Raw genomic sequence first — 57,671 nt, 5'->3', positions numbered from 1 at the left:
GCTACCGCTGTCCATTGATTAGTTTGAATTTTTATTTGTACATTCTCACGCTCAACCTTCAACAACCTAGGCACAAGCGCGCCGCTTTGTTGTTGCCAACCGAGAAAACTGACTACCCAATTGGCTTCAGAGTCGTGACTGATTAATTGTTTAATTGTGCCATCAGGATTATAGCTGACAATTTTATCATTGCTGCCAATTTGGCCGGTAATCCATAAAGGAAGGCTATCAAGCGGGATTGACCATCCGCTAATACCTGTCAGTAAATCTTGTGCATTACTGTCACGATAGGTTTTGCCGTCAACTTCAAGTGTCGCCATACCTTGATTTGTCTTAAGGGTTAATACTGTAGTGCCTAATACCGTTGTTAGGCGTAAATCATTTGCTTTAGGTTGATGTAGCCAATACAAATTGGTGCTGAATTTGTCTTGCGATGTCTTGACGGCAATTTTGCCTTGAAGTTCCCATGCTTTGGCTTGAGCTGCGTTGGTCACATCGATAGGGGTGAAATCATCAGATGGAGTGACACTACAACCGGCTAAGACAAGCAACACGGTAATGAGAGCTGTATGAAATAAAGATGCAGATAAACGCAATGGATTGCCTAGCGGTTGCTTAAGATGATCTTATGATACTGGGCTTAAGCCATTATGTAAAAATGCTTTTGCCAAAATTAATGTGATATTAATGTAATGGTTTGCACAATAGATATGTGATCAATAAATAAAAATTTAGACATTTATTCGGTTTTGTTAAGCCAATTGTGTTTTTAGTTGGTCCAATTCAGTAGAATAGCCTAATTAACGTCACCGAAAAGAACTTGATACCGTCTAATGAGCCTAGTAATAATCGGGATAAACCATAAAACCGCCACGGTAGATTTGCGTGAAAAAGTCGCTTTCTCTCCAGACCGCATTCATGATGCCATGAAAAGCTTGGCCAGTCGCACCCGCACGGGTGAGGCTGTTATTGTGTCTACCTGTAACCGAACTGAGCTATATTGCAATAATGCTGAAAAGGAAGACATTATTGAATGGTTAGAAGATTATCATGGTTTAGATCATAGCGATTTAATGCCGTGTATCTACGTCTATGAAGAACAAGTTGCTGTCAAACATTTAATGCGGGTAGCGTCAGGTTTAGATTCTCTGGTGCTAGGCGAACCGCAAATTTTGGGACAGGTCAAACAAGCGTTTGTGAAAGCCAAAGAAGCAGGCACTATTGCATTAACCATCGATCGTTTATTTCAAAATACTTTCTCAGTGGCTAAAAAAGTGCGTACTGACACTGAAATCGGTGCCGCCGCGGTTTCTGTTGCCTTTGCCGCTGTCAGCATGGCCAAACATATTTTCTCATCATTGAGCACCACTAAGGTGTTACTCATTGGTGCTGGAGAAACCATTGAATTAGTCGCTAAGCACCTTAAAGATAATGGTGTTGCTTCTATGGTGGTGGCAAATCGCACGATTGAACGTGCTCAAGCCATGTGTGAAGAGTTTAATGCGACCGCAATTACCTTAGAACAAATACCAGACTTTCTCGCTAAAGCCGATATCGTGATATCCTCTACCGCCAGCCCTTTGCCTATTTTAGGCAAAGGTATGGTCGAAAAAGCGCTAAAACAGCGTCGTCACCAACCTATGTTGTTGGTGGATATTGCAGTTCCAAGAGATATTGAAGCAGAAGTCGGTGAGTTAGACGACGCATTCCTTTATACTGTAGACGATCTGCATAGCATAATTGAACAGAACATGGCTTCACGTAAAGAAGCCGCCGAGCAAGCAGAATTAATTACTGAAGATCAATCACACTTATTTATGGAGTGGATTAGGTCTTTAGAGTCAGTCGACAGTATTCGCGAATATCGCAGCCAGAGCTTGGCTATTAAAGATGAATTAGTTGAACGTGCCTTGAATAAATTATCTCAAGGCAGTGATAGTGAACAAGTGATACTTGAGTTAGCTAACAGGCTGACCAATCGTTTGATACATTCACCTACACAAGCGCTCACTTCAGCAAGCCGCCAAGGTGATTTGAATACGTTAGGCCAATTAAGAACTGCGCTTGGTTTAGATAAAAACTAAGGTTAGCGAGCTAAATGAAAGAATCCGTTATCCGCAAGCTTGAAGGCTTGCTCGAACGTAATGAAGAAGTATTAGCGTTACTCAGTGATGCTACCGTGATTTCGGATCAAGACCGTTTTCGTGGATTATCAAAAGAATATTCTCAACTTGAAGATGTTGTGAGTAGCTTTAAGGCATTTCAACAAGCTCAAAAAGATTTCGACTACGCCAAAGAGATGCTTGAAGAAGACGATCTTGAAATGCGCGAAATGGCGCAAGATGAGTATAAGCAGTCAAAGCAAGTGCTAGAAAAGCTTGAAGATGAATTACAAGTTTTACTATTGCCAACAGACCCTAACGATGACACCAACGCGTTTCTTGAAATTCGCGCCGGTGCTGGTGGTGATGAAGCGGCTATTTTTGCTGGCGACTTATACCGTATGTATTCACGTTACTGTGAAGCCAACCGTTGGCAAATGGAAGTGATGAATGTCAACGAAGGCGAGCATGGCGGTTTTAAAGAAATCATTGTTAAAATCAGTGGTGACGGTGCTTACGGTAAATTAAAGTTTGAGTCAGGCGGACATCGCGTTCAACGTGTGCCTGAAACCGAATCTCAAGGTCGTGTGCATACTTCTGCTTGTACTGTTGTGGTATTGCATGAAGTACCAGAGGCTGAAGCGATTTCGATTAATGCAGCAGACTTAAAAGTGGATACATTCCGCGCCTCTGGTGCGGGTGGTCAGCACGTTAACAAAACCGATTCTGCTATTCGTATTACCCATATTCCATCGGGCATTATTGTTGAGTGTCAGGATCAGCGTTCACAACATAAAAACCGTGCCCAAGCGATGAGTGTATTGGCCGCGCGTATTCAAGCGGTTGAAGATGAAAAAAGACGTAGCGCTGAAGAAACAACCCGCCGTAGTTTAGTGGCCAGTGGTGATCGTTCTGAACGTATTAGAACGTACAATTACCCACAAGGTCGCGTAAGTGATCATCGTATCAACTTAACGCTATATCGCTTGAATGAAGTCATGGAAGGCGATTTAAATGTCTTGCTTGAACCTATCATGCTAGAACATCAAGCAGACATGCTTGCAGCGTTAGCTGACGATTAAGGAGTGCTCTTGACTCAGTCTTCGTATTCAACAATTGCTGAAGCCCTGCAATGGGCTTATTCACAATTAGCTGCAACCTCTGAATCTGCACATGTGGATGCAGAGGCATTGCTATTGCATTGTATGAATAAAAATCGCAGTTTTTTATACACTTGGCCTGAGCGGCAGCTGACCAGTGAGCAATTTAAAGCTTATAGTCAGATGATTACTAAGCGTCAAAGTGGCACTCCGGTTGCGCATATTATTGGTGAGCGAGAGTTTTGGTCATTACCCTTCATTGTCAACGACTCCACCCTTATTCCACGACCTGATACTGAAATTTTAGTAGAGACTGCACTGAACTTATCTGTGCGTCACAATGCCAAAGTATTGGATTTAGGTACCGGAACGGGGGCCATTGCATTGGCTCTAGCGTCTGAGCGGCCAAAATGGCGAATTACTGCCATTGATAATGTGCCTGAGGCTGTCGAGCTTGCTAAAGCTAATCGCGGTAATCTTAATTTAACCGAAGTCGAAATTATCCAGTCGGACTGGTTTTCAGCGGTAGAGCAGCGCGATTTTGATTTAATTGTGTCTAATCCTCCTTACATTGATGAAGCCGATGAGCATCTTCATTTAGGCGATGTTCGCTTTGAACCGCAAAGTGCACTCACCGCAGGCAATGAAGGTTATGCTGATTTGTATTACATTGCAGAGCAAGCAAGGGCTCATTTACTTCCCGGTGGTTACTTATTGCTTGAGCATGGCTATGAGCAGGCAATCAAAGTTCGTGAAAAACTGATTGAGCTGGGTTATCAAAATGTCGCCACAGTGCGAGACTTTGGCAGCAATGATCGATGTACGCTAGGACAATGGGCTGATTGATAATCCTGTCTTACTCGGCGTTTCCCTTCTAAGTAAATAGCACTCATCGTGATATTGGTATGTGGCTGGTTGATAGAGTAGACTAGCCACCTTTTATTTTGACCTTTTTAATGAGACTTAATTAATGGAAACATTTTACAGTTTATATCCAGCGGTAAAGCATACTCACATGATGCTAGTTGCCATGAGTGTGATCTTTTTTATCGTGCGTTTTGTTTTGCATTTACGTCAGTCTCCTATTATGGAAAAAAAGTTTGTTAAAGTGGCGCCACATGTTATTGATACCTTTTTATTACTATCAGGCTTCACTCTTTGCTTTATGATCAAACAATATCCTTTTGTTGATCCATGGATGACAGAAAAAATCATCTGTGTTGCGGCATACATTGCTTTAGGCATCATGGCACTTAAATCTAACCGTAATAAACTGTTTAAGTTTTTTGCTTTTATCGGTGCAATAGGTTGGGTAGTGTTAGCGGCCAAACTGGCTCATTTTAAACAAGTCGTATTCATGGGTTAATTGGTTTTTAATGGCAAAATATCATCTTGATGATGCAGTTTCGATACCTGAAACTGCATTTGAACTCTCTGAACATCTTGGCTTTTCAACCTCTAAACCTGCTATGTGGGCATGGTATGAAATGGCTGGTTCGGTATTGAGTCACTATGTTGTTGACCAACAAGCACGGCTTGAAGGTCTGTTTAAGTGGTTTTACAATGATTTAGGCTTTTGTGCTCGCGATGACTATTTTAGTGTTGAGGCGGCAGATTTAAGCTATTGCGTGTTAAAGCGTCAAGGTAACAGCACCACGTTATCAATATTACTCATTTTATTGGCTAAGCAACTCGACTTAACACTCGAGGCGGTTTTATTACCCGGTAATACGGTATTAAAAAGCCAAGTGAATGATGTTATTAGATATCATGATCCGCTTACAGGTGAAGAGCTTAGCCGTCATCAGTTGCATGCATTTGTACGTGGTGAATTGGGTAATGCGGCTAAATTAAAGCCGAGTCATCTAAAAACAGCTACGCTAAAACGATTAATTAGCCGCATGTTACATGAGCTAAAAGCGGGTTGTATTGTCAGTCATAAATTTGAACAGGCAATGGAATGCTGTAATTTATTATTACAATGGCATCCAGATGATGTACATCTTAATCGCGAGCGAGCGTTTATTGCGCAGCAATTAGGTTGCATTAAAGTGGCCATGTCTGATTTACAACACTTCATTGATTTGAGTCCGCATGATCCGGTGATTGAACTGGTTAAGATTCAATTAAAGGAACTCAGTCAACATATGCAGGTTTATCATTAATGATGTGATATTACCTGCCGAACAGGCTGCTTTGGGTTAACTCAAAGTGGCTTTAGTTCGCAAGTCGGGCGCCAGCAAGCTCAGTTTTAAAAGCTCTGCTGCGAAATCATGCGATTTGAATCACCATTGATTTTCGCAATAACAATCACAATAACAACAAAAAATATAATGTATTTGTAAGGGAGAACACTGCATGACAACGTCAGCAATGGTGAGCAATGATGCCACCGCACTGGGTATACTCGCCGTTATTTTAGGTTTTGTTTTTTACACTAGTTCATCTACCCATCCGTTTTGGCAAAAATTCTATAAATACATCCCAGCATTACTACTGTGCTATTTCTTACCTTCATTACTAAACACTTTTGGCGTGATTGATGGTCATGCGTCACAACTGTATTTTGTTGCTTCGCGGTATTTATTACCTGCGTGTTTAGTGTTATTGATTTTAAGTGTCGATTTAAAAGCCATCCTGAGTTTAGGCCCTAAAGCGGTGATAATGTTTTTAACCGGCACGCTGGGGATTGTTATTGGCGGACCGATTGCGCTATTAAGTGTATCAATGATTGATCCATCACTACTAGGTGGTAATGGTCCTGACGCAGTATGGCGCGGCATGACAACCTTAGCGGGAAGTTGGATTGGTGGTGGTGCAAACCAAGCCGCGATGAAAGAGATTTATTCGGTCGGTGGTGAGATATTCTCGGTAATGGTTACGGTAGATGTCATCGTGGCCAATATTTGGATGGCAGTACTGCTGTTTATGGCATCAAAAGCTAAAGAGATTGATGCCAGAACGGGTGCAGACACCACCGCAATTGAAGCACTAAAAGAGAAAGTAGAAAAGTACCACGCCGAGAATTCACGTATTCCATCACTTCGCGACATCATGTTAATTGTGGCTGTTGGGTTTGGGGTGACAGGTTTTGCCCATTTTGCGGCAGATTTCTTGGGGCCATTCTTTGAAGCCAACTATCCGTGGACCGAAGATTACAGTTTAACCTCTAAATTCTTCTGGTTAGTGGTAATTGTGACTACTATTGGCTTAGGACTTTCATTTAGCCCTGTGCGTCATCTTGAAGCCTCTGGCGCATCTAAAATCGCCTCGGCATTTTTATACATTCTCGTTGCAACCATAGGTTTGCATATGGATGTGTCTAAAGTCATGGATACGCCGATTTATTTCTTAATCGGTATCGTGTGGATGTTAGTGCATGCAGGATTAATGTTATTGGTTGCTAAACTCATTAAAGCGCCATTGTTTTATATGGCAGTGGGCAGCCAGGCAAACGTGGGCGGAGCAGCATCGGCGCCTGTGGTGGCTGCTGCATTCCATCCAGCATTAGCACCTGTAGGGGTGTTGTTGGCAGTATTCGGTTATGCATTAGGTACTTACATGGCATGGCTATGTGGTCAGTTATTACAAATTGTTGCAGCGTAATGCGCTAAGAGGATCAAATGGATCAAAAAATTATTCAGTTATCTAATAACGTTCAAGTCGCTAACGATAAGCCGTTCGTGTTATTTGGTGGTATGAATGTGCTTGAGTCGCGCGATTTAGCAATGTCGATTGCCGAGCATTATGTGGAAGTGACCCAAAAGCTTGGCATTCCATATGTGTTTAAAGCGTCTTTTGATAAAGCCAATCGTTCATCGGTTAACTCATACCGTGGCCCTGGTATGGAAGAAGGTTTACGTATTTTTGAAGAAATAAAATCAACCTTTAACGTACCGATGATAACCGATGTGCATGAAATTCATCAGTGTGCGCCAGTTGCAGAAGTTGTCGATATTATTCAGTTGCCTGCATTTTTAGCACGCCAAACTGATCTTGTAGTGGCAATGGCGAAAACCGGTGCAGTGATCAATGTGAAAAAACCGCAGTTTCTAGCGCCACACGAAATGCGTCACATCATTACCAAGTTTAACGAAGCCGGTAATGACAATATTATTTTATGTGAACGTGGCAGTAGTTTTGGTTACAACAACCTCGTTGTAGACATGCTAGGCATGGACGAAATGAAACAAACCGGTTATCCGGTAATATTTGATGCCACTCATGCACTACAACGCCCTGGTGGACGAGCAGATTCTGCTGGTGGACGTCGTGCACAAGCAACCGAGCTTGCTCGTAGTGGTATGGCATTAGGTTTAGCGGGTCTATTTATCGAAGCCCATCCCGATCCTGATAATGCAAAATGCGATGGCCCATGTGCGCTACCACTGCATTTATTAGAGAAATACCTAACCCAGATGAAAGCGGTAGATGAATTGGTTAAATCTTTTGAGTTTATTGATACCAGCAAGTAAGCCATCAATGACATTGAATGACTGAAACAGCGGTAAGTTGATTTTTAATCAATTAGGCATTTAATCAGTGTCTTTTAATGGTCGTAAACAGTAATCTAATTGCCCTTGTATAAGCCCTGACTTTTTACCAAGTTTCAGGGCTTTTTTATGTAATGAGCAATAGTTAATTATGTGGATCATGTTTACCTTCCTCGCTGCGTTTATGCAGGCGTGGCGCAATGCATTTCAAAGCAAACTCAGTAAAGAAGTCAGTGTTGCAGGTGTTACCTTGGCTCGATTCATTTGGGCCGGCCCCATTGCTGCGTGTTATCTGTATGGTTTACATCAATATCAACCTAGTGCATTACCTGAGTTTACAGGGACATTTTGGGGCTTTGTGATTGGTGCATCATCGATGCAAATTCTAGCAACAGGCTTGATGGTTAAACTGTTTAAAATGCAAAACTTTGCCATTGGTGCCGGGCTGGCTAAAAGTGAAGCATTAGTCGCTGCAATACTTGGGGTGCTATTTTTCGGCACACAATTATCCCTATTAGGCTGGATAGGCGTTGTTATTGGCGGCTTAGCAATAATGTTGTTAAGCAGTAAACAGGGTTTTAAACAGCTCTCAGTTAAAACAGTCTTATTAGGGCTTGCATGTGGCAGTGCTTTTGCGTTGACCTCGCTATGGGTACGCGAAGCAAGTTTAACTCTGCAAGGGCCGTTTACGCATCGTGCTGCATGGGTATTACTGTGGGTTATTGGCTTACAAACAATCGTGCTCATTGGTTATTTGCTGGCAAAAGATAAATCGACTTTAGCGGCGTTATGGCAACGACCCACATTAACCTTATCAATTAGTATCACCAGTTGTATCGGTTCAATTGGTTGGTTTAGCGCAATGTCGTTGCAGGCTGTGCCTTATGTTAAAACACTCGGCCAGATTGAGGTGTTTTTTACCTTGATGATCGCTGTTTTTTGGCTTAAAGATAAAGTTAAAATTAACGATGTAGCGGGTTTGATTTTAATCGCGATAGCAGCTGTTTTGGTCATGTGGAGCTAAATCCAGTAGCAAATAATTATCAGTTCAAATATTTTGATTTGGGCTGACTTACCCGATGATTTAAATTGAGTTGAGGCGAGTGATAGCATCGCATTCAAGATTTACTCAATTGCAAAACCTTGTCGACGAGATATTGATTATTGGGCACATTAAGATGAAGCGCCTTGGCTTGCTGGCAAATGTAGCCATTTATCTCATTAATTTCAGTCGGTCTGCTGTGGGCGACATCTTGATACATAGATGAGAAGTTTGCCGAGGTTAACTCAATCACCTGATAAACCCGCACTTTGACAGCCGCCTTATCTAATATGATGCCATCATATTTAGCCACTTCTACTAGCTCATCGATAATGGCACTGATCTGTGATTGATATTCTGTTGCTGCCAATTGGCCATTCGCACACTGATTTAACGCGGTTAACGGGTTTATTACTGCATTAATGGCCAGCTTTTGCCACAAGACTGGTAATACAGGTTGATGCCACTCAATCGGTTGGTTGTCACTATGTAGACGAGTTAAGCATGTCTTTAATGCTGCCGACATAACAGAGCCACAATAATGACCTAGCTGAGTCACACCCAAACCACTGTACTTCACCTGCCACGGGCTTAACTTCAACGCCGCTTGTGAAGTGGTGCCTAAGGTTAAGCCCATATCCTTATACCGCATAAGGGCTGCAGCAACAGGTAAGTGCGGGCCTAAACCATTATGCAGTAATACAATATGGCATTGAGGCGACAGTTTCGGTAATAAAGGTAAAAGCGCTTGCTCGACTTGATAGGCTTTAACACACACAAACAGTAATTCAACTCGCGCTAAGCGGTTATCATCTGTTCCCAATATAGTCGCTAATGCTTCATGGGTGTGTTGGGTGTGGTCAATAAAACGCAATTGTTGATGGCGAGTCTGCTTATCTCTGCCAATCAACATCACCTCGTTTACTTGAGCTTCTTGGGTATTAACACTCAATTTATGATACATCAATTGCCCAATCGCACCTGCACCTAAAACGGCAATAAGAGCATTATTGTCGTGTGTGGATGACGCTGGCAACGCTGATGTTTTTACCATGAGGTATTAACGATTCGCTTTTAATTTACGGTACTTATTGATAGAAAAGTGCAATAAGTAAAATAATGCAATCCCGACAAAATCGGCAATTACATCGGCAGCTGATGCACTGCGATAAGGTAAGCGAGATTGAATCAATTCAATTAACACTGCATAGGCAGCCAAAGAGGTACACAAAAAATACCAACGCGGTTTAAAAGCGTAATGTGCTAGATATGAAAGGGCTAAAAAACTGCCTAAATGGCCCACTTTATCCATATGGGCGAACGTTTGCGGGTAACTTGGTTTTGAAAAAACAAGATAGCTAGTCACTATCACAGCAACAACTAACGCAAGTTTAAAAATGTTTTTATAAGTGATCACGAGCGTAACATCAGCCTTGTGAAATGAGAATATCGCTAATAATAAGAAACCTGTTTAAAATTGTCACTAATTAACCTCTATAGAAAGTAACAATTGTTCAAAAAGGGCCGTTTTTACTATCGATAATGACAAACCCATAGTCGTAAAACTCAATAGAATAGGCGTTTTAACTACATTATCATTTAAAATAGCTGGTTAATGATATTTTGTTAATCAATGGGATATTAGCGCACGATAATCGGTTTAATAGAGCCTAAGTTGTACTCCACTATCCTGTTAATGACTCCTAGTGTAAAATAGCCGTATATAAATGTGATGAATCAAAGAGGAAAGCAACATGCCATCTATGGATATTGTGTCGGAAGTTGATGAAGAAGAATTACGTAACGCGGTAGAAAACTCTCGCCGTGAAGTGGCTAGCCGATTTGATTTACGTGGTAAAGAAATTGAAATTGAATACAAAGACAACGTTGTCACGCTAAAAGCGGAAGATGATTTTATTTGTAAGCAGCTCGTTGATATTTTACGTATTCAGTTGAGTAAACGCAACGTCGATCCGTCGTCAATGGAAGTCGATGACAAAGCGGTTCACAGTGGCAAAACCTTCAGTTTAAAAGTTAATTTTAAGCAAGGTATCGATTCACTGATTGCTAAAAAGCTAGTTAAAGCCATCAAAGACAGCAAGCTTAAAGTGCAAGCCGCTATTCAAGGCGACTCAGTACGCATCACTGGCAAAAAGCGCGATGACCTACAAGCGGTCATGCGTCTAGCCAAAGAATCAGAACTCGGACAACCATTCCAGTTCGACAACTTCAGAGACTAATCCTGAAGTGATAAATTCTCCACAGGCAAGTTCTGTAGAGACAAAAAGCCGATAAGGGAAACCCTATCGGCTTTTTTGGGAAGTAATGTTTGCGTTAGTTTGTTTTGCTTATATTCAATTTTGATTAGCGTACATTGTATGGGGGGACAACATCATGAATGACAATGTGTTCGACTCTGTAACAGATTCTGTATAGCTTCTTAGCATTGATAGTAGTCCATGACTAAATAGATACATAATAAATATTATCAATCGTTTCTTGCTCCAGCACGCTAGGTCATCAGTGCTTCTGATTTCGATAGATTTAACACTCTAATTGTATTCTTTCCTTGATTTTTGGCGATATAGAGGGCTTCATCTGCTTTAGATAATAGTTGTTTTGATAGATTTTTACTTACTAAGTTTTCAGCCCCTGAGCTCACCATCCCAAAAGAACATGAAGCACTAAATTGCAGTGTGCTTAGCCCAAATGTGGTTTCAAATATACTCTTTTTGATCCGTGCAACGATCTCATAAGCGTGCTGATCATCTAAGTCAATAAGTAGAAGAACGAATTCATCCCCGCCCAAACGAGCAAAGCAATCAATGGGGCGAATGTTCTCTTTGACAATAGTTGCGATTGCTTTGAGTAATTCATCTCCGTTTATATGTCCATAACTATCATTAATGGTTTTAAAATTGTCTATATCAAATATACATAGGTGTAATTTAATTGAATGGTTTCTCGACATTTTATTAATGGCTTCGGTCAAACGGAATTCAAAGTAGCTGCGTGAGAAAGCCTGAGTAAGATGATCATGCATAAGACGATTATTTAACTGTCGCCTTTGCTCATAAAGATCGTCAATATGAAGGACTAGAATCCAAGCATTGCAGCATGTTACTAAAAAAGAACCAACCCATGTTAAGGGCGGCAGATCAATAACTTGTATTCCTGTTAAGGTATCAGCTACGCCAGTTACCATCCATATGCTCGTAGCCCCTAAAAGTAATTGCACTGTGCCAAGAGAATTATTTTTCTTTTTGTATTGACGCACATAGATCCGAGTAAGAATAACGATACAGTATCCTGCTAATAACAGTATCCAGATCCCCCACAGCTGGAATAAAGGACCAAATACCAGGCCGGTGTAATATGTTGAGGTGGCATAATACTCTTTGGCTAGAAAATATTGATTTGGTACCAAGGCTAGTAAAGAAAAGACGCCACATATGGCATAGCATAATTTGAGTAGCACAGGGGCTTTATATTCAAAGAATGCGACAAAGAAATGCAGGCCAATCACAATGGTGAACATTGCAGTAATGATGGTCACTCGGTTGGATATATTGAGATAATCGAGATTTTCAGAAGAATTAATGAGGATCGCAAAGGCTGCTAAAAAGACACTACTTAACAATGCTGATAGCGAAAAAATCAAGTAATAGTACACTTGTTCTTCGTGACGTGATTTCAGACGATGATATAGCAACATGAAAAACAAGCTTAGAATAAAGCTGATGCTAGAGCAGACAATTAAAGGTAAGGAGTAAAGTTGAATCATTATTTATCCGTTCAAATACTATGATGCAGCGCTTTGTTGTTTTATCGTCTGAACCAAGCTGGTGTCCTAGTAGAACGCCCTCCACAAGTCAGTCAAAAATCTCTTAACCCTACACATATTTATCTGCTGAATATTACCATACAACAAATAGTCTCAAGGTAAACATATTTTTCATTTCAGCCAGTTGGGCGAGGCTTAGTGATAAGACCGATTTGAAGAGAGTACTGTCAAGTCTGTTTATCATTTCGGCTTTGTGATGAAACACTTTTTGATTAATAAAAACTGTGATTTAAAAATGCCATCAGATAAAGTATTACAAGGTTGTGTTGGTGTCGCTATGCTAATTTTAATCAAGTTAGGTTAGTTCAAAAGATGATTTTGCCACATCAGTAATTTTTCTATTACCTCACTTTTATTTTAAATTTTGGTTTTGCGATCGATTCACCAACACCACTAATAGCAACACCGGAAAGCCAATCAAACTCGCTGCAATAAAGAAATTGATGTAACCAAAAGCATCAACATACAAGCCCGAAAATCCTGCGATAAATTTAGGAAATAGTAACATTATCGAAGACAATAACGCATATTGTGTCGCGCTATATCCACTGCTGGTTAAACTGGACAAATAAGCGATAAACGCCGCGGTCGCGATACCTGCACTAAAATTATCTACCGATATGGCCAAGGTTAAAAACGGTACGTTATAACCAATATACGCTTGCCAAGCAAACAACAGGTTAGTGACCGCGACTAACAAGGCACCTAAGAATAGAATTTTCATGGTGCCATAACGCATAAGCAACACACCACCAAAAGCAGCGCCGACTAAGGTCATGATCAAACCATAGACTTTACTGATAAAAGCGATTTCTTCTTTGCTAAACCCGATATCAACATAAAACACATTTGCCATAATACCCATGACAATATCGGAAATGCGATAGCACGAGATTAACAACAAAATCAGAATAGCGCTTTTGCCATAACGCTTAAAAAAGTCAATAAAAGGTAATACGCTAGCGCTGTATAACCAGGCTAATGCCCCAGCGACTTTAGCCGGGTATTTGGCAGCAAACTCGGCTCTTAATAGGCGTTCTTTATCGTCAGCCTGTTTGGTATCTACCTGCGGTTCTTTGGCACATAACGTGGTAATGATACCAATGCCCATTAACATCGCCATGGCAAAGTAAGCTGTTTGCCAAGCTTCTAGGTTGTAAGCATCATTGCCAGGAGACACCCAAGCTGCAATGGTTAATGCGCCTGCTGTGGCAATGATCATCGCACTGCGATAACCGACTTGGTACGCTGCAGCAAGCGCTGCTTGCATTTTTTCAGGGGCGGATTCAATCCGAAAAGCATCAATGACAATGTCTTGGGTGGCGGAGGCAAATGCCAAAAGTAGGGCGCATAAGGCCAAACGTTCAAGATTGACCACTGGATCGCTAACAGACATACCGAGTATGGCGCCGACTAAGCACAGTTGTGCGAACAGCATCCATCCGCGTCGTCGTCCTAAAAAACGGGTAAAAAAGGGCAATGACATACGATCGACTAATGGCGACCACGCCCATTTAAATGCATACGTTAGTGCTATCCAGCTAAAATAACCAATCGCCGCTCGGTCGATACCAGCTTCACGTAACCAAAAACTTAAGGTCGAAAAGACTAACATTAATGGTAAGCCGGCAGAAAACCCCAGCAAGAGTAAAATAAATACTCGTTTGTGGTAGTAAACCGATAACGCTTCACGGGTACGAGACAAGAAAACCGACATAAGACAACTGGATAAAGGAGAATGGCTCTAGCTTATGTTGCAAGGGGTTTAGGTTCAAGCCATTCTAAAAGATTATTCAGTCAGTTTGAGGTTAAATTAGCATTCAGAGCAGATTTAAGATAATCGCCTTAAGGTCTGATACCAATACAACTTTGTGGCACATTGCCGCCAATATTAATGTAGTCGCAACATTCATGAACTTGCTGGCGTAAGTATTGATTGCCTTTAATTGCCCAACCAGACCAATGATCGAAGCAATACAATAAGTGCCAAAACACTTTCTCGGTATCGCTAGGTTGTTCGGCTAATTGGATGGGATTATTTGATATAAATTGCCACTCTTCCAGCACATCCCACATATAGATCTGTATCTCTTTGTAATCTAATTGATTATTTAAAAAGGCTTTACCAAAATAGGCAAGTTGTGGTGCTTTGGTTTCAATAAAATCATTAGCCGTCATCATAATTGCGTCCTTGAATATTCGAAATGCGGTTGCGAACAATTGCGCAGCTAACTTGGTGAATGGGTCAAATAGAGTATAGACGTTAATTTAGCTGTCGATAGTCAAAAGCTCAAAAAAGTGTCGATTCAGTCATTCAATAGTGCTATTTAGTTGATTTATCAGCTAGTAAAAATGTATAGGGTAACAATTTATGGCGTCACAATATTGAGCAAGTTTGGACCAATTAATCGAGCTAAAACTGGTTGAGATAAGACTGACTGAGATAAGACTGGCCAATATGACATTGTTGGAGACAACATAAATGCCGATGGCATGCATTAACATGACCATCGGTAGGTATAGGCGATTAGTGGGATATTAGCGAGGCAGTAGAGTCGCTTTTTTCAACATGACAGTATTAACCGGAAAATCGGGCCAATTTAGGGTGGTGTTATGTTCAGTTGGTACCAATGAAATGGCTTCTAATATATCCATCCCCTGAGTCACTTCACCAAAAACGGTATAGCCCCAACGACGTTTAGAAGGGTCTAATTTTTTATTGTCACCTAGGTTGAAGTAAAACTGACGTGTTGCTGAATGAGGATCGTTATCTCGAGCCATGGCAATTGTGCCAAGGGAGTTTGATAAACCATTACCTGACTCATTTACAACAGGCTCTAGCGAAGGGCGTTCTTCTAATTTAGTGGTTAACCCGCCACCTTGCACCACAAATTCGGCAATCACACGATGAAAAATAGTATTGTCATATTCGCCTTTAACCACATAGGTTAAAAAGTTATCTACGGTAAGCGGTGCACGAGTGCGATCTAACTCAACCACTATTTTCCCCATAGAGGTGTCCAACTCTACTTGCGGATATAAAGTGTCTTTTTGAATGTCGACCGCAGCGTTGGAACTTAAGCTGGTCAATAACAGTAGGCAAGTGGATAACCATTTCAACATAATGTGACGTCCTTTTTATTGGCATCTCTCGATGCCAATACCTGATAAAGCGGGTTGGATTAACGTTGAATAAATTGGTGTAACTCTTCATCGTTAAGAATTTCAGTGGTGAGCTTATCAACGAGTTTGGTGATATCTAATTCAAGAGTGGCAAAATCTGGGCTTAACGGGCCTTTTAAATAGCCATTAGCGTTATAGGATTTGGTGAACTCTTGTTGTGAGTTTTTAGCCAACACATTGATAACTAAACGTGTTTTTGATTCGTAACTGAACGTGGTATCCGTGACGTCAGCTAACAAGTAATTTAGCTGAAACTGCACTGAATTGCGTGCGGCAGGGTCAATAACATAACCGGCTTTGTTCATGCCATTACGGAACAGTGTATCCAACTGTTGACGGATGGGCTCACTGGCGCTGACTAATCTTGGTGATTTGCCTTCTTCATTAAAGCGCACCACAAAGCTTGCTTCGCGAGTATCGATGGTGTCGACCAGTACAGGGAAATCGACTTCAGTTTGTAACTGAATCGGACCCAGCGTGGGATTAAGACCAACATGAGTCGGTTCATAACTTGCGCAAGCCGACAACAATAATGTAGACAGTAAAATAGGGATCAATAACTTCATGAGACAACAATAACCAGTAAAAGGTAGATAAATGATACCAGAATTTGTCTGGGTTTCCAGTATCGCTAAGGTTATGTTGTTATAAAGAGAACTAGAGTGATGCCCATTACAAGTTATGCAGGCGTCATCACTTATTAATATCTGGTTTTAACGTCATTTTAACGTCATTTTAATGGGGTTATACGGCAACCATATACTTGGTTATTGACATTAATGACTGATCAATTCAGGTTAGTGATATGTAACTTAAGTTTGATAAACAACATGATGTAGGTAATGTAATGCAACATAAACAGCCGCAATTGGCTCCTGATAAATTGATTAATGTCAACGGCCAGCCTGTGTTTGGCATATTTGATGGGATTGTTGATTCACTCAATGTTAATCAGTTTGCTTATTCGACGGTAATGGACAAGCCTGCATCGGCAATGGCTAAGTACTTTGATTTTAAACAATTCCAATTCGTTAGTATTATCACTCCTCATTATATTATCGCCCTGGCGATTGCCGATATTCGTTATGTCGCCAATGGTTTTTGCTACCTTTATGACATTAAAACTAACAAGCTGACCCAAACGCAATGGCTAACGCCATTCGGGTTTGGCTGCCAGCTAAGTGACTCTCCTAAGCGTGGGCGCGCCGAAATTGGCCGTAAACACAAAGGTATTGTTATCAATATTGTCGACGGACAATGGCAAGTCGAGATTAACCTTGCAGACATACAAGCCAATTTACGTATTCAACCTGCGCCGTTGAGTTTACCCATCAGTTTGTGTACCCCAACGGGTTATAACGGTTGGACCTATACACAAAAGCACAATGGCTTAGCCGTAACAGGGCAATTAACTATTCATCATGAACCGCAGCCTTTACAATATGCGCTTGCAGGTTATGACTTTTCGGCTGGGTTTATGCGCCGCGAAACCAGTTGGCGCTGGGCTTCAATGAATGCCAAAACTGACGCCGGGGTTATTGGGTTGAATTTAGCCGCTGGCGTTAATGAAACGGGTCAAACAGAAAATGTGATGTGGATAAATGGCCAACGCCATATACTGGGCGGGGCACAGTTTGATTTTAATCGACACTCACAACAAGATGTGTGGCATATCACCACTAATGATGGCAATGTCGATTTGCATTTTAGGCCGTTAAATCAACGCAGCGAAAAGCTCAATTTAATCTGGTTAAAAAACAACTTTAGACAATACATTGGCTACTTTAGCGGAGTGATTTGCGACAACAATGGTAATCAATATAAGTTAACTAACCAGCTAGGATTAACAGAAGATCATTTTGCCAAATGGTGATGACGATTAACGGTGTCGACTAGATTAGTGACCTTTTTAGTCTATGGCTTATTAAAAACGGCCTATTAAAAACGGATTATTAAAGCGGTTTACTAAAATGGGTTGTGCCGGAAGAGCGATTTGATTAGGAATGCGAAGTAGCGAAGCGTTATTACAAACGTTGTTAACATAATAATAAATAGAAATGGATAACATATGGACATGGATTTACTGATAGCTCACCCAGAGTGGTTATTACTGGTGTTAGCGCCGATTTTTTTCGGCTGCATTTTACTGGAATGGTGGTTTGGTGTTCGCGCCCAGCGATTACCGAGTAATGCTCAATATCGTCCTGCCGAAGTATTGTGTAATTTTGTATTGGCAGGTATGCACCAAGTGGCGGATATTATCGCGGGCTTATTGATTGCAACGATCTACTTACACTTTTTCGGCTGGCGCTTATTTGATATTGAAATGACATTATTCACTTTTGGTTTATTGCTCATTGCGCAAGACTTTTGTTATTACTGGTTTCATCGCGCTAGCCATCGTATCCGTTGGATGTGGGCTGCACATGTGGTGCATCACAGCTCAGAAAACATGAACTTCAGCACCGCCTTTAGACAAAGCTTAATGTACCCGTTGGCAGGCATGTGGTTGTTTTGGTTACCGTTGGTGGTGATTGGCTTTGATCCTAACTGGGTGGTGTTTGCGGTGTTGCTCAACCTTGGATTGCAGTTCTTTGTTCACACCCAAGCGATTAAATCGTTAGGACCGTTAGAATTGATTTTCAATACACCGTCCCATCATCGTGTTCATCATGGGCGCAACCCACAATATATCGACAAAAATTATGCCGGTGTGCTGATTATATGGGACAAAATGTTTGGTACGTTTGAGCCTGAAAATGAAACTGTGGTGTACGGTATTACCAAACCGGTAAACAGTTTTAATCCGTTAGTGGTAACGTTTAGTGAATGGCGCGACATGTGGGGTGATGTTACCCAAGCGCAATTATCGCTAACACAACGTTTACGGATATTATTTGCACTGCCTTCAACACATCAACAGTCATCCACTAAATCCGATATTTGAGCCCACTGTAAACAGGCTTCAGGCTAGTACTTATCCCACTTTGCTTGCTTTAATAGAGTAAATAAGTGGGATGAGGTGGTCTTGATGTTTCAGCTGGTAACCTTTGCCTACCACAAACTCCAAACCTTCGACGCAGTTGTAGGGACTGTAAGGGTGCTCGTTAAACGCTTCGATACAGAGTCCTGCACTAATGAGTGCGCTAATGACTTCGCTTATCGGATGTGGCCAAGTGACTACCGTTTCAATTTGGTCATTGTGGTTTTCGGTGTAAGTGACTTCATCTTCGATATCCGGTTGTGTCTGTGGAAAGTAGCCATAACCACACAACACATCATTAAAAGGGTGGAACTCAACCAAATGAAATTCACCGCCTGGACGTAATGCTCCAGCAATGGTTTGCGCCCAGCGAGTTAAATCTGGTAACCAAGCTAACACCCCATAAGAGGTGAATACGATGTCATATTGCTCGACATTGTGGTCACCAAATTGATAGATGTCATTATTGATGAATGTTGCTGGTAAGTGTAATTGAGCAGCCAGTTTTTTTGCAGTTGCAATCGACTCGCTTGATAAATCTACGCCAGTGACATTGGCGCCAAGCCTTGCCCACGATAAGCTGTCTTGTCCAAAGTGACATTGTAGGTGCAACAGGCTTTTGTGGTGCACATCGCCGACTTGTTCAAGTTCAATGGGGTTTAATGATGACTTACCTTGGGTAAATGCCTCTAAGTCGTAAAATGTTGAATCGAGGTGGATTTGAGTTCGCTGGTTCCATGCGTGTTTATTGATGGCTAAATAGTCCATGTTCAATGTCTTCTTATTGCTTTAATGGGGTAAATTATCGAAATGATTCAATAATGTTACTTGGTTTGACGCTAAAACACGAATGGCTCAATAGGCGATGTGTTACTTTTTGCTTAACAAATAAAAAGGCTTGATAACTCAGTGTTATCAAGCCTTTTTACAAGCGACAAAAGATGACTCTTTAGCTGTTATTGCATGATTAATTTTTGACGTTCAATAAATTGATGAAACTCAATTTTAGGTGCTATGGCACCTTTATGTTGGATCACAAATCCTGCTGCTTGGGAGGCTAATTTTATCGCTGTGCTGATATCTGCGCCAGTTAAGCGTGCGCCTAAATACACCCCATTAAACGAGTCCCCCGCTGATGTGGTGTCGACAACATTCGTTACTGGTGTGATTGAAAAATGCTGTTGCTGACCATTAATTACATAATTAATGCCGTTTTCACCATTTTTTATCACCAGCTCGTTAATGTCGTAAGGCTGGCAGAACGCAATAATGTCTTCAACGGAGTTAATACCGTAAAGTTGATTAAAGTCATCAACACCTGGCAGTACGACATCGGCCACACTAAACGCAATATCAAACTGCGCCTTTGCTTGGTCTGGACTGTGCCACATTCTTGCGCGGTAGTTAGGGTCAAATACAATACTGACACCTGCTTGCTTACATTGTTTAATCAGTAACCAAAATGCGTCGCGATCTTCTTCATTAATAACCGCTAAAGAAATGCCCGAAAAAAACACCATATCTGCCTGAGATATTTTACTGATGGCTGCATCATCAATAAATTGCATGATTTGCTTGGCGGCTGAATCGTTGCGCCAGTATGTAAAGCTGCGCTCGCCTTTACTGTCGGTTTGTATTGCATACAGACCAGCAATTTTGTCGGTGCTTTGAAAGACCATATCAGTATTAATTTTTTCATCTTCAAAGCGTTGCAACATGGCCTGGCTAAAACTATCTTGGCCAATAGCTGTGACTAGGTGGGTATTAATATCACTAAAGGTGCGTTTAAGGTAAACCCCAGTGTTATAAACGTCACCAGCAAAAGATTGCTGTAAACTGGTGGCCGTTACACGCTGTAATTCGACCATACACTCACCAAATAAATACAGACTCTTCACGGTTATGCCTTCCTTTTTACCGGTTCAATTTTTCCGCCTAACCACAACGAAATTAATGCTAATGGAACTAACGCCGCACCTAAAATAAAGAATGGCGTATAGTCACCGCCTTTGGTCATCATTGGCACTAATTGGATGGTGATAATTACACTTAATACTGCCGATGTACCACTAATACCAGCTAAGGTTCCGACAGTTTTACCGGAGAAGTAATCACTTGGTAATGTTTGAACGTTGCCAATAGCTGTTTGAAAACCAAATAAGATAAGTGCTATAAGGCCCATTGCCATCCAAGGCGTTGCAGCAAGAGATGTCAGTAACAGTGCTGGCAGCATAACCATACAACCTAAGACAATTGCACTACGACGGGCTTTATTCACCGACCAGCCTCGGCTCATCAAGTGGCCACTAAACCAGCCACCAAATAATGCTCCGATGGCAGCTCCGACATAAGGTAACCAAGCAAATGCGCCAATTTGTTTAACATCAAAGCCAAATTTTTCGTTTAAATACAATGGTAGCCAAGCAACAAATAACCACCAGATAGGGTCGATAAAGAAACGTGCTGCAATCACTCCCCAAGTTTGACGGTGGCGTAATAACTGTCCCATAGTGGGCACGTATTCTTTGTCCTGTTGTTTTTCTGAAGTGCATCGTTGTCCGGTTAAGATATGTTGGCGTTCTTCTTCAGTGATCCATGGATGTGAGTCTGGTGATGATTTATAAACAATCAACCAAGGTAAAATCCAAAGAATACCCAAACTACCAATGACGATAAAGGTTGCCTGCCATCCTAAAAAGGCATACAAAAAAGCAATTAATGGTGGGGCGATAATCGAGCCTAAAGACGCACCAGCATTGAAGATGCCTTGTGCTAGAGCGCGTTCTTTAATCGGAAACCATTCAGCATTCGCTTTGGTTGCGCCAGGCCAGTTACCCGCTTCACCTAGCCCGAGCATGGCTCTAAAAATAGCAAATGAGGTAACGCTTGCTGCAACAGCATGCAGGGCGATTGAGACCGACCACACTACAATGGATAGTAAAAAACCTAAGCGTGTACCAATAGCATCAAATATCTTACCAAAAAGAGACTGACCAATTGCGTATGAGATCATGAACACGGTAATAATGTTGGCATAATCACTTTTATCTAAACCTAAATCTTCTGCAATGCCTGGCCACATAATGGCAAGGGCAGATCGGTCGATATAGTTAATGACAGTAGCGAGTGCCACTAAGCTGACAACAAGCCAACGTAGGTGCTTCAATTTAAGGGGAACTTTTTTCATGCTAAACCCTCAACAAAATCTTCTCTAGCCGGGCTAAAGGTATCAATTAAAATGCCGCCAGTTGGGCAAACTGCACCATGGTCTACATGAGGTGGCACAAAGAAACTGTCTCCAGCCGTTAGCACCTTAATCACGCCATCGACATTGACATGAAACTCACCTTCTACCACATAAGATACTTGTGAATGGCGATGAGCATGCACATAGCCTTCTGCTCCCTTATCAAACCAAATCTTTACTGCCATGAGTTCATGATTAAATCCAAGCATTTGGCGCTTTAACCCTCCGCCAATATCTTCGATTTCTGTTTGTTCCCCAAATGAAAAATGTTCACTTTGCTGCATGGTGTTTATTCCTTTTTATTTTAATTTTGTGTTACTTGAATTCTTTAATGTCTAATAATTCGGCGCGTCCGCTAAATGGGTATTGCACCCCATTGACGCTAATGACACTTTGAGTTTCTTGAGTCACAGCGATATCTGCGTGGTTGATTGCTAATAGATATTGTTGTCCATCGGTAAAGCGTATTTGCACCGCTTCTAGATCAGCTTGTTGATGATGAATCAGCTCAGCAATACTGCTGGTGGCTTCTAAGGTGTATTCTTTTGATGGGTTGTACTCGCCGTGTGGCTCCATCACGCTGACATAAGTATGATTAGTAGCATTCACTCGGTGAATGAACGACTGCTGTTGGCGTAAGTTCATATCCGGATCGTTGGCACCCAATTGGGTGAATAACATTTGCTCGTCAGTGGCGTTGTTAAAGTTAGTATTAACTAACGTGCTAAGGGTATAAAAATGGCCGTTATCATTTAACCAAGTGACTTTAGCCAGTTTATTAGCGGCTTTGTCTTTGGCTAGGTTAGCAGTTGCTAACAACCATAGATGTTGATAACCATTTTCGGTACCCAAAGCAGACAATTGAGTCAAGGATGCCTGTCTGTCAAAGTTGGTATCGATTAATTGCCCTTGATAATGCACGGGTAAGTCGTATTGATGTGGCTTGTTAGCTGTAACACGCATTATATCGATGCCAATTACCGCATCACGTTGCTTGATGTTGACTAAGGCGAGAGTGCGCTTAAATGCGACATCATCATAAGCGGTATCGATAGAAGCCGACGCGATGGTGAGGTCTTGCTTTGCTGAGTAGAAGTGTAATGTAGGGTTATTTTTGTTAGCCGCTTTAAGCTTGCCATTAAAATGACTTTTCTCGTCAACAATTAAAGTGTTATGGGCAATGGTTTGTTTAGCCCATGATTCATTTTCAGGTAAATAACGGCCACCAAATTTTGCCTCAACATTTAGAAAACGTGCAGCGCCATAATCGGATACGATTTCATTACCAGCATCGTAAAACTGCCAGGTTAACTTATCAAAATGGCCATGACCTAAACCTTGCGCAGTCGCTTTAAATACAATGGCTTGGTCGGTTGCTTTACCTTGACGCATAACCACTAATGCACCGTCATCACCTTGTTGGCCATCACGGAATAATGTCGAAACGAATGGAAAGGGCTGTTGTAGTTTATTGTCTAACCCTTGTGCAACTTTAAGCCCATCACCCGTTAATAAAATATTGTGTTGTTGCTGTGCAATATCTAATAAACGTGGATCGCCGTTGAGACCATAAGCAATGGCGACGCCGTTGACGAGTTCAATAGTGTCGATGCCTTTGCTTTTAATCGCATCGTTAAGGGGAAAAAACAGCTGGTTATAACTGAGTTCAACTGTGCTGGTAATGGCTTTAAGTAAAATACCGTCACGGTATTGAAAAATCTTACGCTGCGGTTCGTTTTGCTCAATAGCTTTAGCAAACGTCACAAATGGCATTAATGCATAACGTTGATAATATGGCCCTTCATTGTAATAACCGTCTGGTGAAAACAATTCGTCCAACTGACGCATAAAACCGCCTTTTTTGGCGAGATTTAAGTCGTATAAAGCACGTTCAACCCAAAGTGGCTTATCGAGTACATATCCGCTCATGCCAACCGCAGCAGTGGCCCAAGTGCCGTGGTTATGAACTTTATTAAAGGTGTGCGGCGATTGTTCTGACAAAAAGAGTGCAGCGGGTATTATTGCACCCGTTTCGATGGTATTACGTTCTGCAGGTGTTAACGCATCATAGATAAAGTCGTACGCCTGAATGGTGTGTACCAACCAAACTGCTTCATTGAGTCCTTGCCAGAAAAGTTTACCTTCATTGTTACTTTTACGCATAGGGTGCAAAGGTAGCGTTGGGTAAAGTGTGGCATATTGCAACAGCATGTCTTTAACGTATTCGGCATATTTTTTATCGCCAGTCAGCTGATAAATAATGCCAGTGTCATACATTTGTTGGTAATTACTTTTATGTTTTTCGTGGGTATAACCACCACCTGCATCTTTGGGTACTGGCACTTCAATTGGCTGAGCCAGTCCCTTGTCCACATTACTCTGCGTGGTATTGAATGCATTTTGAAATGACCCAGGTTGAGTGATGGCCTGTTTCATGGCTGCCACATCTTGCTGGTTTATGACTAAGTTTGGATGTTGCGCAGCCATTACGGGTAATGAAATAGCGCACGTCATTGACGCCAATAGTGCTATTTTTCCTGCCTGCTTAATGACACGCGTCATCGGGCTTACGCCGGCCGCTATATTGAAGTTTTTCATAGTTTTTGCACTTTATTATTGTTGATATCTGCAGTGTGTTTACCTATTGCAACTAACTCCGTTACTTGTGGGCTAGGTGTATCAGTAAACTGATTATGCGTAATGCGGGTTTGTGGTTCACCGACGGTGTGTTCAACAATAATAGCGGCACTGTCGTTAAATTTATTGTGCTCTATTTGGCTCATTTGAACCCCGTGAAATTTCAGTGACGCACCTGTTTTATTGCGCTTACCTTGACCGACTTTAGTGAACACATTGTTGGTTACCGATACATGGGGACCAAAGGTACTCTCATCCGTACCACCGCGGTATACCGAGGCAATAGCACCCTCAACATCGTCAAACTGGTTATTGTCCAATATGAGGTATTCGGTGTTATAAATTCCTAGGTCGTCGGTTTCTTTGTCGAGGCGAAATAAATCCCCGCTAATATGGCGGAACTGGCTATTGCTGACATTAATACTATCTGCAAAGGCGCGACTGCCCGAATCGAAAAAGTGAAATGAATGATTCACATTGAGTTGCTCAACAATGCTGTTTGTCATTTCAAAACGATAATTCGTTAACATGCCCCATTTGCGGGTTCTTACCACGCTATTACCGGCAGCGTCAGGGCTATTTAAACCAGTAATGACCAGACCATCGAGTTGCAAACTACCATTGTCTTGAATTTCAAATAGACTAGGGCGTTCAAAGCTGATTATTGCTTGGTGAGCATTAGCGGCTTTAAAGCTTAACGTTTTGTTGATCGCCAGTATTCTGCTGATGTTATATTTGCCATCACTGAGTAATAAAATATCGCCTGGTTGAGCTCGTTCAACTGCGCTTGCTAATTCATCGTCACTGGCGCTAACCTTGATGGTGTTGCCAGATTGAAATGCGACAGTAGGCTCTGCTTTTGGATACCAAAGTGTGCCGGTATCTTGCTTTAATGTAGGGGTCAGTTTTTTACTGGCACCGTATGCTGCAAAATTTTCATCACTTGGGTATAACAAGCCATTTGCAGCACGTTCCATGGTGATATCTTTTGAACGAATACCTTTAGCCATTAATGGGCTTAACGTTTTTGTCGCAAAATTACTGAGGTTATCGTTAAAGCTAAGTCCGCTAATATCATCGTGTAAAGTAAATGGTGCGGTTGGGCTAATAAATAGATTGTGGTTTAACTTACTGTCTAGTGGTACCGCTGAACGTTCGCTGTCACTGCCCGCGGCCAGCTCAATATGGTCAATATTAATAAAGCTATTGTGGTTAATATTGGCGTTGACCACTTGATGGTAGCGATTAATTGATGAGTTCGGCACGCCATTCATAATAGTAAAACCACTGCCAAATCGATTACCGGTTAAGCCTTCTAGGTAGTTGTTGGCGATAGTTTGATCGCGGTTAATCACGCGGATCCCGCCGGTATGTTCAACGCCATTACCCAAAAACACATTGCTATCGATAATATTACCGTTACCGTGCCTTAAGGTTAATGTGCCTCTTGATTCATAAAAGACGTTATTTTGAATACGGTTTTTACCCGACTTGACCGAAATAATTTCGACTTCACCATCGCAGCGATCAAAATAATTATTTTCAACCACGGTAAAGGAATCTGTTAGTGAGTAATGGCTGGTGCCAATTCTGAGAGTTTCACCACCATTAGAGCCTAAGATTGGGCGAGGACCAAAATAGTTATGATCAATTCGGTGATGATTTTGCTGACTGCTTTTACTGTCTAAACGCACAGCAACAGTTACGCCTACATTGCGTTTACCAACAAAGTGATTGTGATCAAGTCGGTTATTTTGTCCATATAAGCTGACCCAATAATCAGACTCTTGACGATCTAGATTGCTGTAGTTATCGATAACCACTTCGGTTACTCGTGAATGATTGGCTAACTGATTTTTATTCTTACGAAATGCAATAACTTCATTACTTGGCGTAAAGCCATTTTTAAATACTAGCCCCGACACCTGTAAATACTCACCAGCCAGTTTAAGGTTCGATTGGCCAGATAGGATTACTTTACCTTTAGTTTCGGCTGTTAATTCAATAGGGGCATTGGCGGTGCCTGTCGCCATAAACAACACTTCAAAATCTTGCCATGTACCATTTTTTAAAATGATTTTATCGCCAGGTTCAACGAGCTTTAGTGCTTGTTTGTACTCAGTTTGGGTAGTCACGAAGCGATCTTTTGCCTGCACGTAGATTGATGGGATGCAAAGCATTAATAAGACTAACAACTGCGTGAATAACCAATGCCCTGACGATGACGTATTGTTATTTGAATGATTCATCTAGTCTCTCGTTTAATACTGTTTAAATGATATCCCCATGGCTACATTAAGTAGTTATCAAGGGGGAAGGCTCAAAAAATTACTTTTTCACCTTAGAGTTTCGTTAGCGCCATAGCATGAATAATCAGCAACTGTGGTGTTATTTCCACGGGGAATTATTTGGGGTTCACCCAACCTGTTCAGGGCTTTGAAACAACGTGACAAGTAATCTGTCACTGTAACGTTAGCCAACAAATTGAGGTCGTCCATTGTCATGCTCATAGTGATTAGAGCTGTCTGGAAATGGTAGGCTGTTTGGCTGGTCTAACTCTCACGGAATTATTAATTAAGCGTAACCGTAAGTAAGCGTAACCGTAAGTAAGCGTAACCTAGTCCAATTACCTAGCATTTAAGAGACTGTGACGTGCTGTTTTTGTATTGACTCGTTTGTCACTATTGCACGTTCATGATTGGTGAATAGAGATATTAGTGCCGCGTCGTAAATTACTGATCTTGATTGCGACTTTAATCCTGTTAATCTCAAAGTATTGCTTGTTTTGGTAAATTTCACGTTAACCTCCCCAGATTAGTTGATTTCCTTTTCTTTACGAACACACAAAATTTAAATTATTCTGTTAAATGATCATTTGTGCTTGAATAGAAACTAACCAATCATTAAGATTATGTCAATAAATTGTTTTACCAATTACTAAGATTTTACATTTTTAGTCTATTACCAATATTTTTAAAGGTATGACAATGTGCTATTCTTTCTATATTGAGATTAACATAACATGTAATTTAGTTGTTTGCTGCTAAGGTATTAACCGATAATATGTCAGCATTAACCTGTAAATTGGTTTTACTTTTCGAAGGAAGGTATATGAAAAACCGTCGTTTATTTTGGCGAATAGTCGATACGATTGAAGCCGCTATCGCCAGTGGCGAGTATCCGGTAGGCAGTCGTTTACCCCCAGAGCGTGAGCTTGCTGAAAAGTTTGAAGTAAGCCGGCCAACTATTCGTGAAGCTATTATTGCATTAGAAGTGCGTGAAAAAGTGGAAGTGAAAACGGGTTCTGGCGTATACGTGGTTGACCATCAGCAAAAACCGGTAGCAGTTAATAATGTTAACGCATTTGAATTAACCCAAGCACGTGCTTTAGTTGAAGGTGAAATAGCTGCTTTAGCAGCAAAAACCATTACTGCAGAAGAGCTTGAAAAACTCCATGAAACATTAGTAATGATGAAAGATATGCAAAATGTCGAAGAAGCAGACGAACTGTTTCATCAGATCATCGCATATTCTACTCGTAACGGCGCGTTGATAAATTTGTTTGAAAACATGTGGGCACTGCGTTCATCAAGTAATGAAATCATTGAAGATTATAATATTGTTTGTAGCACAGACAATAATAAAACCTTAGCAGAACATACCGCAATTTATCAGGCATTATCACTGCACGATGCCGCCGAGGCTCGTTTAGCAATGCATAAGCATTTTAATCGCTTAATCAATGTGTTGTTTGATAAATTAGAACAGCAGGCATTAGAAGAAGTTCGTCGGAAAAATAGCGCTAATCGCGACTTATATTCAATTGAGAGTTTAGTAAAAACAAAAGGTTAATTGCTTTTAAAGCGGATTAGCTTATTGCGATAAAATTAACGCGCTCACGCTTAAGTGTTAGCGCGTTTTTTATGAGAGATATTATGAGGGATGTTGACCATAATATCGGTAAAGATGACTTCATGATTTCAACTGCCAGCTTGAGATAACAAGCAATTTAGTTAACGCCATCAATAATCCTATCCCCAATGCAATGATGTGTCGTATTTTCAGCGGCTACTTTAGCTATTTGTTACATGATTTTTTTGCGCTATTGAAGTTGTAATATTCCACATAAATAGCGACCAATTAAGCAACTTGGTTAGTCAGTTGATGTTCTTTATGGTCAACTTACTCAGAAAATAAGCTGTTAAATTGGTCTTTAAAAATATAAGAAATATCATAATTAGCTTCAATATTATTACAGGAGTTTATTCTCATTAGTTAGTGTAGCGGCTGTTCTATCTAGATAAATATGATTGAATTGTGTTGTTACCACTACCCATACTCATTTTGGTAATGTCATTATAGGATTTAGTTTATTTGTGCGCTAACCAATTATACCGACTTGGTAATACCGATAGTGAGTTATTAAGCGAGGGAAGGTATTGGTCATAAGGTCAGTGCTTATTAATCATTCTGTTCACTTATCATTGCGGCTATTGATGCCTCGTTATTGCGAACGAGTGATCAACACAATCGGACATATAGTTATTTATTCAAGGGATATGAACATCACAAATCGATTTGCTGTTAGTTACAACAAAAAGAGATTTGTATCGCCGTTTACACTAATGAATGTTCAATGGTTATTTATGCGCGTTAATGTGAGTGTACTAGATAAACAAGGTGTAGTGAGTTGAATTACATACGAGTGAAAGGCTGCACATAAATTGTGTCGGCCCTCGCTCGTTACTATCAATATTGGTTTGGTTTTATATGCAGGGCCATGTAGGGGAACATGACCTTAGTACCTCATTCAGGACATTATTTTATTGCTTGTAAAATAACAAACTTACCATTAGAGGCAACCGTGGTGCAGTTTTTAAAAATGCGATTTATTTTAACGTGGTAGGCTAAATGTCGATTACCAACGATATGTAATAAACCGCCTTTTTTTAGGCGCTTATGTGCATCAACAAACATTTGCCAAGCGATATGGTCAGTAATGGCTTCACCTTGATGAAACGGAGGGTTACATATCACTAAATCTGGTTCAACATCCGCGGGTAAATTACTCAGGCAATCGTCCCAATGGAAAAAAGCTTGTGGCATTTGTTCAGTTTGAGGATCTTGGGATTGAAGATCTTGAGATGGAGTGTCTAACTCGTTCGCTTGCCAATTATGCTTTGCCGAGGCAATAGCCATATCAGAATCATCCACAAAGTGGATTTGCGCATTGGGATAACATTGCTTTGCGTGCAATCCTAAAATACCGTTACCACAGCCTAAGTCTATAATGTGTTTGAATTCACCTTTGGGCATGTTGTCGAGCATAATCCTTGCGCCAATATCGAGCTTATTGGCCGCAAATACATTAGCAAGGTTACTTATAGTGAGTTTGAGCTCATCGACATTCCAACTCACCGCTTTCGCTAATGAGCGTTTTTTACCATCGCTAATACAGTTAATTACCCGTGTTTTTTTCCACGCTAAACTGGCAGATGCGGGACCTAGATTTTTTTCAATACTGGCCAATAATGCTGGATTGATAGACTTGGCTTTAGCACCAATCAGAATTTGGGTTCCTGCTGGAAGCACCGTTGATAAACGCGCAAGTTGCTGGCCAAAATAGTGTAGGTTTTTCGGCAACTTCATCAGCACTAATTGAATATTTTGTGGCAGCGTTTCGCGGCTATTTAGCCAATGTATGTTGCTTGATGCGAGTTTGTTGTGTAATAAATTTTGCTGATAACCTAACAAGCTGGTTTTAGCATCCGTTTCGACAAGCAATTCACTGTGTGGATATTGCATGGTTAATGCACATGTGAGAGCCCCAAAGTTGTCATTTAGAATGGCGGTAGTGGTTGCTGTTATTTCGGTGTCGATTAAGTACTTTACTAGGTGTTCATCAGCGGCATCCCATGCTTGTAAGTTTGATGCTTGTTGGCTTGGATAACGAAAAAGCTCAAGCTCTATACCTGAACAAGCAAATTGGGTTGTCATGACGGTGTTACCTAATAAAAAGAATATCGATAAAATAGCCCGATATTATCTCAGATAACACTTACTAGCGCGAGGCTTAGGCTTAAACAAGTTGATAGGGGTAATTTTGTGGAGTGTAGCTAGTTAACTGATTATCAAAGCTTCCTTGTTTAACTCGTTTAAGCGACATGTTGAATTTAGGATACAGAACAAGGTGATATTGATTTTTTAACTTTGAAACTAAAACCTAACGTCACGAAAATGGCTATGCTGCAGAGATGATTGCTATTAATTGCACGCTTCAGTAACATCAATATATTGACTTAAAATAATGGTTTTCAAGGGATATTGATGAAAGGTGCTGGTGGAACGTCAGGTGGAATGGGTCAGTTCTTTATTGGGCTAGTGATGATGTGCGGTGGCTTTTATATGCTATTAAATGCCATTAAAGTGACAAGCTCATTTGGCTTTAGCAGCCATTTATATCAGCTGGGCGGCTTTGGGCTTACCAGTGGAATGGTGATGATACCCTTTATGTTTGGTGTGGGACTGATGTTTTATAATGGCAGAAACATACTTGGATGGTTACTGACATTTGGCTCGTTAGTAGCACTGATTTTTGGCGTAATAAGCTCGATTAATTTTCGATTTTCTTACATGAGTGCATTTGATTTAATCGTTATATTGGTACTTTGTGTGGGGGGTATAGGGTTGTTTTTACGATCGCTGAAATCGATTGAAAAACGTTACCCTGAGTCTTAATGTTATGTTTTTTAAAACCTATTTGTGCCTAACATCCGCTTGTTTGAACATCTATAACAGGGCGTACGGTGGCTGATGTTACTTGCCTGTAACGTAAATAACATGCAGCAACGCCCGCATCCTCTTTAATGACTCCATGCCAATATACCCATGCAGTTATAGGCAAAGTACTTTTGCGTTGTTGCCAATCACCTTCGGGAATATTCATTAGCATTGTAATACCTGCGGCTGTTCCGTCGGGATAGCCATAAGCTAAGTTAACATTGACCCCATCAATATTAAGCGTCGTAGTCGCAAGTCTTTCTACTCCAGCCATAGCGGCTTTTGAATAGGCTAAGGTCGCAGCTGATTGCATTGCAGTTTCCATCCCTCCCATGGTAGATACAATTGCATCTTTGCGTAAGCTAATGAATTTACTGCTCGCGACAACGGCCAATAAGGCCAAAATAATAATCACAACAACCAACTCTATTAATGTAAAGCCGTGCGATGGTCTTATATTATTTGTCATGCTATTTTTCATTTTATTACTCATGCTGTTTTCATGTTATTTTTTATTTGATACTAGCATCATTTGTTCGGCGGTCGTAAACCTGCTGTGTCGACGTCTTATTGTTAAGGCATCTACAATGTGGTGTTTTGTTGGTACTATCAGGACATCTTAGTTATATATGCTGGTTAATACTGTGACGAATCCAACGACGACTTCAACAGAGTCTATATCTTCTGCTAAACCTCCTTTAAAACATTCTGTTCTACCTTGGATTTTACAATTTCTGTCTCCTTATCGTACGAAGGTAGTGGCGGCGATTGTATTTCTATTTATTGGATCGCTTGCATGGTTATCGCTTGGCCAAGGTGTTCGGTTAATGGTCGATGAAGGATTTATTGCCGATAATGCAGGGCGATTGAATGAGATCATGTTGTTTATTATTGCTATTACAGCAATCAGTGGAACTGCGGTTTTCTGTCGTTTTTATCTGATGACTTGGCTTGGTGAGCGGGTTAGTGCTGATATTCGGTTACAGGTTTACAATCATTTATTGTCATTATCGCCAGCTTTTTTTGCGACTCAGCGAACCGGTGAGGTTATTTCACGTTTTACGGCAGACAGTACTTTGTTACAAAGCGTTGTCGGCTCAAGCTTATCTATGGCGTTGCGTTCAAGTGTGACTGTGATTGGTGGCATCGTTATGATGGCGTTTACCAGTGTTAAGTTGACAGCATTAGTGTTGTTAGCCGTTCCTTTGGTATTAGGCCCGGTGATCTTTTTTGGCCGAAAAATCAGAACCTTGTCGCGTAAAAGTCAAGATAGGGTAGGCGATCTTGGTGCTTATATTGATGAAACCTTACATGAAATTCATACCGTGCAAGCGTATACCCACGAGGCTAAAGACCGCCAGCTATTTGCTGACAGAGTCGAGGCGGTAATGGATGTGGCTAAAGGCCGTATTATGTATCGTGCGCTGCTTATTTCAACGGTGATGTTTTTAAGCATAGCTGCAATTGCTTTTGTTACATGGATTGGGGCGCAAGATGTGATGTTTGGCAGTATCACCGGTGGTGAGCTGTCTGCATTTATGTTTTATGCCGTGATGGTTGCAGGTGCTGTAGCGACCATCAGTGAAGTGTTTAGCGAAATACAACGCGCCTCTGGTGCGGCTGAACGTTTAGTTGAATTAGTCAAAACGCCCGTTGATATACCTCAGCAAGTTGTACCAAATAAGTTATTGTTGCCTGTTAATGGCTTGCTCAGTTTTGATAATGTGTGCTTTGCTTATCCATCTGATCTGGGTCAAGACGTGATCCGCCAATTGTCGATGGACATTGCACCGGGAGAGCGAGTCGCGTTAGTGGGCCCAAGCGGTGCAGGCAAAAGCACCTTATTTGAACTGATGATGCGTTTTTACCAGCCTAAACAGGGGCGGATATTATTAGATGGTATTGATATTTCGACGCTGTCGTTGGCAGATTTACGCCAACAGTATGCTCTTGTGCCGCAAGAGTCGGTGATTTTTGCCATGAACGTACTCGATAATGTGCGTTATGGTCGCTTAGATGCCAGCGATGAAGAGGTGAAGCAGGCTTGTATTGCGGCTAAAGCGGATGAGTTTATTCGCGAATTTACTGATGGTTATTCGACTTACTTAGGTGAACGTGGTGTGCGTTTGTCGGGTGGGCAAAAGCAACGTATTGCAATCGCAAGAGCGATTCTTGCTGACAGACCAATATTACTACTTGATGAAGCGACGAGTGCGTTAGATGCGATAAGCGAAATCAAAGTAAAACAGGCCCTCGATTCACTTATGGCCAAACGTACCACTGTGATTATTGCCCATCGTTTAGCTACCGTGATCAATGCAGACCGGATTTTCGTGATAGATAAAGGACAACTTATTGCCAGTGGTACTCACAACGAATTAATGGCAAGTAATGAGCTATATCGCGAATTTGCCAGTTTACAGTTATTGATGGATAACGAGCCGTCATAATGGTTACTGCTTGGTGCAGTGAGCGTGTCGTTGAGAAATAAAAAAAGATGCCGAAGCATCTTTTTTATTTTCGAATCAATTAACTGTTTCAAATGATGTTAATCGCAGTTTGATAAGCAGTTATTGTTCTGCATTGAGGTTAGTTGCATAGCGTTTTAAGCAAGATAATATCTACTCTACTAGCGCAGTTTTTTTCTTGCTTGTGAAGCTCTTACTTACGTAGCTCTATTTACGTAGTTCTCGACGCAAAATTTTCCCTACAGCACTTTTCGGTAACTGTTCAGTAAACTCAATAATGCGTGGCACTTTATAAGCCGTCAGTTGGCTGCGGCAGTAATCATTAATCGCCTGTTTGACCGCCTCGATATCCGCTGGCGGCTGTTTTAATACAATCACGGCTTTTACTGCTTCGCCAGAACGTTCATCTTCAACCCCGACAACAGCACACTCTAAAACTAACTCATTAGTTGAAAGTACGTCTTCAACTTCATTAGGATAGACGTTAAAACCAGAAACAATAATCATGTCTTTTTTACGATCGACAATGGTGTGATAACCATCTTCGCTGGCAATGCCAATATCGCCAGTTTTAAAGAATCCGTCTTTTGTCATGACGTTAGCGGTTTCTTCTGGTTTATTCCAATACCCTTGCATAACTTGCGGACCGCGCACGGCAAGTTCACCAGCTTGACCGATAGCCACTTCATTATCATCCATATCGAGCACATGAACTTCAGTGCCCAATACCGGTTTACCAATAGTACCAAGGCGTTGATACCCTGGTGCATTAAGGCTGACAACAGGAGATGTTTCAGACAAGCCATAGCCTTCTGAAATCATACATTGGGTGGTTTGTTGCCATAAGTTAGCTGCTGCACTCGTTAATGCGGTACCACCCGAAATGGTTATTTTCATTTTACTGAAATCTAAGGCTTTAAATTCCGGCTGATGACATAAGCCAACAAATAGAGTGTTTAAACCCGCAAACCCAGTAAATGGATAGGCTTTCATGGTATTGATTAGCCCTGCAATATCACGAGGATTAGGAATTAATACTGAGCAACTACCTGACTCAAAATACAGTACCAAATTAACCATAAATGCATAGATATGGTAAATCGGTAATGGCGCGACAAATACATCATGTCCTTCGGTCATGGTGCTAGCTATTCGTGATTTTACTTGACCAGAATTAGCCAAAAGGTTGCCATGATTGAGCATAGCGCCTTTTGATAAACCGGTTGTGCCGCCAGTGTATTGCAGAGCAATTAAATCATCATGGTTAGGTTTTATTGACTGATAAGGATGCTTAGCACCTTCAACGAGCACAGAGGTAAATGCCACTTTGTTAAACGGGGTTTCTGGTTGAGGTTGCGGTTGGATAAGATCCATTGCGTGGGTCGAAATCACCAACTCTACTGTTGTTTTGTCGATCACGTTAGTTAATGTGGGTAATAAATCCGACAATACGACTAAGGCTTTTGCCCCTGAGTCGTTAAATTGGTGAATGAGTTCACGCTCGGTGTACATCGGATTGGTATTGACTAGCACCATACCGGCTCGAATTACCCCATAAGCCGCAATCACAAACTGAGTAATATTAGGCAATTGTATCGCTACTCTGTCGCCAGGTTGCAATGAAGTGCTGTGTTGCAAATAACTGGCAAAATGGCGCGAGCCTTGTTCTATTTCACGAAAACTAGTGCTTTTCCCAAGACATGCATATGCAATATTGTCTGCATACTTGTCACAAGCTTTTTCGATCAAATCAACTATGGATGTGTATTGGTGTAAATCAAGTACTGAATCTGCATCATAAGCCATGCATACCACCTTAGATATTTTTGGTTATTATTATAAATCAAACGTCCGTTTAGATTATTTTTACTAACCTACACGGGTCAATATCAATTGGCAAAGGTTCACTGAAATTGAATCAATATTAGATTACTCGTTTAATACATCACCATCAAAACACGATTTTTTGTGTAAACTAATGGTTACACTTGTGTTTTGTGTTGATTTAGTTAAAAAAGTTTACTTCTAGTAAATAATTCGATATGTGATCTATATCACTAAAAATCAACTGCTTAGAGTATTTTTTTGTAAATTGCTATTTAGCGCTTACTTATTTATCCCAAAAAGTGTTAGCAATTGTTTTTCAATTGTTATAAAAATGTAGTTGAGATAGGGAGTATTTCGATAGGGATAGACGTGTTTTTCATTCATTTTGTGAGAAACATCGTCGACAAACAACAATAATAAGCAGTTGAGAACATAATAATGATGCAATCAAAAAAATCTAAATTTGGTATCAGCTCTTTGAGCTTAGCCATTTCATTTGCACTTGCCGGATCTGTAGTTAGCACTCAAGCATTCGCAGCCGATGAAGAAGTTGCAAAGAAAGAAAACGTTGAAAAAATCGCAGTCGTGGGTTCTCGTGCGGCACCTCGTTCAATTGGTGACTCACCAGTTCCAATTGATATCATCAGCAGTGATGATTTAAAGAAAAACGGTTCGACCGACATGATCGACATGTTAGTGACATCAGTGCCTTCTTTTAACTCTCGTGCACAACCGATTAGTGATGCAGCAACGCTAGTTCGTCCGGTTAACTTACGTGGTTTACCGTCTGACAGTACGCTTATTTTGGTTAACGGTAAACGCCGTCATCGTGCGTCAGTTATTGCTTTCCAAGGTGGTGGCATTAACGATGGTGCACAAGGTCCAGATATATCTGTTATTCCTGGTGTGGCATTAAAGCAAGTTGAAGTATTACGTGACGGAGCGGCTGCTCAGTATGGTTCGGATGCGATTGCTGGTGTAATGAACTTCGTATTAAAAGATGCTTCTGAAGGTGGTTCTATCACTGTCAGCCAAGGTGAATACTACGAAGGTGACGGCGCAGCAACCACAATTGACGGTAACATTGGTTTACCTTTGACTGATGATGGCTTTGTTAACATCAGTGCACAATATAAAACGGCAGATGCGACTAGCCGCAGTGTACAGCGTCCAGATGCAGCAGCTATCGCTGATGCGGGTAATACCTCAATTCTTAATCCAGCACAAACTTGGGGTAACCCTGAGATCAATGATGATTTTACTGTATTCGTAAACTCCGGTTTTGATATTAACGACAATACCCATTTGTATGCGTTCGGTAACGTGTCATCACGTGAAGCAACTGGTGGTTTCTATTATCGTAACCCGCATAACCGCGGTAACGTTTATTCTGTAGATGGCGGCGAAAGTTTATTAGTCGGGGATGTTGGTTTGGCTACCGATGGGGTAGCAACATGTAACAACATGAATGTCCCTATTCCTAAAATAGATATCGATGGTGATGGCATTCCAGATCAAGACGGAAACGTGTTGGGTACTGACGCTTATCAAGCAATGGTTGCCGATCCTAACTGTTTCTCTATGAACCAAATTCGTCCAGGCGGATATACACCTCAGTTCACCGGTAAAATTGAAGATATGTCTTTCTTCGCTGGTGTAAAAGGCGAGTCTGGCGAGTGGATGTATGATGTGAGCGCAGGTACGGGCAGTAACAAAGCCAGCTTTGGTTTAAAGAACTCATTAAACCCATCAATGGGTTTAGATACACCAACTGACTTTGATACTGGTTCATACGAGCAAGTAGAAACAACTTTTAATGCTGATTTTAGTCGATTCGTTACTATTGGTAGCTTAGAAGACATTAGCTTTGCTACTGGTTTTGAATGGCGTGAAGAGTCATTTGAGATTGGTCAAGGTGATGAAGCTTCATGGATTGCAGGTCCTTATGCTGATCAAGGCTTCAACATTGGCTCACACGGCTTTAAAGGTTTTGGTCCAGAATCAGCCGGTAAAAATGACCGAAGCAACATTGGTGTTTATACCGATATTGAAGCGTATTTAACCGAAGACTTATTATTAGGCTTTGCACTTCGTTATGAAAATTTCTCTACTTTTGGTGACACATTAAACTACAAGTTAACAGCGCAGTATGTTGCAACCGATGAATTATCATTCCGTGCATCGCACAGTACTGGTTTCCGTGCGCCAACCGTTGGTCAAGAAAACGTAGTTAACACTCAAACATCGATTGTTAACGGTGACTTGATTCAAACCTTCATTGCTCCACCAACAAATCCATTAGCGGCTTTCTATGGTGGTGAAGTACTTAATCCTGAAGAGTCTGTTAGCTATGCAGCAGGTTTTGTATACCAATATGATAACTTGTTCCTAACTGTTGATTACTACAACATTGAAGTAACTGGTCGTATTGCACAATCTAGCCAAATTTCGGTTGAAGCTAGTGACTACGATGCATTACGTGCCGCTGGTGTTGAGTTCCCTGAGTTGATTTCTGCGGTAACCTTCTACACTAATGATTTTGATACAACGACTCAAGGTGTTGATGTTGTAGCGTCTTATACTACAGAAATGTTATCAGGTGATGCGAAATTCAGTTTAGCCTACGGTTGGACTGATACCAGTGTTGATAAATATGACCCTGAAACAACTGATGCAGGTAAAGTTCGTCGTTTAGAAGATGGTATTCCTGCACACCGTGCAACCCTTACTTGGGGCCAAAGCTGGGATGATTTAAGCATGTCAGTTCGTGGTAATATGTTTGGTGAGTACTACGCTACACACGCTGATGATACTTCTGATTGGGGTTCTGAGGTGGCAGATGCTGCTGTGACTATCGATCTTGAAGTGAGCTATGCGGTACTTGATAACTTAACGGTATCAGTTGGCGCAAACAATATCTTCGATCAAGAAGCGCAGAAGCTAAAAGATGGCACTCTGGGTGAATTAGGTGCGGTGTACTACGAAAGTGGTCCATTTGATTACAACGGTGGTTTCTACTACGGCCGTGTTAATTACCGCTTCTAAGCGTTAGCGACATTCAATAACTAAATCAATAACTAAATCAATAACTAAATCAATAACTAAAAAGACTGCTTCGGCAGTCTTTTTTATTGTGAAAGTTTTCTAGGCTTTTTGCTTGAAGATTACATATTCTGTTTTGAAGATTAAGTATCTTACTTGACGACTAAAGCTAATGCTCGATACACATCGTCGATAATCAGCGCTTTGGGCAACTCAATGCCTTCTGGGTAAGACGGGGCATAGATTTTATTAAACGGCGTACCAGCAACTGCCTGTTGCCCCATATACTGTTCAATGACGGTATCGGCTTGAGTCCAATTACCTTGCATGAGAATAATGTGTGGCTGGTTTAATTTATTTACGACTTGTTCGCGATGAAGTACGTTGGCTTTATTTGTTTGGCAGGGAACACACCAGTCGGCTGTAATATCAACAAACACAATATTACCTTGTTTAACATAGGCGGCAATTTTTTCAGGTTCAAGTGGTTGCCAATTCAATGTTTGATATGCTTGATAGTTTTCACCTTTATTAACAAATGCAATGATACCCGCAAAACAGATCCCCATCAAAATGAGCATGACTATCACTAAGGTCGGAATCGATTTTCCTTTTATTTTAGCCCAAATCAATATTACTACGGCAATAAAAATAACCAAGAGTAATATCAGCATTAATGTCGTCATAGGTTTCCTCTGTAAATACGTTATTATACTCATCCATATAAGTGACGATACATTAACAACGCATACTTAACTGGTTGTTAAAATGTATTTTTGCAAAATATTAATAACTGGATAGTTGCAAATAAAGGAGTGTTATGACGTTAAGTGCTTGGCTGGGATTATTAGCGATATGCTGTTTGGGTGCCATGTCTCCAGGCCCGAGTTTAGCCATGGTAGTGAGGCATACACTCAGTGGTGGAAGATTACACGGCATAGTATGTGCTTGGGCGCATTCAATTGGTATCGGTGTGTATGCGCTGGTGACTCTATTGGGTTTGGCTGCAATATTAAAAGCATCACCATTAATGTTTAATGCCATTGCGATAATCGGAGCAATTTACTTAGCTTGGATGGGTATTCAAGCGCTTGGTTCCAAAGGCGGGATGCAGCAAAAATTAGCCGCTGGGGAAGCCACTAGTTTATGGATTGCAGCTCGTGATGGACTCGCTATTTCACTGCTTAACCCTAAAATATTATTATTTTTTCTAGCCTTATTTAGTCAGTTTGTCTTGGCAGCACAAACGACCACTGGCCAAGCATTGATTGTATTTACCCCGCTAATTATTGATGGCTTGTGGTATACCGTTATTGCATTCGTGTTATCACATTCTGCTGTATTACCTAAGTTACGAGAAAAGGCAAAACTGATTGATAGGCTCTCAGGTATTGTATTGATTTTGCTTTCTATTAGGGTTATTTACACGTTGTTATAGTACTGGCATCTACTCGGTTAACAGTGATTAATTATGTTGGTTATGCATAGGTTTATTTGTTAAAGCGAACAGCGACAATAGTATGCGGTGAGCGGGGAGTGTTAAATGTGCTTTATTTTAAAAAGTAATCCCCACCAGATGTGCGGTAGGGATTATTGATTAACGGCTAATTATCAGTGACGTTGTTAGCGAATGCTAGGCACCTTTGAACATTTGTACGCTATCATCGCTTTTCTGCTCTTGTTGCGGTGCTGCTACAGGAGGATTAGCAATATGATCTTCTAAGTTTTCTTTTAACATGGCTTTAAATTCATCAGAAAACCAAGCTAATGCATGATCTTTTTCAGCGGCAAGATCAGCTGATTTAATTGAGGCTTCGAACGCATTAAAGCGTGCTGAAGCAAATCTCATTGCCGTACCCACTTTACCAATATCATTTTCTTGTTGGCTTAGTTGATTGGCTAGGGCAATAAATTGGTCAGCTATTTGATACATTGTTAATTCTGTTTTGGCTTCAGACATCAGATCCACTTTTTTGTGAGTTAATTTTCCATTGAGTGTAACGTCTTTATTGGAAAATATCAGGTAAAAAATTAGCTATTGGGATCTGAATCTACCAAGACTTGGCCGTTACGTGAGTCATAATATATCGACATAAGTGATAGCAAGTTGTAGTTATATCGGCATTGATCTGGATTGATATATTCGGCTTGGTAATCAGATGAACCTTTATCGGTACTGATAGAAACGCTTGGACCATCCATCAACAGAGTCGGCCAGACGGAAAGGCAGTCATTAACATTATTCAGTCTTGGAGAGGCTTCGTAAGGTGGATAATTTTGCGCAGGATAGCCCCATTGGTTCATATCCAGTTCGCCATCGGTTCCAGCTTGACTGAAAATTGCTAAATTATCTGCTGGGCCTGAATACCCCATCGCGGCCCATTTTAAATGAGCCAAGGTTATTGCTGAAGAAAATGCCCCGCCAGTTGCTTTTACACTGGCTATTTTAGCGTCTTGGCCTAAATCGATGAACTTAGGCAAAGCGATAATTGCGATGATCCCAAGTATGATAATAACAACGACAAGTTCAATAAGGGTAAAACCGTTATTAGCAGTGCTTTTGTTATTATGTAATGGCATCATATTATTCATAAGGGTGATTAATCTGTTAATAGTAAACCAAAGACTAAGCAGTTCACAAATTTGTCGTTTTCATTTAAGGAATACATCGAATGACTTCCCATTGGCAAGAGCTGTTTGAGCAACAACAATCGCAGGCATATTATCAACATTTGCAACACTTTATAGCCTCACAAAGAGCCGATAATAAAACCGTTTATCCGCCTGATGATGAAGTATTCGCGGCTTTTGATTTAACACCGCTGTCAGAGGTTAAAGTCGTGATACTGGGGCAAGACCCTTACCATGGACCTAATCAAGCTCATGGGCTTTCTTTTTCGGTTAAAAATGGCATTAAACCGCCACCATCACTAGCGAATATCTATAAAGAATTAACCAATGATATTAAAGGCTTTGTGACTCCCGAACATGGCAATTTAACCTCTTGGGCTAAGCAAGGCGTTTTATTATTGAATACGGTATTAACGGTAGAGCAGGGGTTGGCTCATTCACATGCTAAATCTGGCTGGGAGACATTTACTAATAATGTATTGCAGCGATTAAACCAACAATCTTCGCCGATTATATTTGTGTGTTGGGGAAATCATGCTATCAAGAAAGGCCGTCTGATTACGGCAGCACATCATCATGTATTGAACGGCCCACATCCATCGCCATTATCTGCTTACCGAGGTTTTTTTGGTTGCGGTCACTTTTCAAGTATTAATCAATTATTAATTGAACAAGGCAATCCAGCCATAAATTGGCAAGTTTGATCATAAAAAAAGGTGTGAATTGAGTATTCACACCTTTTTATGCATCATCATCAACAATGAATTCATGATTGATTGTGGTAGTTACTAACTAAATGTTACTCACTACTGTTAATTACTATTAACTGCTGCAACTAACTGCTGCGATTAACTGACAAATGAGCTAACGAAATGAGTGCTTGCTTGTAGTTACTGTCAGGAAAAACACTGAGTGCATCTATGGCCTTCTGTGCTTCTGCTTGAGCTTTATCCTGAGTATAAACTAATGCGCCAGACTCCTCTAACGCCACCAAAATGTCATCAATTGCTTTGGTGCCATCACTTTGCTCAATTGCATCACGAATGAGTTTTCTGGCCGTGTCAGATCCGTTTTCCATGGCATAAATTAGCGGTAATGTTGGTTTGCCTTCAGCAAGGTCATCACCGATGTTTTTACCTAGTTCGTCAGCGTTAGCAGTGTAATCCAGTAAATCATCCGTTAATTGAAAAGCTGTGCCGAGGTATTTACCGTAATCAGCTAATGCTTGTTCTTGCTCAGCGCTCACATTGGCTAAAACACCGGCTAACTGAGTTGCCGCTTCAAACAATTTTGCGGTTTTACAGTAGATCACCCGCATGTAGTTTGCTTCGGTGGTATCAGGGTCATTACAGTTCATCAACTGTAAAACTTCACCTTCGGCAAGTACGTTAGTGGTATGAGCAAGGACTTGCAGTACTTTCATGTTATCGAGCTCGGTCATCATTTGAAATGAACGAGTATACAAAAAGTCACCTACTAGTACGCTAGCACTATTACCAAATAAGGCATTGGCGGTTTCACGGCCGCGACGCAATGTCGACTCATCAACAACATCATCATGTAACAAAGACGCAGTATGGATAAACTCGATGATCGCCGCGAGTTTAAGGTGATGTTCACCTTGGTAGTCAACGGTTCGTGCGGCTAATACTGATAATAACGGACGTAAACGCTTACCACCGCCATTGATAATGTAAAAGCCTAATTGATTAATTAGGGCTACATCAGATTCAAGTTGTTTATATATCAGCTGATTGACTGCTTGCATATCAGTGTCAGCCAGTTGACGAATGGCGTTTAAATCCATAATAGTCTCTGGTTGTTGGGCGACAGGCTTGCACCCTTAATTAGTCATATCGAATTAGAGCGCATATCTTACAGGATATCAGTGCTATTTTTCAAAGTATGTATTTCCACAATTGAACATACAGAATCCTGATTTTACGATAGTTAGTAGGATTCTGACCAATTTAATTATAAAACTTAGGTATAAATTAACATGGTCATGTTAACTAAATTTTAAAGAAGGCACATTAGCTATTAATGAATAGTGTGCAGTGATGAGGTCTTTTTTATTTGATAGTGAATTAAGACTTGCCTGATGATAATTCTTCGCGTAGAATCCGCGCCCATTGTCATTAAAAGTTTTTTAGCACCTAGTCTCGTCAATAATATGAGTTAGTGTGTTAGTCATTTGGAGTAAAATAGCCATGTATGCTGTTTTTCAAAGTGGCGGAAAGCAACACCGTGTTGCTGAAGGTCATACAGTTCGTTTAGAAAAATTAGAAGTTGCTACTGGTGAAACCATAGAATTCGATCAAGTTTTGTTGATCGCTGATGGTGAAACAGTACACGTTGGAGCTCCTTTAGTTGCTGGCGGTAAAGTCGTAGCTGAAGTAGTTGGCCACGGTCGCGGCGAAAAGGTAACTATTATCAAGTTCCGTCGTCGTAAGCATCACGATAAGAAGATGGGCCACCGTCAGTGGTTCACCGAAGTTAAAATCACTGCGATTAGCGCATAATTTAGGAGTCTAACTCATGGCACATAAAAAAGCTGGCGGTAGTACTCGTAACGGCCGCGATTCGGAAAGTAAACGTCTTGGTGTTAAGCGTTTTGGTGGTGAATCAGTTCTAGCTGGTAACATTATCGTTCGTCAACGTGGTACTAAGTTCCACGCTGGTGTAAACGTAGGTATTGGTCGTGACCATACTTTGTTTGCATTAACAGACGGTAAAGTAAAGTTTCAAGTTAAAGGTCCTAATAACCGTAAGTTTATTAGCATCGAAGCTTAATTCTTTCTAAGCTAGATCTCGAAAGCCCTGCCTATGGTGGGGCTTTTGTGTTTTTTATATCATTAAACTGTTATTGATAGTTTAATGATTTTGTTTATATGCAGTAGGCGATATCGTGATGAATGCTATCTTCAGCGCTTTCCTGCAAATTCCAGTGATTTGGGATTATAATTACAGATTAAGTGGCGTCAGGAGTCAGTATGAAGTTTGTTGATGAAGCGAATATTCGCGTAGAAGCAGGTGACGGCGGAAGCGGTTGCGTGAGTTTTAGACGCGAAAAATATGTTCCAGATGGTGGTCCAGATGGTGGTGACGGTGGCGATGGCGGCAGTGTATATCTGCAAGCTAACGAAAACTTGAACACGCTGATTGATTATCGTTTTACTCGTTTTCATATGGCTGAACGTGGCACCAATGGTCGTGGCCGTGATTGTACCGGACATGGTGGTAGTGATTTGGTTCTGCAAGTACCAGTAGGTACTCGTGCTATCGATCAAGAAACAGAAGAGTCACTTGGCGATCTTACTGTAAATGGACAAAAGCTGCTTGTTGCTAAAGGTGGTTTCCACGGTTTAGGTAACACCCGTTTTAAAAGTAGTACTAACCGTGCTCCGCGCCAAAAGACATTAGGTACCCCTGGTGAAGTACGCTCAATTAAACTTGAGTTATTGTTACTTGCTGATGTGGGTTTACTAGGGATGCCAAACGCAGGTAAATCAACCTTTATCCGCTCTGTATCACGTGCGACGCCTAAAGTTGCGGATTATCCGTTTACGACTTTAGTGCCAAACCTTGGTGTGGTTAATCCGCGTCCAGGTCAAAGCTTTGTTATTGCCGATATCCCAGGTCTAATTGAAGGTGCTGCTGAAGGTGCCGGCTTAGGTATTCGTTTCTTAAAGCATCTTGAACGTTGCCGTATGTTGTTACACATTATCGACATCGAACCTATTGATGGCGTAGACCCAGTTTATTCTGCTCGTGCAATTGTCGGTGAACTTGAAAAATACTCTCCAAAACTAGCGGCAAAACCGCGTTGGTTAGTGTTTAATAAAACTGATTTACTGCTAGATGAAGAGATACAAGCTAAAATCGATCGTATTGTCAAAGAGTTAGATTGGCAGGGTGATGTTTATACTATGTCAGCTTACAATCGAACTGGTACTGAAGAGCTAAGCATTAAGATGCTTGACTACATTAGAAGTTTACCGGCTATTGTGGAAGAAATTACCGCTGATGCTGACGTTGAGTTTAAATGGGATAATTACCATAGCGCTGAAGATGAAAACGCTAATGAAAATTATGATGATGACTTTGACGAAGATTTTGATGATGATGACTATGATGTAGAAGTCATCTATCAACGTTAAAGAGCTCATTTGAGGACGTCGTGTACGAAGATAGCCAAAATGAAATTACCCGCCTTGTAGTACGCTGTGCGCAGCTACTACTGGCATATGGTGCTGAGTCTGATCTCGTTGAAGAGATTAGTCAGCGCCTTGGTAAAGCACTCGGTATTGCTAGCATTGAATTATCAATATCATCCAATGCATTAGTATTAACTAGCTTGGTACACGGTAGATGCATTACCACAACCCGTCGTATTCGTGCTCATGGCATTAATATGATGGTGATTTGTGAGCTTCAACGAATTTGCATACTAGCCGAAAAAGGTATTTATGGTGCCAATGAAGTTCGTAGACGCCTCGCTCATATTTCTCCTAAAACATACCCCGCAATTGCCGTAGTTCCTATGATAGGTTTGTCGTGCGCAAGTTTCTGTCATTTATTTGATGGCGACATGATGGCATGCTTGATCACATTTTTTGCCTCAGCGGTTGGAATGATAGTACGCCTTTTTCTGGCATCTCGACATTTCAATTTATTGGTTAACTTCTCACTGACTGCATTTGTGATCACGGCTATAGCTCAAATCGGCTATCTTGGATCTATCTCCGAAACACCTCAAGCAGCAATGGCGGCCAGCGTGTTGATGCTAGTACCAGGGTTTCCGTTGATTAATGCAATTTCGGATATGGTCAAAGGTCACATGAATGTGGGTATTTCCCGCTGGGGTCATGCAACCCTATTAACTTTAGCATCGGTTATTGGTATTACCATTGCGATGCAAATGGGAGGGATATTTTAATGTTATCCTTTCTAAGTTTATTGCTTCATGATGCCTTTTTTTCGGCGATACCTGCGGTCGGTTTTGCGATGGTGTTTAATGTCCCTAAACGCTATTTAATTTATTGTGCCATCGCAGGTGCTATTGGCCACAGCTCAAGAACTTTCTTATTACATTTTTCAATGCCAATTGAATGGGCGACATTTATCGCCGCAGCTATTGTTGGTTTGATTACTATTCAGTTTGCTAAACGTCACCTTGCTCCACCATTGATGTACGCTGTTGCTGCCATTATTCCAATGGTACCAGGAACGTATGCATTCAATACTGTCATTGCATTAATTCAACTCACAGCACAGAGTCAGGTTAGTCCCGAACTCACAGCTCAGGTCATCGTCAACGGTTTAAAAACAGTATTTATCTTAGGTGCGCTGGCGGTAGGGTTAGCGTTACCAAGTTTGCTTTACTACCGTAACAGACCAATTATTTAACCATAAGGATTTTGCTTCAATGCGTATCGCAATGATTGCCGCAATGGCCAACAATAGAGTTATAGGTAAAGACAATAAAATGCCTTGGCATTTACCTGAAGATTTACGTCACTTTAAAGCGATGACCTTGTCAAAACCTGTTGTTATGGGGCGCAAAACCTATGAGTCAATTGGTCGACCATTGCCGGGGCGCCACAATATAGTGATTAGCCGTAATAGTCAGTTGAGTATTGAAGGTGTTACCTGTGTAAAAAGTTTCGATGAAGCTATCACTGCCGCGGGTGATTGTGAAGAAATGGTGGTGATTGGTGGTGGTCAACTTTATCAACAACTATTGCCTCAAGCCGACGTATTATATCTAACGTTAATTGATGTCGATGTAGAGGGTGACACGGTATTTCCTGCCTGGGATGATGGTTCTTGGGATTTACAGAACTCAGTAACTGCAACAAACGACAAAGGATTGCAATATAGCTTTAACACTTTAGTTAAAAAGTGTTAAATTAGTCGGGTTTACCCCTGAAATTAATATGTAAAAGTGATCTAAAGCATGATCTCTATACATAGTTATATAACTATAAAATATAAAGGAGTGTCAGATGCGTCTATTGCCTGTAGCTATTGCAGCCCTGATTGCAGCATCTTTTGTGTCAGCCCCTGCTATCGCCGATACAGATCAATTAGTTGCAAATATTTGTGATTATGTGAAATCAGACGACAAAAGCCGTTTACGTAAGAAGATGAAAGAAAGTCGTGTTAAATTACGTAATGTTTATTCAGGCATTTCTTGTGATGGCAGCAGTTTATTGCGTACTGCCTACAATTCAAATGCTAATGATGTCGGTGAGTTTATCGCAAAGCGTCTACCTTCAAGTGATTTAGCTATTCCTGAGGCTGATGGCAAAACCATTCTAGATTGGGCAGCTGCTAATGGTCATGACGGTAGCCCGATTACTGCCGCGATTAAAGACCGAGTTGGTGGCTAATTCTGGCGATGTGTCATCGTTGAGTCAGTCAATGTAATTAGAAATGCCGATAAGCAATTATCGGCATTTTTTATGTCGATAATTTACCCATTAGGTTGATTAGCAATGACGGATTACATTCGCCTTATATTTATTTGTTGTTTGCTTTCAATTTACAGCCTGTTTACTGATAACTTGCTACTTACGGCGACCTATCTGCACATCAATTTGAGTCTAAAATCCATGTTCTATTAATGCCAGACAAGCCATTGGTTTCTGGCTGGCGTTACCAAATACAATCAAGGTTACCACACGCATGAGTTGATAGTTGAAAGCGTGCTCTGTGGCTGTTCAGCGACTAGTTTAGGCATAATATTTTGCTTGTTATAAATCGATTTATTTCATTTACCATCAGAGCGTCGGTTACTCGTAATCAAATATTACAGGCAATAAAAAAGGCCCACTACGGGCCTTTTGTGAATACTAACTTATATTGTATAGATTAAACCTTGAACTCGCGTACCGACGCTTGTAGTTCTTCAGCAAGCATCGCAACTTGCTGACTTGATTGTGCCGTTTGATCCGCACCTATTGAGGTTTCTTCTGAAATAGAGGCAATATGTTCGAGCTTTTCTGAAACTTGTTGGCTAACGATATTTTGCTCTTGGGCTGCTTGGGCAATATGGTTACCAGAATCAAAGGCTCTGTGAACTGACTTACTAATGGTCTCTAAGGCAAGATTTGATTGTTCATTCTTTTCAACACAGCTCTGTGCTTGAGTACGACCCAATTCCATCACTGCAACGGCTTCTTGCGTACCAAGTTGCAATACTTCAATCATTTGCTGAATTTCACTGGTTGAGTGTTGGGTACGTGATGCTAAGTTACGCACCTCATCAGCCACAACAGCAAAGCCTCGTCCTTGTTCTCCAGCTCTTGCAGCTTCAATAGCCGCGTTTAGCGCAAGTAAGTTAGTTTGATCTGCAATCCCACGGATCACATCTAAAATAGAGCCGATTGACGCACTATCGGAATGGACTTTATTAATAACAATACCGGCTTTAGCGACTTCTTCAGCAAGGGCAATAATGGTATTTTTGCTTTCTTCTGCAAGCGTACGCATATGCTGTGTTTCTTGGTCAGCTTGTTTAATCTCATTCAGTGCTTGATCTGCGCTCATTGATACCTGTTGTGCACTCGAGCTCAGTTCCGTGGTTGCAGCAGCAACTTGGTCCACTTGGCTCTTTTGCTCTTGAATACCGATAGTGGTTTGCGAGGTAATTGCAGAGGTTTCTTCTGCTGCAGCAGCTAACTGATTTGAGCGATCAACTATTCCAATAATAAGACTTCGTAGGCTGTCGACTAACCGGTTGCAGTTTTTGGCTAATTCTGCGAATTCATCATGGCCAGTGTCGTCTAATTTATGGGTTAAATCACCTGACGCTAGCACATTTAACGCTTTATTGACTTTCTCTAACGAGCGGGTCAATGGTTTAACAACAGCAATACTGACAATAATGGCAACGATAATGGCAGTTAATACTACCAGTAACGTTTTAATGGCTGCTGAATCAATGATTTCTAAGGCTGTTGTGCTGATATCACTCGCGAATGTGTCGATGGCTTTTGCCAAAACAGTCATTTTCTTGTTGACGTCTTTTGCTTCGCTTTGTGTATCGATTAACTGTTTAGCGGCCGCAAACTCGTGATTTAATTGTTGTTGTTTTAGCTCGATAATTGAACCGCTGCCTTTTAGCAACTTAAATACTTTTGCACTTTCAGCGGTTAAATCTTCTAAAACTGAACTGCTGACAATACCACTGCCCTGACGACCAATATGATCTAATTTTGATGAAGCTTCGCTGACCATGTAATCGAGTTCTTTAATGATCAGGTCATATTTACTTTGTTCGGTTGAGGCCACCAAATCATAAATTGTGGTAATGATATTGATGAATGTACCATCAACTAAGCTGGCTGACGCAGCCAAACTGCGTTCAGTTTCATCTTCGCTGGTTTCTAGATCGATGATGTCTAATAAAATAGATGAAGAGTCATCTGCTGCATTTTCCAGGTTACTGCGCATTTTGAGTAACTTCTCTTGCAAGCTAAGAGCACTCTCACGCTCTACGATCATTTTTTTTGCACTCGTTTCATACACTGTGTAGCTTTTCGTTAACGCAGCTAATGGCGCAGTAAGCTGATTCTGTTTGCTTACTAAATTATTTAAGCGTGTAAGATCTTTTTCGAATGCGTTATCTAAATCAGTGAGCTTCTTTTCTATCGCTGGAATCTTTGATGAATGCGCACTGTAATAAGCGAGTAACGCTTCAATTTGCTGGGTGCTTAAGTTTTCACTTAAAATACTCGTCGATTCAAGTGCCGGTAGGCTGATCGTCTTAAGAATAGTCGTCCCGTCTTTAATACTGTTGTTGCTCAGCATGGTCACGCCACCGAGGACCATCAATAACAGTGTCACCACGGTAAAACCGCCAATGACCCTGGTCGCTACATTAATTTTCATACAGTACTCCGGCTATTATTATTTGATCCTGATTTTTATCTTGTATGTGCTATCGCATACCACGATATGAATTTATTAAAGGGCGATTGTTTCTCAGGCAAGCGTAATAAATTCTACATTTAGCTATCGGCTAAATGGTACTTTAGTTTAACGTTAAATTAACTTTTTTTGGGTAATTTTTTCATTCTTTTCAAGATGCCATAGTGTTAAATGCTCTCCCCAGCAGCAGCCAGTATCTAATGCGAGAACGTGCGGATTACTTGTTTGGCCCATTAAGGCCGCCCAGTGCCCAAATATGATGGTGTTTTGCGGTACTGTTTTTGATTCTAATTCAAACCATGGACGTAACTCGGCAGAATGCTGTTCGCTGGGTGGTGATTTACATTTAAAATCAAGACGGCCATCAAGGTGTAAAAAACGCATACGTGTTAATGCATTGATACAATAACGTAGTCTGTCAATACCGTGCAAAGATGGAGACCAGTGCTCAGAATCTTCTGTGTACATTTTGGCAATTAATGCACTTAGATAATCATTTTGCTGTAATGCAAAGCTGACTTGCTCTGCTTCATGTTCAAGGGTTGCTATATCCCATTGTGGAGGCACTCCCGCATGGGTCATGATGATATTATGTTCAGGTAAGGTTCTGACTAAAGGCTGTTGGCGGAGCCAATTGACTAAATTATCAATATCAGGAGCGTTGAGTAATTCATCAAGATGATCTTGTGGGTTGGCTCGTTTTAGCTTCCCGTGCAGAGCCAAAAGATGTAAGTCATGATTGCCCAGTACCACTTTTGCTGAATCTTGTAATGATTGGAAGAAGCGAAGGGTTGCTAACGATTCAGTACCTCTGGCCACAAGATCGCCAACCGCCCAAAGTTGATCTTTGGATGGGTTAAAGGCCACCTTCTGTAGCAATAGTTGTAACTCGGAGTTACATCCCTGAACATCGCCGACAAAATAGTGTGCCATGGGTTATTGAAATATCCCAGGAACAGCAAGGCGAAAAGGTGGAATGGTCGCTAAAAAGCGCTCGCCTTTATGATTTTCCATACCATAAGATCCTTGCATAAAGCCCACCGGCGTTTCCATCACAGTGCCACTGGTATACTGGTAAGCAGTATTGGGTGCAATAGTGGGGGTTTCACCAACAACGCCAGGGCCTTTTACTTCATTCTGTTCGCCGTCAGCATCGGTGATGATCCAATGACGGTCTTTAAGAGTCACCTTATTATCACCTAAGTTGATGATGGTAATGGTATAGCTAAAAAGGTATTTATTATCGGCAGCATCGGATTGTTGTTCTAAATATTGGGTGTCGACTTTAATCTTAATAGGCGATTCAACTTGGGTCATGTTATGTCCTAAAGCAAAAGGGCATGCTCAATATGCATGCCCTTATAATTAATCTTTTTTATCACACAGCATATTAGCCATTGCCACATATTGTGGGACACTAATTTGTTCTGGCCGCAGACTTGCGTCAATTTGCAGTGTTGCAAAATCTTCGTCTGAGATTAAGGTTTTTAAATTATTACGCAAAGTCTTACGGCGCATATTAAATGCTGTCGTGACTAAGTGTCTTAATACATCGACATTTTTACACGGCCAAGGTTTGACTTCAAAAGGCAATAATCTTATCACTGCAGAATCGACTTTCGGAGCAGGAGTAAAGCTTGTTGGTGGCACTTCTAAAACGGGTACTACCTGGCAATAATATTGTGCCATTACGGTTAAACGGCCATAAGCTTTGGTGCCAGGACTTGCTGATAAGCGCAAAACCACTTCTTTTTGCAACATAAAATGCATCGTTTCTATTTGTTCAGCAAACTCAAACAAATGGAACATCAGTGGCGTTGAAATATTGTAAGGAAGGTTACCAAACACTTTCATTTTCTTGCCAGGCTGTTGCAACTGACCAAAATCAAACTGTAATGCATCACCTTGGTGAATGGTCAGTTTGTCTTTAAGTACTGGGTGATATTGTAAGCGTTTCACCAAGTCACGATCTAATTCAACAACGGTTAAGTTATCAATCATATCTGCAACAGGTTCAGTTAATGCACCTAAACCAGGTCCAATTTCAACCATTACATGATCATTATCAGGTGCAATAGCGCCTACGATGCTGCTAATCACGCCTTGGTCGGTTAAGAAGTTTTGTCCAAAACGCTTTCTGGCCGTGTGGCCTAAATGTACTTTATTACTCATTAAAATGGGTTACTTACTTTTTGAGGCCAATTCGATGGCTTTGTTTAATGCACAGGTAAAACTGCCGCAATCCGCTTTACCACTGCCGGCCAATTCTAGCGCGGTGCCGTGATCGACTGAGGTGCGAATATAAGGTAAACCTAAGGTGATATTGACCGACTTGCCAAAACCTAATGATTTAAGCACAGGTAATCCTTGGTCATGATACATAGCTAATACCACGTCAGCTTGTTCGAGATACTTAGGCTGGAATAAGGTATCGGCTGGCAACGGGCCAACAATATCCATGCCTTGTTCTCGTAACTCGTTGAGCGCAGGTATGATGGTATCGATTTCTTCACGGCCTAAATGGCCGTCTTCTCCTGCGTGTGGATTGAGTCCACACACATAAATTTTGGGTGAGCCTAAACCAAATTTACTGACCAATTCACGATGCAAAATGCTAATAATGTGATGTAGTCTGTCGCGGGTAATGGCTTTTGCAACGTAAGCTAATGGAATATGTGTGGTCATTAGTGCCACTTGTAACCCTGGGGCTGCAAGCATCATGACGACATCGGCACAATTAGCTTGTAGTGCAAAAAATTCGGTATGACCGCTAAATGGAATACCTGCTTGGTTAATAATGCCTTTGTGCACAGGACCGGTAACGACCGCGTCGAATTCATTCGACATATTTTTTTCACCGGCGTAGCGCAAAGTTTCTACTACATAAGCGCTGTTAGCTTCATTCAGTACACCACACTCAACTTCTTCTGCTACTGCAAAAGGAGCAATGGTTAATGTGCCTGCTGTTTGCGGCTTCGGTGGTTGCGATGGTTGATAAGGCCTGAGTTGTAAAGGCAGTCCAAGCATTTTTGCTCGTGTCATGAGCAAATTTTGGTCGGCACAAACAACTAACTCAACAGGCCAGGCCTGTTGAGCGAGTTTGATGACTAAGTCGGGACCAATACTTGCTGGTTCGCCGGGAGTGATGGCAATACGTTTAGTCATTAATTTTGCTTAGCCTCGTTTGCTTTCTGGCTCAACGATTTCGATATACGCTTCTGAACGCATTTCGTCTAACCAGTTTTGTAGCTCTTCATTAAACTTACGACGGAAGATTAATTGATGAGCACGGTTACTGTTAAATTGTTCGGTTGCATCAGTTTTACGGCGCGATTCAAGTTGCACTACATGCCAGCCATGAGTTGTTCGGAAAGGCTCACTGTATTGGCCTTCCTGAAGACTGGCTAATGTTTGCGTAAACTCTGGCACATACATGCTTGGGTCTGCCCAACCTAACTCACCACCTTTAGCTGCAGAACCTGGATCTTCAGAGTACTGAGTGGCTAATTTAGCAAAATCTGCGTCACCTGCACGAACTTGAGTCAAAAAGTTAGCTAACATCGCTTTTGCGCGATCTTCCGATAATATCGGCGATGGCTTTAACAGGATATGGCGTGATTTTACTTCTTCAACTTCTTGGGTTTGTAAACCACGAGTGTCGACTACTTTAATAATATGGAAGCCTGAACCCGATTTAATCGGACCGATTATGTCACCTTTTTTGGCGTTACTGATAACTTCAGCAAACAAGGTTGGCATTTCGTTAATGTTCATAAAGTCCCAAATCCCGCCTTCTAACGCTTTAGGACCTGATGAAGACGCAATAGCGGTACTACGGAAATCGTCGCCATTATTTAAACGTTTAAGCACGATTTCTGCACGGCGGCTAGCACTTTCAAGTTGTTCGCTCGTTGGGTTGCTTGGTATTTCAATCAGAATGTGACCAATTTGAAACTCAACATCTTTTAAGCCTTGCTCTTGAATCAATTTCACTAAGCCACTAATTTCTTGTGGTGAAACCTGAATACGGCGTTGCACTTGAATACGCTGAATTTCACCTAGAGTGACTTCTTGACGTAACTGTTCGCGATATTGGCTAAAGCTCGTACCTTCGCTTTCAATAGTTTGTTGCATTTGCGCAACGGTGACTTTTTGTTCTTTAGCGATGTTTTCAATCGTTTGGTCTAATTGTAAATCACCAATCTGCAAGCCGATACGTTCAGCCATTTGCATTTGCAAGTGAGTTAAAATGAGACGTTCGATAACCTGGGTACGTAAGGCATCATCAGACGGTAATGTTTGTTTAGCTGCTTTAGCATTGGCTTTAACAGTTGAAACCATGTTGGTGATTTCACTCTCAAGAATGATGCCATCATTAATTTGTACTGATACGCGATCTAATGGCATTGGCGCAGCAACACTGGTGTTACTCATAGCTAATGCTAGTAATGCAAAAATTATTTTTTTACTGTGTTTCATCCACAAAATCCTTGGCACATTCGATTCAATATAAACTGGCAATACATCGCCAAAATAAGGTTACTACTTCATACACAACAGCATGTTTGTTGTTATTGGACTATGAGTTTGTCGCTAGGTTCAGCAATCTATCACAAAAGAATGCTAATTCCTCAAGTAAAGTGGTTTACGGTAGTTAAATAAGCCTTCATTTAACATGTCGTCTACCCCTAACGGACCTGATCCGCCTAAGCCTTTAATGACAAAGTTTAGGTAAACACCGCTTTCAAACTCTTCGCGTCCGTCAACGCTTTCTGATAAATCATCATCGTAGTTGGTTTTGATACGATAATGATAACTTAAGCGCAATGCCCAGCAACATGACTCGTATTGTACGCCAGTGTAAGTTTCAATATTACGAGATTCATTGAGGTCGTAATAGTAGTTACCGACAAAATATAAGTTGTCACTAATAGGCCACGATGTGCGCACGCCTGCTTGGGAAATATCAACTTGATCATTGGTGTTGGTATTTAATAAGTCGGGTACATAACGGTAGCTTAACTGCAATAATCGGTCGCTACTTGGGCGATAATCCAAAGTGATTTCATTCTTTTTGTTTTCACCCGTTTCAGTGTCGTGTTGTACTGAACCACTCACAAACCAATCGTTGTATAACTGGGCATCTAATTCAGCCGCTAATACCGATGTTGACTGGGTTGTTTCTTCGAAAGCATCGTCAATACTGACTTTAGAGTTTTCCAAATACATGATTTGCCCCACGCTAAACTTGAGTTTTTCGCGGTTAGTTTGATCAAACAAACGAGTGGTAAAACCTAAGGTAAATTGGTTGGCATCAGCAACACGGTCTAAGCCTGAGTATTGGCGATCGCGGAATAGACCATAATAGTCTTCTTGTAATTGTGCGGTGTCATAAATACCAATATTGGATTGGTCTTCATAGCCGACATAAAGATATTGAATCTGAGGTTCAAGGGTTTGACGGTATTGTTCATCAAACAATTGGGTTGCTCGCTCAAAATTCACCTGACCGTGTAAACGCGCTTGAGGAATCGTACGGCTTATACTGTCGTCTAATGTTGAGTCTTCGTCGATGTTTTGCTGCCAGTACTGAGTTTGCAGTAATTTAACTTCACTGGTAAATGAACCTGCTGGCCCTTGTATTGGCCAAATTAAGCTAGGCACTAAATGTAAGCGGGTAGCGGTATTATATTCATTATCTTGATGACGGAAATTGGTCAGTTCTGAATTAAATTTAAAGTCGATAGAGTTAAAAATGTCTGCAGAACGATAATTAAAGTTTAGCTGTGGCATCACTTGATACGGTTTTTCATCTTCACCAAGCACTTTAATGTCTTGCACGCGCATGTTGAAGTCCCAGTCGCGTTCAAAATAACTGGCTTCACCGATCCGTGATAACTGGTTGTCGGTTGACTGATTAACGTCGGAATTTAAATCGTTGAAATAATTGTTATCAGACACATCGGTATAGTCTGATCTTACTCGCCAGTTTTTGTTGACTGCGCCTTGATGGCTCCAGTGATACAAATAACGGTCAGCATTAGAGGTTAGCTTACTGTCGCTACCTAAATATTCGACATTGAACTGGCCATTTTGCTGTTCGCCAGCGAGATAGCGAAATTCCGTTTTGGTATACAACCCACGCGAAGACATGAAGTCCGGGGTGAAAGTTAAGTCAAACTCTGGGGCGATATTCCAATAATACGGGGTGCTAACTTCTACACCGTTAGTGGTGCTGGTACTAAAACTTGGGAATAAGAAGCCGGTTTTACGCTTATCTGATACAGGCACTGTCATATACGGAATATATAATACTGGGATGTTGGCAATACGCAGCTTGGCATTCCAAATTTCACCCCATTCTTCTTTGCTGTCAATTTTGATCATATCGGCTTCAAGTAACCATGATTCATCACCAGGAGGGCAGGTAGTGAAGTTGGTTTTTGTTAGCAATAGATTATTGTCTGAAGTTATCTGCAGTTTTTCTGCATCGCCATGTACTTGTTGCCCATGTAGCCAATACTGAGCCCCTTTTAAGGTGGCGTTATTCGTGCTCATTTGCGCTTCTAAGGTATCTGCTGTGACGGTAAATAACTCATCTTTAAAGATAAGGTTACCTTCTGCATTTAAGCGTTGTTGTTTTTGATCTAATACCGCATTGTCAGCAGCGATATGGCGAAGTCCCTGGCTGAAACTCACATCACCCGAAAACTCAGCTTGGTTATTGTAAGCAACGGCAGAGTGATCGCTAATGATAACAATTTGATCGTCTGATATGCCGGTTAATGCTGCACGGTCTTCGAATGAACGAGACACAGGCGGAGCAACAACGCATTGCAATGAAGGCGCTTCTGTCGTTGTAGGCTCATCGGCCAACACGATATTTGGGAGTAGGCTTAGTGCCAGAAAATAACGGATCTGCATTGTTGTCAATAATTTATGAATTCTGATTCCGGAAAGTTTTGGAGAGAAAAAGATACTCAGCTAGATGAAACATTCCATTCTTTAGCTGTTTCCAAATGTTATGCTGGCTATAATAAAGCAATTTTTCGTTAAGAGCCATTGAGATGATTTTATCTGACCCAAGATTTGTCGCGTTAAGTAACTGGTTATACCAATATTTCGGCGATAAAGTTGCCATTAACTTGATCTGCGGCGACGCCAGTTTTCGACGCTATTTTCGTCTTCATCATCAAGGTATTGATTACATTGTTTCAGATTCACCGATCGACTTAGTGCCCATCGCGCCATTTGTGGCAATGGCCAAGGCTTATCAACATGCAGGCTTACTGGTACCCGAAGTGCTTGCAACCTGCGAAGACTATGGTTTTGTCTTACAAACTGATGTAGGCGAA

At 41.2% G+C, this 57,671-nt stretch carries 53 protein-coding genes (2 of these 53 cut by a window edge); 25 read left to right on the top strand and 28 right to left on the bottom strand.

What is annotated here, in order from left to right; translation table 11 throughout:
- On the bottom strand, nucleotides 1–596 hold the 5' portion of the coding sequence (gene lolB, locus GUY17_RS16545; RefSeq protein WP_162023774.1) for a lipoprotein insertase outer membrane protein LolB. 16 nt of this gene lie to the left of the window's left edge; only the first 596 of its 612 coding nucleotides appear in the window; the start codon lies at nucleotides 594–596; its stop codon lies beyond the left edge, outside the window.
- A 237-nt stretch (nucleotides 597–833) separates the two neighbouring features.
- On the opposite strand from lolB, the gene hemA reads away from it, so the two are divergent.
- The 8 genes from hemA (at nucleotide 834) to GUY17_RS16505 (ending at nucleotide 8,719) form a co-directional block, all read left to right on the top strand.
- The gene (hemA, locus tag GUY17_RS16540) at nucleotides 834–2,084 is read left to right on the top strand and encodes a glutamyl-tRNA reductase (RefSeq protein WP_162023773.1); all 1,251 of its coding nucleotides are present in this window, start codon (nucleotides 834–836) and stop codon (nucleotides 2,082–2,084) included.
- Nucleotides 2,085–2,098: 14 nt separating this feature from the next.
- Entirely contained in the window at nucleotides 2,099–3,184 is a 1,086-nt protein-coding gene (gene prfA / locus GUY17_RS16535; RefSeq protein ID WP_101088717.1) for a peptide chain release factor 1, read from the top strand.
- Nucleotides 3,185–3,193: 9 nt separating this feature from the next.
- Nucleotides 3,194–4,048: a peptide chain release factor N(5)-glutamine methyltransferase gene (gene prmC, locus GUY17_RS16530; RefSeq protein ID WP_059744790.1), complete on the top strand. Its 855-nt coding sequence runs from the start codon at nucleotides 3,194–3,196 to the stop codon at nucleotides 4,046–4,048.
- 124 nt (nucleotides 4,049–4,172) lie between these two features.
- Entirely contained in the window at nucleotides 4,173–4,568 is a 396-nt protein-coding gene (locus GUY17_RS16525; protein WP_011636208.1) for a SirB2 family protein, read from the top strand.
- A gap of 10 nt (nucleotides 4,569–4,578) precedes the next feature.
- The gene (locus GUY17_RS16520; protein WP_101088718.1) at nucleotides 4,579–5,367 is read left to right on the top strand and encodes a tetratricopeptide repeat protein; all 789 of its coding nucleotides are present in this window, start codon (nucleotides 4,579–4,581) and stop codon (nucleotides 5,365–5,367) included.
- 193 nt (nucleotides 5,368–5,560) lie between these two features.
- Entirely contained in the window at nucleotides 5,561–6,808 is a 1,248-nt protein-coding gene (locus GUY17_RS16515; protein ID WP_101088719.1) for a DUF819 domain-containing protein, read from the top strand.
- Nucleotides 6,809–6,825: 17 nt separating this feature from the next.
- On the top strand, nucleotides 6,826–7,677 hold the full coding sequence (gene kdsA / locus GUY17_RS16510; protein ID WP_011636211.1) for a 3-deoxy-8-phosphooctulonate synthase: 852 nt from the start codon (nucleotides 6,826–6,828) through the stop codon (nucleotides 7,675–7,677).
- Nucleotides 7,678–7,846: 169 nt separating this feature from the next.
- Nucleotides 7,847–8,719: a DMT family transporter gene (locus GUY17_RS16505; RefSeq protein WP_162023772.1), complete on the top strand. Its 873-nt coding sequence runs from the start codon at nucleotides 7,847–7,849 to the stop codon at nucleotides 8,717–8,719.
- Between the two features lie 94 nt (nucleotides 8,720–8,813).
- On the opposite strand, the gene GUY17_RS16500 is transcribed toward GUY17_RS16505, so the two are convergent.
- On the bottom strand, nucleotides 8,814–9,791 hold the full coding sequence (locus tag GUY17_RS16500) for a ketopantoate reductase family protein (protein ID WP_162023771.1): 978 nt from the start codon (nucleotides 9,789–9,791) through the stop codon (nucleotides 8,814–8,816).
- 6 nt (nucleotides 9,792–9,797) lie between these two features.
- Nucleotides 9,798–10,154 carry a VanZ family protein gene (locus GUY17_RS16495; protein ID WP_101088722.1) on the bottom strand — a complete coding sequence of 119 codons (357 nt, stop codon included), beginning with the start codon at nucleotides 10,152–10,154 and terminating at the stop codon, nucleotides 9,798–9,800.
- Nucleotides 10,155–10,491: 337 nt separating this feature from the next.
- Here GUY17_RS16495 and GUY17_RS16490 point away from each other — a divergent pair, with 337 nt between their 5' ends.
- Nucleotides 10,492–10,977 carry a YajQ family cyclic di-GMP-binding protein gene (locus tag GUY17_RS16490; RefSeq protein WP_101088723.1) on the top strand — a complete coding sequence of 162 codons (486 nt, stop codon included), beginning with the start codon at nucleotides 10,492–10,494 and terminating at the stop codon, nucleotides 10,975–10,977.
- Nucleotides 10,978–11,249: 272 nt separating this feature from the next.
- On the opposite strand, the gene GUY17_RS16485 is transcribed toward GUY17_RS16490, so the two are convergent.
- The 5 genes from GUY17_RS16485 to GUY17_RS16465 all read right to left on the bottom strand — a co-directional run bounded on the left by GUY17_RS16485 (nucleotide 11,250) and on the right by GUY17_RS16465 (nucleotide 16,330).
- The gene (locus GUY17_RS16485; protein WP_162023770.1) at nucleotides 11,250–12,521 is read right to left on the bottom strand and encodes a GGDEF domain-containing protein; all 1,272 of its coding nucleotides are present in this window, start codon (nucleotides 12,519–12,521) and stop codon (nucleotides 11,250–11,252) included.
- A 412-nt stretch (nucleotides 12,522–12,933) separates the two neighbouring features.
- Entirely contained in the window at nucleotides 12,934–14,298 is a 1,365-nt protein-coding gene (locus GUY17_RS16480; RefSeq protein ID WP_162023769.1) for an MFS transporter, read from the bottom strand.
- Nucleotides 14,299–14,426: 128 nt separating this feature from the next.
- The gene (locus tag GUY17_RS16475; RefSeq protein ID WP_162024390.1) at nucleotides 14,427–14,759 is read right to left on the bottom strand and encodes a hypothetical protein; all 333 of its coding nucleotides are present in this window, start codon (nucleotides 14,757–14,759) and stop codon (nucleotides 14,427–14,429) included.
- A gap of 360 nt (nucleotides 14,760–15,119) precedes the next feature.
- A complete protein-coding gene (locus tag GUY17_RS16470; RefSeq protein ID WP_101088727.1) occupies nucleotides 15,120–15,704 on the bottom strand; it encodes a peptidylprolyl isomerase in 585 nt (194 codons plus the stop codon).
- A 59-nt stretch (nucleotides 15,705–15,763) separates the two neighbouring features.
- Nucleotides 15,764–16,330, bottom strand: coding sequence for a YajG family lipoprotein (locus GUY17_RS16465; protein ID WP_011638554.1), 567 nt, complete (start codon nucleotides 16,328–16,330; stop codon nucleotides 15,764–15,766).
- Nucleotides 16,331–16,611: 281 nt separating this feature from the next.
- Between GUY17_RS16465 and GUY17_RS16460 the strand changes: the two genes are divergently transcribed.
- Nucleotides 16,612–17,637: a DUF2804 domain-containing protein gene (locus GUY17_RS16460; protein WP_162023768.1), complete on the top strand. Its 1,026-nt coding sequence runs from the start codon at nucleotides 16,612–16,614 to the stop codon at nucleotides 17,635–17,637.
- A gap of 195 nt (nucleotides 17,638–17,832) precedes the next feature.
- Nucleotides 17,833–18,711, top strand: a complete 879-nt coding sequence (locus GUY17_RS16455) for a sterol desaturase family protein (RefSeq protein WP_162023767.1) — start codon at nucleotides 17,833–17,835, stop codon at nucleotides 18,709–18,711.
- A gap of 30 nt (nucleotides 18,712–18,741) precedes the next feature.
- On the opposite strand, the gene GUY17_RS16450 is transcribed toward GUY17_RS16455, so the two are convergent.
- The 6 genes from GUY17_RS16450 to GUY17_RS16425 all read right to left on the bottom strand — a co-directional run bounded on the left by GUY17_RS16450 (nucleotide 18,742) and on the right by GUY17_RS16425 (nucleotide 26,880).
- Nucleotides 18,742–19,515: a bifunctional 2-polyprenyl-6-hydroxyphenol methylase/3-demethylubiquinol 3-O-methyltransferase UbiG gene (locus GUY17_RS16450; protein WP_162023766.1), complete on the bottom strand. Its 774-nt coding sequence runs from the start codon at nucleotides 19,513–19,515 to the stop codon at nucleotides 18,742–18,744.
- A gap of 188 nt (nucleotides 19,516–19,703) precedes the next feature.
- Nucleotides 19,704–20,645 carry a sugar kinase gene (locus GUY17_RS16445; RefSeq protein ID WP_162023765.1) on the bottom strand — a complete coding sequence of 314 codons (942 nt, stop codon included), beginning with the start codon at nucleotides 20,643–20,645 and terminating at the stop codon, nucleotides 19,704–19,706.
- Between the two features lie 2 nt (nucleotides 20,646–20,647).
- Nucleotides 20,648–21,934: an MFS transporter gene (locus GUY17_RS16440; RefSeq protein ID WP_101088732.1), complete on the bottom strand. Its 1,287-nt coding sequence runs from the start codon at nucleotides 21,932–21,934 to the stop codon at nucleotides 20,648–20,650.
- Nucleotides 21,931–22,278 carry a cupin domain-containing protein gene (locus GUY17_RS16435; RefSeq protein ID WP_162023764.1) on the bottom strand — a complete coding sequence of 116 codons (348 nt, stop codon included), beginning with the start codon at nucleotides 22,276–22,278 and terminating at the stop codon, nucleotides 21,931–21,933. The genes GUY17_RS16440 and GUY17_RS16435 overlap by 4 nt, the downstream gene beginning before the upstream one ends.
- A 31-nt stretch (nucleotides 22,279–22,309) precedes the next feature.
- Nucleotides 22,310–24,556, bottom strand: coding sequence for a heparinase II/III family protein (locus GUY17_RS16430; RefSeq protein ID WP_254439940.1), 2,247 nt, complete (start codon nucleotides 24,554–24,556; stop codon nucleotides 22,310–22,312).
- 32 nt (nucleotides 24,557–24,588) lie between these two features.
- Nucleotides 24,589–26,880 carry a chondroitinase-B domain-containing protein gene (locus tag GUY17_RS16425; RefSeq protein WP_162023762.1) on the bottom strand — a complete coding sequence of 764 codons (2,292 nt, stop codon included), beginning with the start codon at nucleotides 26,878–26,880 and terminating at the stop codon, nucleotides 24,589–24,591.
- 862 nt (nucleotides 26,881–27,742) lie between these two features.
- Between GUY17_RS16425 and GUY17_RS16420 the strand changes: the two genes are divergently transcribed.
- Nucleotides 27,743–28,483, top strand: coding sequence for a FadR/GntR family transcriptional regulator (locus tag GUY17_RS16420; RefSeq protein WP_011638545.1), 741 nt, complete (start codon nucleotides 27,743–27,745; stop codon nucleotides 28,481–28,483).
- A 966-nt stretch (nucleotides 28,484–29,449) separates the two neighbouring features.
- On the opposite strand, the gene GUY17_RS16415 is transcribed toward GUY17_RS16420, so the two are convergent.
- Nucleotides 29,450–30,628, bottom strand: coding sequence for a methyltransferase (locus GUY17_RS16415; RefSeq protein WP_162023761.1), 1,179 nt, complete (start codon nucleotides 30,626–30,628; stop codon nucleotides 29,450–29,452).
- A gap of 330 nt (nucleotides 30,629–30,958) precedes the next feature.
- On the opposite strand from GUY17_RS16415, the gene GUY17_RS16410 reads away from it, so the two are divergent.
- On the top strand, nucleotides 30,959–31,369 hold the full coding sequence (locus GUY17_RS16410; RefSeq protein WP_059744764.1) for a hypothetical protein: 411 nt from the start codon (nucleotides 30,959–30,961) through the stop codon (nucleotides 31,367–31,369).
- Between the two features lie 28 nt (nucleotides 31,370–31,397).
- On the opposite strand, the gene GUY17_RS16405 is transcribed toward GUY17_RS16410, so the two are convergent.
- Nucleotides 31,398–31,880 carry a Tfp pilus assembly protein FimT/FimU gene (locus tag GUY17_RS16405; protein WP_162023760.1) on the bottom strand — a complete coding sequence of 161 codons (483 nt, stop codon included), beginning with the start codon at nucleotides 31,878–31,880 and terminating at the stop codon, nucleotides 31,398–31,400.
- Between the two features lie 160 nt (nucleotides 31,881–32,040).
- On the opposite strand from GUY17_RS16405, the gene GUY17_RS16400 reads away from it, so the two are divergent.
- Nucleotides 32,041–33,861 carry an ABC transporter transmembrane domain-containing protein gene (locus tag GUY17_RS16400; protein WP_162023759.1) on the top strand — a complete coding sequence of 607 codons (1,821 nt, stop codon included), beginning with the start codon at nucleotides 32,041–32,043 and terminating at the stop codon, nucleotides 33,859–33,861.
- Between the two features lie 225 nt (nucleotides 33,862–34,086).
- Here the strand turns inward: GUY17_RS16400 and GUY17_RS16395 are convergent, their stop codons facing one another.
- Entirely contained in the window at nucleotides 34,087–35,685 is a 1,599-nt protein-coding gene (locus GUY17_RS16395; RefSeq protein ID WP_162023758.1) for an AMP-binding protein, read from the bottom strand.
- 459 nt (nucleotides 35,686–36,144) lie between these two features.
- Between GUY17_RS16395 and GUY17_RS16390 the strand changes: the two genes are divergently transcribed.
- A complete protein-coding gene (locus GUY17_RS16390; RefSeq protein ID WP_162023757.1) occupies nucleotides 36,145–38,751 on the top strand; it encodes a TonB-dependent siderophore receptor in 2,607 nt (868 codons plus the stop codon).
- Nucleotides 38,752–38,900: 149 nt separating this feature from the next.
- On the opposite strand, the gene GUY17_RS16385 is transcribed toward GUY17_RS16390, so the two are convergent.
- Nucleotides 38,901–39,434, bottom strand: coding sequence for a thioredoxin family protein (locus tag GUY17_RS16385; protein ID WP_101088741.1), 534 nt, complete (start codon nucleotides 39,432–39,434; stop codon nucleotides 38,901–38,903).
- A gap of 134 nt (nucleotides 39,435–39,568) precedes the next feature.
- On the opposite strand from GUY17_RS16385, the gene GUY17_RS16380 reads away from it, so the two are divergent.
- Complete coding sequence (locus GUY17_RS16380; protein ID WP_162023756.1) at nucleotides 39,569–40,186, top strand: LysE family translocator; 618 nt, start codon at nucleotides 39,569–39,571, stop codon at nucleotides 40,184–40,186.
- Nucleotides 40,187–40,381: 195 nt separating this feature from the next.
- On the opposite strand, the gene GUY17_RS16375 is transcribed toward GUY17_RS16380, so the two are convergent.
- Together GUY17_RS16375 and GUY17_RS16370 are read right to left on the bottom strand one after the other, a co-directional pair.
- Nucleotides 40,382–40,708 carry a DUF3144 domain-containing protein gene (locus GUY17_RS16375; protein WP_101088743.1) on the bottom strand — a complete coding sequence of 109 codons (327 nt, stop codon included), beginning with the start codon at nucleotides 40,706–40,708 and terminating at the stop codon, nucleotides 40,382–40,384.
- 71 nt (nucleotides 40,709–40,779) lie between these two features.
- Nucleotides 40,780–41,340 (bottom strand): prepilin-type N-terminal cleavage/methylation domain-containing protein, encoded by a 561-nt coding sequence (locus tag GUY17_RS16370; RefSeq protein WP_162023755.1) that lies wholly within the window; start codon nucleotides 41,338–41,340, stop codon nucleotides 40,780–40,782.
- Between the two features lie 80 nt (nucleotides 41,341–41,420).
- On the opposite strand from GUY17_RS16370, the gene ung reads away from it, so the two are divergent.
- Nucleotides 41,421–42,083 carry a uracil-DNA glycosylase gene (gene ung, locus GUY17_RS16365; protein ID WP_162023754.1) on the top strand — a complete coding sequence of 221 codons (663 nt, stop codon included), beginning with the start codon at nucleotides 41,421–41,423 and terminating at the stop codon, nucleotides 42,081–42,083.
- A gap of 131 nt (nucleotides 42,084–42,214) precedes the next feature.
- Here the strand turns inward: ung and ispB are convergent, their stop codons facing one another.
- Nucleotides 42,215–43,186: an octaprenyl diphosphate synthase gene (gene ispB / locus GUY17_RS16360; protein ID WP_162023753.1), complete on the bottom strand. Its 972-nt coding sequence runs from the start codon at nucleotides 43,184–43,186 to the stop codon at nucleotides 42,215–42,217.
- 403 nt (nucleotides 43,187–43,589) lie between these two features.
- Between ispB and rplU the strand changes: the two genes are divergently transcribed.
- The 7 genes from rplU to GUY17_RS16325 all read left to right on the top strand — a co-directional run bounded on the left by rplU (nucleotide 43,590) and on the right by GUY17_RS16325 (nucleotide 47,774).
- On the top strand, nucleotides 43,590–43,901 hold the full coding sequence (rplU, locus tag GUY17_RS16355; RefSeq protein WP_101088747.1) for a 50S ribosomal protein L21: 312 nt from the start codon (nucleotides 43,590–43,592) through the stop codon (nucleotides 43,899–43,901).
- A gap of 16 nt (nucleotides 43,902–43,917) precedes the next feature.
- A complete protein-coding gene (rpmA, locus tag GUY17_RS16350; protein WP_011638531.1) occupies nucleotides 43,918–44,172 on the top strand; it encodes a 50S ribosomal protein L27 in 255 nt (84 codons plus the stop codon).
- Between the two features lie 200 nt (nucleotides 44,173–44,372).
- On the top strand, nucleotides 44,373–45,539 hold the full coding sequence (gene cgtA, locus GUY17_RS16345; RefSeq protein ID WP_011638530.1) for an Obg family GTPase CgtA: 1,167 nt from the start codon (nucleotides 44,373–44,375) through the stop codon (nucleotides 45,537–45,539).
- 20 nt (nucleotides 45,540–45,559) lie between these two features.
- Nucleotides 45,560–46,318: a threonine/serine exporter family protein gene (locus tag GUY17_RS16340; protein ID WP_101088748.1), complete on the top strand. Its 759-nt coding sequence runs from the start codon at nucleotides 45,560–45,562 to the stop codon at nucleotides 46,316–46,318.
- Nucleotides 46,318–46,788, top strand: a complete 471-nt coding sequence (locus GUY17_RS16335; protein WP_101088749.1) for a threonine/serine exporter family protein — start codon at nucleotides 46,318–46,320, stop codon at nucleotides 46,786–46,788. The genes GUY17_RS16340 and GUY17_RS16335 overlap by 1 nt, the downstream gene beginning before the upstream one ends.
- 19 nt (nucleotides 46,789–46,807) lie before the next feature.
- Nucleotides 46,808–47,290, top strand: coding sequence for a type 3 dihydrofolate reductase (gene folA / locus GUY17_RS16330; protein ID WP_101088750.1), 483 nt, complete (start codon nucleotides 46,808–46,810; stop codon nucleotides 47,288–47,290).
- Between the two features lie 97 nt (nucleotides 47,291–47,387).
- Complete coding sequence (locus tag GUY17_RS16325) at nucleotides 47,388–47,774, top strand: DUF3718 domain-containing protein (protein ID WP_101088751.1); 387 nt, start codon at nucleotides 47,388–47,390, stop codon at nucleotides 47,772–47,774.
- Between the two features lie 481 nt (nucleotides 47,775–48,255).
- Here the strand turns inward: GUY17_RS16325 and GUY17_RS16320 are convergent, their stop codons facing one another.
- The 7 genes from GUY17_RS16320 to lptD form a co-directional block, all read right to left on the bottom strand.
- Entirely contained in the window at nucleotides 48,256–50,277 is a 2,022-nt protein-coding gene (locus GUY17_RS16320) for a methyl-accepting chemotaxis protein (protein WP_162023752.1), read from the bottom strand.
- A 153-nt stretch (nucleotides 50,278–50,430) separates the two neighbouring features.
- Nucleotides 50,431–51,249, bottom strand: a complete 819-nt coding sequence (locus GUY17_RS16315; RefSeq protein WP_101088753.1) for a symmetrical bis(5'-nucleosyl)-tetraphosphatase — start codon at nucleotides 51,247–51,249, stop codon at nucleotides 50,431–50,433.
- A 3-nt stretch (nucleotides 51,250–51,252) separates the two neighbouring features.
- Entirely contained in the window at nucleotides 51,253–51,633 is a 381-nt protein-coding gene (gene apaG, locus GUY17_RS16310; RefSeq protein ID WP_101088754.1) for a Co2+/Mg2+ efflux protein ApaG, read from the bottom strand.
- Between the two features lie 48 nt (nucleotides 51,634–51,681).
- A complete protein-coding gene (rsmA, locus tag GUY17_RS16305; RefSeq protein WP_101088755.1) occupies nucleotides 51,682–52,488 on the bottom strand; it encodes a 16S rRNA (adenine(1518)-N(6)/adenine(1519)-N(6))-dimethyltransferase RsmA in 807 nt (268 codons plus the stop codon).
- Nucleotides 52,489–52,497: 9 nt separating this feature from the next.
- Nucleotides 52,498–53,481, bottom strand: a complete 984-nt coding sequence (pdxA, locus tag GUY17_RS16300; protein WP_162023751.1) for a 4-hydroxythreonine-4-phosphate dehydrogenase PdxA — start codon at nucleotides 53,479–53,481, stop codon at nucleotides 52,498–52,500.
- Nucleotides 53,482–53,490: 9 nt separating this feature from the next.
- Complete coding sequence (gene surA, locus GUY17_RS16295) at nucleotides 53,491–54,795, bottom strand: peptidylprolyl isomerase SurA (protein WP_101088757.1); 1,305 nt, start codon at nucleotides 54,793–54,795, stop codon at nucleotides 53,491–53,493.
- A gap of 144 nt (nucleotides 54,796–54,939) precedes the next feature.
- Nucleotides 54,940–57,240, bottom strand: a complete 2,301-nt coding sequence (gene lptD / locus GUY17_RS16290; protein WP_162023750.1) for an LPS assembly protein LptD — start codon at nucleotides 57,238–57,240, stop codon at nucleotides 54,940–54,942.
- A 143-nt stretch (nucleotides 57,241–57,383) separates the two neighbouring features.
- Here lptD and GUY17_RS16285 point away from each other — a divergent pair, with 143 nt between their 5' ends.
- Nucleotides 57,384–57,671: the beginning of an aminoglycoside phosphotransferase family protein gene (locus GUY17_RS16285; RefSeq protein WP_162023749.1), read on the top strand. Its footprint extends 741 nt past the window's final position; 288 of the gene's 1,029 nt are visible here — the first part of the coding sequence; it begins with the start codon at nucleotides 57,384–57,386; its stop codon lies off the right edge, out of view.

The sequence above is a fragment of the Shewanella sp. Arc9-LZ genome, from assembly GCF_010092445.1.
Taxonomy (GTDB): domain Bacteria; phylum Pseudomonadota; class Gammaproteobacteria; order Enterobacterales; family Shewanellaceae; genus Shewanella.
The sequence above is the reverse complement of the archived record's forward strand: the minus strand, read 5'-3'. Positions and strand labels throughout refer to the sequence as shown.

What these genes read in the sequence shown, in the direction of transcription:
- GUY17_RS16515 (WP_101088719.1), top strand. Translation starts at nt 5,561, where the DNA reads ATGACAACGTCAGCAATGGTGAGCAATGATGCCACCGCACTGGGTATA.
- GUY17_RS16430 (WP_254439940.1), bottom strand. Translation starts at nt 24,556, where the DNA reads ATGACGCGTGTCATTAAGCAGGCAGGAAAAATAGCACTATTGGCGTCA.
- GUY17_RS16385 (WP_101088741.1), bottom strand. Translation starts at nt 39,434, where the DNA reads ATGACGACATTAATGCTGATATTACTCTTGGTTATTTTTATTGCCGTA.
- GUY17_RS16435 (WP_162023764.1), bottom strand. Translation starts at nt 22,278, where the DNA reads ATGCAGCAAAGTGAACATTTTTCATTTGGGGAACAAACAGAAATCGAA.
- GUY17_RS16460 (WP_162023768.1), top strand. Translation starts at nt 16,612, where the DNA reads ATGCAACATAAACAGCCGCAATTGGCTCCTGATAAATTGATTAATGTC.
- lptD (WP_162023750.1), bottom strand. Translation starts at nt 57,240, where the DNA reads ATGCAGATCCGTTATTTTCTGGCACTAAGCCTACTCCCAAATATCGTG.
- GUY17_RS16455 (WP_162023767.1), top strand. Translation starts at nt 17,833, where the DNA reads ATGGACATGGATTTACTGATAGCTCACCCAGAGTGGTTATTACTGGTG.
- GUY17_RS16415 (WP_162023761.1), bottom strand. Translation starts at nt 30,628, where the DNA reads ATGACAACCCAATTTGCTTGTTCAGGTATAGAGCTTGAGCTTTTTCGT.
- GUY17_RS16395 (WP_162023758.1), bottom strand. Translation starts at nt 35,685, where the DNA reads ATGGCTTATGATGCAGATTCAGTACTTGATTTACACCAATACACATCC.
- GUY17_RS16370 (WP_162023755.1), bottom strand. Translation starts at nt 41,340, where the DNA reads ATGAATAATATGATGCCATTACATAATAACAAAAGCACTGCTAATAAC.
- GUY17_RS16390 (WP_162023757.1), top strand. Translation starts at nt 36,145, where the DNA reads ATGATGCAATCAAAAAAATCTAAATTTGGTATCAGCTCTTTGAGCTTA.
- GUY17_RS16315 (WP_101088753.1), bottom strand. Translation starts at nt 51,249, where the DNA reads ATGGCACACTATTTTGTCGGCGATGTTCAGGGATGTAACTCCGAGTTA.
- cgtA (WP_011638530.1), top strand. Translation starts at nt 44,373, where the DNA reads ATGAAGTTTGTTGATGAAGCGAATATTCGCGTAGAAGCAGGTGACGGC.
- GUY17_RS16410 (WP_059744764.1), top strand. Translation starts at nt 30,959, where the DNA reads ATGAAAGGTGCTGGTGGAACGTCAGGTGGAATGGGTCAGTTCTTTATT.
- GUY17_RS16400 (WP_162023759.1), top strand. Translation starts at nt 32,041, where the DNA reads ATGCTGGTTAATACTGTGACGAATCCAACGACGACTTCAACAGAGTCT.
- GUY17_RS16420 (WP_011638545.1), top strand. Translation starts at nt 27,743, where the DNA reads ATGAAAAACCGTCGTTTATTTTGGCGAATAGTCGATACGATTGAAGCC.
- GUY17_RS16485 (WP_162023770.1), bottom strand. Translation starts at nt 12,521, where the DNA reads ATGATTCAACTTTACTCCTTACCTTTAATTGTCTGCTCTAGCATCAGC.
- pdxA (WP_162023751.1), bottom strand. Translation starts at nt 53,481, where the DNA reads ATGACTAAACGTATTGCCATCACTCCCGGCGAACCAGCAAGTATTGGT.
- ispB (WP_162023753.1), bottom strand. Translation starts at nt 43,186, where the DNA reads ATGGATTTAAACGCCATTCGTCAACTGGCTGACACTGATATGCAAGCA.
- surA (WP_101088757.1), bottom strand. Translation starts at nt 54,795, where the DNA reads ATGAAACACAGTAAAAAAATAATTTTTGCATTACTAGCATTAGCTATG.
- GUY17_RS16475 (WP_162024390.1), bottom strand. Translation starts at nt 14,759, where the DNA reads ATGACGGCTAATGATTTTATTGAAACCAAAGCACCACAACTTGCCTAT.
- rsmA (WP_101088755.1), bottom strand. Translation starts at nt 52,488, where the DNA reads ATGAGTAATAAAGTACATTTAGGCCACACGGCCAGAAAGCGTTTTGGA.
- GUY17_RS16450 (WP_162023766.1), bottom strand. Translation starts at nt 19,515, where the DNA reads ATGGACTATTTAGCCATCAATAAACACGCATGGAACCAGCGAACTCAA.
- GUY17_RS16425 (WP_162023762.1), bottom strand. Translation starts at nt 26,880, where the DNA reads ATGAATCATTCAAATAACAATACGTCATCGTCAGGGCATTGGTTATTC.
- ung (WP_162023754.1), top strand. Translation starts at nt 41,421, where the DNA reads ATGACTTCCCATTGGCAAGAGCTGTTTGAGCAACAACAATCGCAGGCA.
- GUY17_RS16375 (WP_101088743.1), bottom strand. Translation starts at nt 40,708, where the DNA reads ATGTCTGAAGCCAAAACAGAATTAACAATGTATCAAATAGCTGACCAA.
- GUY17_RS16335 (WP_101088749.1), top strand. Translation starts at nt 46,318, where the DNA reads ATGTTATCCTTTCTAAGTTTATTGCTTCATGATGCCTTTTTTTCGGCG.
- rplU (WP_101088747.1), top strand. Translation starts at nt 43,590, where the DNA reads ATGTATGCTGTTTTTCAAAGTGGCGGAAAGCAACACCGTGTTGCTGAA.
- folA (WP_101088750.1), top strand. Translation starts at nt 46,808, where the DNA reads ATGCGTATCGCAATGATTGCCGCAATGGCCAACAATAGAGTTATAGGT.
- GUY17_RS16440 (WP_101088732.1), bottom strand. Translation starts at nt 21,934, where the DNA reads ATGAAAAAAGTTCCCCTTAAATTGAAGCACCTACGTTGGCTTGTTGTC.
- GUY17_RS16500 (WP_162023771.1), bottom strand. Translation starts at nt 9,791, where the DNA reads ATGGTAAAAACATCAGCGTTGCCAGCGTCATCCACACACGACAATAAT.
- GUY17_RS16505 (WP_162023772.1), top strand. Translation starts at nt 7,847, where the DNA reads ATGTGGATCATGTTTACCTTCCTCGCTGCGTTTATGCAGGCGTGGCGC.
- GUY17_RS16520 (WP_101088718.1), top strand. Translation starts at nt 4,579, where the DNA reads ATGGCAAAATATCATCTTGATGATGCAGTTTCGATACCTGAAACTGCA.
- GUY17_RS16490 (WP_101088723.1), top strand. Translation starts at nt 10,492, where the DNA reads ATGCCATCTATGGATATTGTGTCGGAAGTTGATGAAGAAGAATTACGT.
- GUY17_RS16470 (WP_101088727.1), bottom strand. Translation starts at nt 15,704, where the DNA reads ATGTTGAAATGGTTATCCACTTGCCTACTGTTATTGACCAGCTTAAGT.
- kdsA (WP_011636211.1), top strand. Translation starts at nt 6,826, where the DNA reads ATGGATCAAAAAATTATTCAGTTATCTAATAACGTTCAAGTCGCTAAC.
- GUY17_RS16405 (WP_162023760.1), bottom strand. Translation starts at nt 31,880, where the DNA reads ATGACAAATAATATAAGACCATCGCACGGCTTTACATTAATAGAGTTG.
- GUY17_RS16325 (WP_101088751.1), top strand. Translation starts at nt 47,388, where the DNA reads ATGCGTCTATTGCCTGTAGCTATTGCAGCCCTGATTGCAGCATCTTTT.
- GUY17_RS16480 (WP_162023769.1), bottom strand. Translation starts at nt 14,298, where the DNA reads ATGTCGGTTTTCTTGTCTCGTACCCGTGAAGCGTTATCGGTTTACTAC.
- GUY17_RS16465 (WP_011638554.1), bottom strand. Translation starts at nt 16,330, where the DNA reads ATGAAGTTATTGATCCCTATTTTACTGTCTACATTATTGTTGTCGGCT.
- GUY17_RS16525 (WP_011636208.1), top strand. Translation starts at nt 4,173, where the DNA reads ATGGAAACATTTTACAGTTTATATCCAGCGGTAAAGCATACTCACATG.
- hemA (WP_162023773.1), top strand. Translation starts at nt 834, where the DNA reads ATGAGCCTAGTAATAATCGGGATAAACCATAAAACCGCCACGGTAGAT.
- rpmA (WP_011638531.1), top strand. Translation starts at nt 43,918, where the DNA reads ATGGCACATAAAAAAGCTGGCGGTAGTACTCGTAACGGCCGCGATTCG.
- apaG (WP_101088754.1), bottom strand. Translation starts at nt 51,633, where the DNA reads ATGACCCAAGTTGAATCGCCTATTAAGATTAAAGTCGACACCCAATAT.
- GUY17_RS16380 (WP_162023756.1), top strand. Translation starts at nt 39,569, where the DNA reads ATGACGTTAAGTGCTTGGCTGGGATTATTAGCGATATGCTGTTTGGGT.
- prfA (WP_101088717.1), top strand. Translation starts at nt 2,099, where the DNA reads ATGAAAGAATCCGTTATCCGCAAGCTTGAAGGCTTGCTCGAACGTAAT.
- GUY17_RS16320 (WP_162023752.1), bottom strand. Translation starts at nt 50,277, where the DNA reads ATGAAAATTAATGTAGCGACCAGGGTCATTGGCGGTTTTACCGTGGTG.